The organism is Christiangramia gaetbulicola (genome assembly GCF_003054225.1).
Taxonomy (GTDB): domain Bacteria; phylum Bacteroidota; class Bacteroidia; order Flavobacteriales; family Flavobacteriaceae; genus Christiangramia; species Christiangramia gaetbulicola.
Map to the genome: position 1 here is coordinate 115,343 of NZ_QBKQ01000003.1, position 57,671 is coordinate 173,013.

The following is a 57,671-nucleotide window of genomic DNA, read 5'->3' on the forward strand; positions in this document are numbered from 1 at the left end:
GGGTTAGGTCATTTTCATTGACCACCTGTTCTTCTTCTTGAATTAAATCGTCTGGATCTGTTGAACATGATGCGAGGAGAACCGAAAAAAGACATAGTAATGTACAATTAATAAAGATCTTGATCCAATGGGATATTGAATAAAAGCAAGTAGGGTTCATGTAGGTTATAGGGTTTTAAGAACTATTCTTCGGGAATTGAACAATCCTTAATATTTCATTTAAATTTTCATTGCAATAAAGTTATAAATCAGCTTAAATGCAAAAAAAATCGATGAAATACATATGTTAAAAATTTGGTTTGTAGAGGTTTAGGGCAAAATCAGTTGGAAAGACGCGCTATGAAAGCGATTTGAGAAATTGCTGAATTATGTTAAATATAATTATACTCATTTTATTCATTTATTCTGGGCTTAATTCTAATCTTATATGATCAATAATCTGAATAGAGAGTTATTTGAAAATTATTGTAATGGAAAGTAGATCTTCAAAAATAAACCCCTATCTCCCTTTAGCTATCCGTCCGCTTTTTTCCTTTTATAGCTGTAACAAATTGAAGATCATTCTGTCTTTTAAACACATCAATCAATTAAAAATTCATTCTCATGTTTGCTCATAAAAAACAAATCATCTTCCTTTTTATACTTGCCTGTTTTTTAAAGGTAAATTCTCAAACAACAGATAGTTACCAGATCTTTTATAATAAGGATAATCCAAAACTTATCAAGGTTGAGGCTGAACTTGTGCTGGAAGATAGCTTGTTATATATGAGTCAGTTTGGTTCTCAGTCCCATTTCTTCCCTAATTATGTGAAGGAACTGGAAGTAAAAAATGCTTTGGGTAATACAATAAAAATGGAATTCAGGGACTCGATCAAATGGATTCTTTCAGGTGTAGATAGAGGTCAGGCTATAAAATTAAGTTACGAATTACATGTAAACCATGAAGAGCGTGCCTGGCCGGGTGGTACCGATGGAGTCGCCTACGTGCGGGATTATGGTGTTATGAACACAGGTAGATCCCTTTTCATTATGAATGGTAGCGAAAAGAAAGATCTGCTAGTTAAAGTTCACTTACCGGGGGAATTTAAAATTAGCACTCCCTGGGAATCTATTCCGGAAGAGAAAAATTTCTTCAAGGTTAGTGATCTCGTAGATCTGCAGGAAGCTTTTCTTTTTGCGGGCACATTTGAAGAAGAGATATTTGAAAAAGGCAATTTCAATTTGAAATTTATTCTTGGCGGACCTTCTCTGCTGGCTGAAAAAGACCGAATAATTAATACTACAAATAACTTACTGGATTATTATGTGAAAATGATGGGAGGAGAGCCAAAGCTGGCTAATGGTCAGGATTTAAAACAAAGTATGGTCATCATAACCGAGAATGATCAGGTAGATGGAGAAGTGATAGGCAGCCATATAAGCATGTTCATGGATCCTGATGCTCCACCGCAAAATCAAATGATAGGCTGGTTCATTCTTTCTCACGAGCTTTTCCATTTATGGAATGGAAAAAGTTTAAGATATGAAGGTTCAGGATCTGATTGGTTTAAAGAAGGAGTTACCAATTACTATACTTTAAAAGGATTAAATCAGGTTGGCTTTATCGATGAGAGCGCCTATCTGGAAATTATGAATAATTTATTTTACCAGAGATATATTAACGACCCGGGATTAGGAGAAAAAACCCCGGTAAATTCGGCAGATGGTTTTTCAAAAGATCAGCATTGGGGCTTGATTTATGGAGGTGGTCTTTTTGCTGGAATCGCTGCTGATATGGAAATAAGAAATAATTCAGATAATAAAAAAAGTCTGGATGATATCATGCGGGATCTATATAGGGAGTTCGCTACCAAGGAAGCGTATATTGATAATTCGATTCTCAAGTCCAGGATCACCGAATACAGATTTGAGGATTTTAACCAATTCTTCTCCAGTTATCTTGATGGAACAGATACTATTTTTCTTCAACCTTATTTAAAATTTGCAGGTGCTGAGGTAATCCAGGAGAATGGACAGTTAAAAATTCAGTCTTTAGAAAACAAAACAAATCTGGAACATGAAATATGGCAGGGCATGATGGGAAAAATTGACTAGGTTAAAGTATTTTTTAGGATTTAGGAACCGGCTCTTTAAAAAGCTGTAGTAGGAAGAAGAACATCATCAGGGCGGTAAGAATGGCGAATGGAAGTGAACTAATGATCAGGAACTTTTGCATGGCGGTGAGAACGTTGCTTTCAGGTTTTACATTTCCCAGGATTACGATCGCTTCACAAAAGATAAACAGAAGTACAGCCCAGATCAACCTGTATTTCTTCGCGGGTTCTTCATTACCTCTATCGCTGAACATGCTCAAAACGAATATCGCTGAATCTACCGAGGTTACGAGAAAGCTTATTAGTAGAAGAATTATAATGATGTTCGAGATCCCTGAAAAGGGAAGGCTTTCAAAAAATATAAAGACCGAGGTGAAAACATTGTTGAACAAATTCGGATCTGTTCCAGTTGTGTCTATGATGTCAAAAGCAGATGAGCCAAATACGCTGAACCAGAAAAAACTGCCTATAGGTGGGATCAATAAAACCCCAAGTATCATTTCTTTGATTGTTCTCCCTTTAGAGATTCGGGCTATAAAAACCCCGGTGAAAGGAGCCCATGCCAGCCAGAAAGCCCAGTAATAATAAGTCCAGTCGGTAAGGAATTGTTTTCCCGGATCAAATTTTCCCATGGCCAGGCTCAGGGGAATAAAATCCATAATGTAAAAATAGAAGGATTCGATGAACCGGGTGAAGATCTTCGTTGTATCCCCTATGATCAAAACACAGAAAAGAATAAAAAGGGTAGTATAAATATTCCAGTTCGAAATTCTTTTTATTCCTTTTTCCACTCCTGCCCAGGCTGAGAAAAATGCCAACAGACAGATCAGGAAAGTTAAAGCAAGGATCAGCAAAAGATTTCCGGATGGCCTTCCGGTTAGATGACTTATTCCTCCTTCAATTTGAGTGGTTCCAAGTCCAATGGCGGCTACTAAACCTGCAACGGTCGTAAGGATGGTTAAGATATTAACCCCGGCAGGCATGTATTTTAATTTTTTGAATTGTATTAAAGACGATCCAAGGCTAACCTGCTCTTTTCGAACAAATACAGCATAGGCAATTATTAGGGCGAATATTCCATAAAAGGCCCAGGCTGTAAATCCCCATTGGTAAAAAGTGTATTCTAACGCTATGAGGCTTTTAGATGATCCAGTTTCTAAAGGTGGATTCAGGTACATATATACAGGTTCTTGCACTGCCCTTAAGAGAATTCCGGCACCCATTCCTGCTGAATATAACATGGCGATCCAGGAAAGCCGGTCGAATTCTGGCGGCGATTTCCCCAGCCTTATCTTTCCAAATTTTGAAAAAGCGATGATGAGCAGAAAAAATACACAAGCGAGACCGAGCCACAAATAAAATGTTCCGAAGTATTCTCTCACCCAGATTGAGATAATCTCAATGCTATTGTAAAACTCGTCTGTGAACAAAACGATCAGGATCGAGCTTATAAAAAGAAGAATGGCCGGGATCGAAAAAACTTTATTTCTAAGCAAAGTATTTTAAGCTGAATTAATAAATAGAGATTCTAAGACCTTGAAATTAGGTTTTTTTCTTACCCCTGGCAATTCTGTTGATCATACCTTCAAAAATGAAAAAGTGAAAAGGATACATTGCATACCAGTAAGCTCGTCCCAGTAATCCTTTTGGCCTGAAAGTGGCATTTTGATGCAGAACATTATTATCGTCTATTTTAAATTCCAACCAGGCTTCCCCGGGAACTTTCATTTCGGCAAAAAGCAATAATCTTTTCTCTTCTTTATCGGCGAGTAAGACTCTCCAGAAATCCAGTGAATCTCCGGCATTGATCTTATTCGGGTTGGTTCTTCCTCTGCGCAATCCCACACCGCCGGCAAGCTTATCCAGGTATCCTCTTACTTTCCAGAGCCAGTTACCGTAATACCATCCGGTAAGACCACCTATGGCCCAAACCCTTTCTAAAGTTTCTTCCGGATCATCCACCTTTACAGATTTTTTATCCTGCATACAGCCATATTTCGGGATCTGCACATATTTGTTTAACTCCTTTCTAAACCTTCCACTGCTTAATGAATCTTTCCAGCTAGATATTACTTCATTTTGCTCTATCTTATAAAACGCAAGCCTTATCGCTTCTTTATAGGGGATCATTTCAATATCCAGCATTTCCTGTAGTCTTGTATCCCTGGTAATGACCTCTACAGACATGCTGTCAACTAAATTCTGCGCCAGGCGGTAAGATGTTGAGGTTACAAAATATAACCAGTAGGAACTTAATTTGGGAGACATGAAAGGCACCCCGAATATCCAGATCTTTAAACCGCGAACTTCGGCATATTGCTCCATCATTTCCTGGTAGGTGAGTACATCTGGACCACCAACATCAAAGGATTCATTGTAACAATCCTCGCGGCCAATGACCCCGGTGAGAAATTGTATGATATTTCGAATGGCAATAGGCTGTGATTTAGTTTTCACCCATTTTGGCGTAACCATTAAGGGTAACTTTTCGCAGAGATCTCTAATGATCTCGAAAGAAGAACTACCAGATCCTACAATGATCGCAGCTCTTAAAACAGTTAAATTAAAATCTCCTTTGTACAGGATCTCTTCTACCGCTTTTCTGGATTTTAAATGTTTAGAAAGTTTTTCTTCATTGATGATCCCACTTAGGTAGATGACCTGGTTCACCGAAGTTTCGGCCATCATCTTATTAAAATTCTTCGCTGCTAAAGCCTCCTGCTTATCAAAATCACTGGTAGAGGCAGTCATGGAATGTATTAGATAATAGGCGACATCGATATTCCTGATCTTTTCAGGAGCTTTGGTATCTTCCAGAAAATCTAATTCAACGATCTCTACTTTTTGCTTGAGTTCTTCTACAGAAGTAAACCTGTCTTTGTTACGAACGGCGCAAACAACCTCATGGCCCTGCTCAAGTAATTGGGGCAGTAGCCTCATTCCTATATAACCATTGGCACCGGTAACTAATATCCGCATTTGAAGAATTTGAAATTCAAATTAGAGATTTAATTCTTACTTTCACCCCAGATTAGTAAAACTTTATTAAATGAATAACGTGTTGAAATTTGTCTTACTTATAATAGGAGTGGGACTTGTTGGATATGGAGTTTATAACCTGGTAACACCTGAATTTGCTATAGATGCAGGTCCGTTACAATTTGAAGCCCATGGTGATAACACGCAATCTTATGCCATGATCGTTTTTGGTTTGCTTTCCCTTATTGGAGGTCTTGCTTTCAATAAAAGATGATCAGTTAAAAACGCTGTTCAGAATGTTCATTACAGATGAACTTATATATTCTACCCCTATCGCAATTACAATGAAGCCTATGATCCTGGAAATAGCGTTAATTCCAGATGCTCCCAGCATTGCGACTATATAATGAGAACTTCTTAATACCAGTAGAGTAGCCAGGCAAACCCCGAATATGGCTGCAACTGCGATCAATTTATCATTCCAGGATTGATATTCCTGGTAAAGTCCTATTAAAAATGAAATCGATCCCGGGCCGGCCAGCATTGGTATTGCCAGCGGGGTAAGCGATACACCATCCCTTTGATAGGCATCTTCTTTTACCTTCGGTTTATCCATTCCTTTATGTTTTGAGAATGAGCCGGTAAGTAAGGCAAAACCTGAAGTCGTGATGATGAGCCCGCCTGCTATTCTCAGGGAATCAAGACTTATTCCGAAGAAATTTAAAATATATCTTCCCGTAAAAAAGCTGATAAGCAGGATCACGAAAATATTGACTGCGGTTAAAATTGAAGTTTTCGACCTTTCGGCTTTTGTATCTTCTTTGGTAAGACCCACAAAAATTGGAACGGTTCCAAGGGGATTAATAACAGAGAATAATGCTGCGAAAACGTATATGAATAATTCCATTGATTTTTTCAGCAAAATTGCGTCAGCTTTTCCTGAGAAAAATTAAAATGAAATCAACTTTGCGTTAAGCAAAGAGTATTAAAAATCTCTATTTGTAAACAAAAGATTATTACAGGTCTTCTACTTGGGTAGGCGCGTTGTCTGATTTATAATCCAGGATCTTCTTGAAAAATTTATGAATGCCCGGTTTATCTGCTTTCACCTTAATAAAATGATGATCTTTATAGATGCTGTATTCTTCAGATTTACCCTTGTAAAGATTAAGTTTATAATAGGGAATCACTAAAGCATAGGTTTCCAGGATAGACCTGAACATTACGATAATACCATTATTGCGCATTTCAACATTACAAACATTGGCATTATTGTCTAGAATAAGCAGGTTGTGAATATCGATGCTCGTAGAAGTGATATGTAATTTTGGAGAACCCGTTCCTTTGAGTTTGACTCTTTCAAAAAGGGTAAATGGCTTTCCCACCTCATTATTAATTTTGTCTGAGATCGCCGGCCGATTGTAGGAAATATTAACTAGCATTTCTTTTTTCCTAAATATAAGGATTTGAGCACAAAGCCTGGCTCTCGAAACTCCAATTCTTTTTATCTTTGCGCACTTAATTAGTGGAAATAAGCCAAAAAGCATAGGAAAATGAATATTGAACAAATTCTTGCCTCAAAAGTTAACGAAGCTGTCAAGAAGCATTATGAAGTAGAACCTGAAAACATCGAATTTCAACCTACACGTAAGGATTTTGAAGGCGATATCACTTTGGTGGTTTTCCCTATGCTGAAGCAGATCAAAACCAATCCGGCTCAATTGGCCGATACTATTGGTAAGTATTTTGAGGCTGAGGTAGAGGAAGTGGCCGCTTATAATGTGATCCAGGGATTCCTGAATATCGTGATCAGCGACAAATATTACATCAACTTTTTTAACGACGTAAGAGATCGTGAAGATTTTGGAATTCTGCTTCCGCAAAGCGATGCCAGCGGAATTATGGTTGAATATTCTTCTCCAAATACCAATAAACCGCTTCACCTGGGGCACATTAGGAATAACCTTTTAGGATATTCTGTTTCTGAAATTTTGAAAGCAGCCGGTAACGAAGTTTACAAGGTGCAGGTGATCAATGACCGTGGGATTCATATTTGCAAATCCATGGTGGCATGGCAGAAATTTGGTAATGGAGAAACTCCGGAGTCCACGGGATTGAAGGGAGATAAGCTGGTTGGAAATTACTATGTAAAATTCGATCAGGAATATAAGAAAGAGATTGCTCAACTTCAGGAAGAAGGTAAGTCTGAAGATGAAGCAAAAGCCCAGGCTCCAATTTTCGTCGAAGCCCAGGAAATGCTTAGAAAGTGGGAAGCGAACGATCCTGAAGTGGTGAAATTATGGTCTACCATGAACCAGTGGGTTTACGACGGATTTGAGAAAACCTATGATGCTCTTGGGGTTGATTTTGATAAGAACTATTACGAAAGTGAAACCTACCTTTTAGGAAAAGACAATGTTCAGAAAGGTCTTGAAGACGGAGTGTTCTTTAAAAAAGAAGATGGCAGTGTCTGGATTGATCTGAGTGATGAAGGGCTTGACGAAAAGATCGTTCTTAGAAGCGACGGCACCGCTGTTTATATGACGCAGGATATTGGGACCGCAATCCAGAGATTTGCAGATTTCGATATTAACCAGATGGTTTATACCGTAGGTAACGAGCAGGAATATCATTTTAAAGTATTGTTCCTCATTCTTAAAAAGCTTGGTTATGACTGGGCAGATGCTCTTTACCATTTAAGTTACGGAATGGTGGATCTTCCTAGCGGAAAAATGAAAAGCCGTGAAGGAACCGTTGTAGATGCCGATGATCTTATTAAAGAAATGGCCGCAACGGCTAAAAGTATTTCAGAAGAACTTGGCAAACTTGACGGGTATTCTGAAACCGAAAAAGAAGAACTTTACAGGATTATTGGTTTGGGAGCTCTTAAATATTACATACTTAAAGTAGATCCTAGGAAACGAATTCTGTTTAATCCGGAAGAATCTGTCGATTTTCAAGGAAATACGGGACCATTTATTCAGTATACCTATGCCCGTATTCAGTCAATCCTAAGAAAAGCAGAATTTGATACTACCGCAGATCTTTCTAAAGATTTCAGTTTCCATGAGAAAGAAAAGGAATTGATCAAGCAGCTTCAGTTATTCCCTGAAACTATTGCTCTGGCTGCAGAAAATCATTCTCCGGCATTGATTGCTAATTATACTTATGAGTTAGTGAAGTCATTCAATTCATTTTATCAGAATGTCCAGATCCTTGGAATAGAAAATGAAGATGAAAAGGTATTCCGGGTTCAGTTATCGAGACTGGTGGCTAATGTCATAAAATCGGCATTTAAGCTTCTGGGAATTGAAGTTCCGGAAAGAATGTAATTGGAAAAATAAATTTGGAATTACGAAGTACGAATTTCGTTATGCTGAATATGTTTCAGCATCTAAATTGAAAAGAAATGAATTTTGGAAGATGAACTTTATACTTCAGCTTCAAATCATTAAATTTGCAATTCGCTGCCTCGCAGCAATAGAATAAAACTACAGGAAAGATTATGTTTGATAATTTAAGCGATAAGTTAGATAATGCCTTTCACGTCCTGAAAGGACACGGGCAAATTACAGAAATAAACGTTGCTGAAAGCCTTAAAGAGGTAAGAAGAGCGCTGGTTGATGCCGATGTTAATTACAAGATCGCCAAGGAATTTACCAACACGGTAAAGGAAAAAGCTCTTGGACAGAACGTTTTAACTACTCTTAAGCCAGGACAGTTGATGGTGAAGCTTGTTAAAGACGAGCTTACAGAATTAATGGGTGGTGAGGCTGAAGGTATAAATCTTTCCGGAAATCCTTCAATAATCCTGATGTCTGGTCTGCAGGGTAGTGGTAAAACCACTTTCTCTGGTAAACTGGCAAATTTCCTGAAAAATAAAAAGACCAAAAAGCCACTTTTGGTTGCCTGTGACGTTTACCGTCCGGCGGCGATCAACCAGTTACACGTAGTTGGTGAGCAGGTTGGTGTTGAGGTTTATTCAGATGAAGGAAATCAGGATCCGGTTGCCATCTCTAAAGATGCGATCGCTTACGCCAAAGAGAATGGACATAATGTCGTGATCATTGATACCGCGGGTCGTCTTGCTGTAGATGAGGGGATGATGACCGAGATCTCAAATATTCATGAAGCAATACAACCACACGAAACCTTGTTCGTAGTGGACTCCATGACTGGTCAGGATGCTGTAAATACGGCAAAGACCTTCAACGAAAGACTTAATTTCGATGGGGTGATCCTTACCAAGTTAGATGGTGATACTCGTGGTGGTGCCGCGATCTCTATTAAATCTGTTGTAAATAAACCTATCAAATTCATCGGTACCGGTGAAAAGATGGATGCTATAGATATATTTTATCCTTCCCGTATGGCCGACAGGATCCTGGGGATGGGAGATGTTGTATCTCTTGTTGAAAGAGCACAGGAGCAATATGATGAAGAGGAAGCAAGGAAACTTCAGAAAAAGATCGCGAAGAATAAATTCGGATTTGATGACTTCCTAAATCAGCTTCAGCAGATCAAGAAAATGGGGTCTATGAAAGATCTTCTTGGAATGATCCCGGGAGCAGGTAAGATGCTTAAAGATGTAGATATCGATGATGACGCCTTCAAGGGAATTGAAGCGATCATTCACTCGATGACACCTTTAGAAAGAAGCGAGCCTAAAGTTATAAACGCCAGCAGAAAGAAAAGAATTGCTAAAGGTTCTGGAACTACGGTTCAGGAAGTGAACCAGTTATTGAAGCAATTCAACCAGATGGGTAAAATGATGAAGATGATGCAAGGTGGCGGAGGCCGTAAAATGATGCAAATGATGAAGGGAATGCAATAATTTCTTTCTCTACCTATACACACAACAACTAACACACAACTATTAATGACAATTCTCGACGGTAAAAAGATCAGTAATGACATCAAGGATGAAATTGCTGCCGAGGTTACCAAAATCAAAAAACGTGGAGAAAAAGTTCCGCATCTTGCTGCAATCATTGTTGGTAAGGATGGAGCGAGTATGACCTACGTGAACAGTAAAGTAAAGGCTTGCGAGAGAGTAGGTTTTGAATCTTCATTATACCGGCTTCCAAATACGGTTAGTGAACTGGAATTACTGGATAAGATCGAAGAGCTTAATCAGAATGATGAGATCGATGGTTTTATTGTTCAGCTTCCATTACCTCCACAGATCGATACTCAAAAAGTATTGAATGCCGTGGATCCCGATAAAGATGTTGATGGATTCCATCCAACAAACTTCGGAAAAATGGCTCTGGATATGACCAGTTTTATCCCTGCTACACCTTTTGGTATTCTTGAATTGCTGGAACGTTACGACATTCCAACCAAAGGAAAACATACCGTGGTTATTGGAAGAAGTTATATCGTGGGAAGGCCAATGAGTATCCTGATGGGAAGAAGTGGTTTTCCAGGAAACTCAACAGTAACTCTAACCCATGAGTTTACCAGGAATATCACCCAGGTGACTTCACAGGCAGATATTATCATTATTGCCGTGGGTATACCAGACTTTCTTAAAGCTGAAATGATCAAGGATGATGCAGTGATCATCGATGTTGGAATCACCAGGGTTCCAGATGATGAGGCTGAGAGAGGTTATGTGATCAAGGGAGATGTGGATTTTGAGAACGTAAGTAAACGTGCTTCTTATATTACCCCGGTTCCGGGAGGAGTAGGGCCTATGACGGTTTCAATGCTGTTGAAGAACACACTTCTCGCCAGGGAAAGACATAATAAACGAGCCTTAGACGCTAAATTGAAATAAAAAAAAAGAGGGAATTTAAATTCCCTCTTTTTTTTTACGCGTCCTGCTGTTCAAGTTTCCAGTCCAGGTAATTGTGAAGATCAGATTCAATAAATCTGAGTCCGAAAGTGAGAACTCCAAGGTCATCGATATATCCTAGCCCAGGAATAAAATCTGGAATAATATCTAAGGGATTTAAAATGTATAAAAAAGCAAAAGCGATAGTGGCGATCGTAAACCACGGAACTTTTGTATAAACTCCTTTTCTATAATCTTTCAGCATTCCAAACATAACTTTACCAAGCTCACTATATTTCTGAAGTAAGCCGGAGTTATTTATCTTTTTATCGATCTCTTCCTTACTGTCCATAGCAATAGTAACATCGTCTTCATCGATCTTTGTAACTTCGGTTTTTACAAAATCCTCGTCGATCGTATTTTTCTTTTTTCCAAACATATGTTTAAGATTTAAATGTCTATAATCTGTGATGTGCGTTCCCGTATTCCTTTTTATATATCCTCAAAATAAGAATGAAAAGTGATATAAGCAACGGCCCGAATATTAAGCCTATAAAGCCAAATAATGGCACTCCCACGATCACCCCAAAAAGGGTAATTAATGGATGCACGCTGGCGAGCCTTTCCAGAACATAAAGCCTAATGATATTATCTGTAGATCCTACCACCACGAATCCGTATATAAGTAATGCAATTCCCTGGAAGTCGCTGCCTTGTGCAAAAAGTAGTATTGCAGCTGGAATAATACCTATGGCTGTTCCAATAAAAGGGATCATAGATCCAATAGCGGTAATTACAAACCAGAAGAATGGATCCGGGACGCCGAATATTAGGAACCCAATCAGGGCAATGATTCCCTGTACAAATGCAACCAGGGGAATTCCCAGGGCATTTGACTTTACTAGCTGGTTACTTTCGTCTCCTATGATCCTTAAATTGTCTTTTCCTAAAGGGATATAGGTAAGCATAGATTCCCTTAAAGACTGCCGGTTGGTTAGCATGTAGTACAGCATAAAATACATGATACCTATAGCTATAAATGCATTAAAGGTCCCGCCGGCAAGATTCTGGAGATTAGATGAGATCCAGTTGGTCACAGAGGAGGTATCTATACTGGAACTTAAGTTATACCCTATAGTATTTTCTATGTTGGTCAATTGTAGTTTAAGGGCGCTTAGAACCCGCTCAGAGTTTGCTACAGCCTTACCTATTTTTGAGGTTAGCATGATCGCAATAAGCGTTACTGGTATTAAGATCCCCACAAAAGAAGCTGCCATTAATAAAGAAGCTGCCAATGGTGGTTTCCACCCCCGGTCTAATAATTTTTTCATCCAGCCTTTCAAGATCACATAGAGAGTAACCGCTCCAAGAACTCCCGAGAGATATGGAAGAATTTCTGATACTATTAATACTACTAGAAATAGTATTAGTAACAGAACAAATATCTGGCGTACTAAAGACGGTTTGAGTCTATCCATTTTTGGTTGGTTGGCTGGTTTTAAATGTTGCTGTTATGTAGCAAAAAGCTGGCTCATGTCTTTAAAGGCCTTGAATTCAAGAGCATTCCCTGAAGGATCTTTGAAAAACATCGTGGCCTGTTCACCAGGTTTACCTTCAAATCTAATATAGGGCTCTATGATAAAGTTAATATCCTTGGATTTCAGCAGCTTTGCGAATTCATGAAAAACATCCCATTGCAAAACAACTCCAAAATGTGGAACCGGCACTTCCTTTCCGTCAACTGGATTGGAAGTAGATTCTTTTGTTTCCTGTGGATCCTGGTAGTGGATTACCAGTTGATGGCCGAAGAAATTAAAATCTACCCAGTGATCACTACTGCGACCTTCGCCGCAACCAAGCGTTTCCTTGTAGAATTTTCGACATTTTTCAAGATCTGAAACAGGGATGGCAAGGTGAAATGGTTGTACTTTCATACTTAATTGGTTAATCTTATAGGTTTAAAGATAAAATATTTGCCCGGATTACAAGCGACCTAAATTAATAAGAACCAATCACAACCATCTAGTTGCCTAAGCTAATTCTCTGTTAAGATTTAGGTTTCCTGGGACGTTTTCCTCTCCTGGGATTCTCCTTTTTTGGAGTGTTTTCTATAAGGGAGCCTTCTTCGGTCTTGGTAGATTCGTCGGTAAGATCATTTATGGTTTTTAATTCTTCTGGAGTTAGATCTCGCCATTCACCTACCGGAATATCCAGGGATACGTTCATGATCCTTATTCTTTTTAAGGAGGTAACTTCATAGCCTAAAAATTCGCACATTCTACGAATCTGCCGGTTGAGTCCTTGCGTTAAAATAATTCTGAAGGTATGATGACCAAGTTTTTCAACCTCGCATTCCCGGGTTACCGTATCCAGAATAGGAACACCAGATGACATTTTCCTGATAAATTCTGAAGTGATAGGTTTGTTGACCGATACCACGTATTCTTTTTCATGGTTGTTGCGGGCGCGAAGAATCTTATTTACAATATCCCCATCGTTGGTGAGAAAAATAAGTCCCTCACTGGGTTTGTCCAGACGGCCAATGGGAAATATCCTCTTTGGATAGTTGATGTAATCGATGATATTGTCCTTTTCTACCCTGGTATCTGTAGTGCAAACGATACCTACGGGTTTATTAAAGGCGATATAAACATTGGGTTCTTTAAGTTCTTCTTTTGAAACAGGTTTGCCATCAACTTTTACCAGGTCACCGGGAGTGACCTTGGTTCCCATTTCCGGAACCTTGTCATTAATAGTAATTCTACCCTGATCTATCAGCTTATCTGCTTCCCTTCTCGAGCAATATCCTAACTGACTTAAATACTTGTTTATTCGAACTTCTTCTGCCATAAAAATTATTCTGCTGCAAAGATACGAGATAAGAAATTGAGAGGCTAAACCGAAAAAAATTAAAAAATTTAAAACCTCAGGCAACCTTTTGTAACTTTCCTACGTCTATATAAATAGAAGGCCTTGTGAAAATGGTGAAAGTTATACAGCTTTTTAAAAATGAATCCTCTTTGATAAAAAGAGCATCGGCGGGAAACCGTGATGCTCAGCAAAGGATCTATGAAAAGCATTCACCTAAGATGTTGAGCGTTTGCCGGCAGTATATCAAAGATATTCATCACGCAGAAGAAGCAATGCTTAACGGGTTCTTTAAGGTTTTTAAACATCTGAAGGATTTTAAAGAGGATGGCAGTTTCGAAGGCTGGATTAGAAGGATCATGGTTAGGGAATCAATTTCCTTTTTAAGGCAGCATAAAAAACTGGAATTTCAGGAAGATCTGGGATTTGAAAATGAAGAGGTCTTTAACAATATAAATTCAAAAATGGATGTGGCCGATATACAAACTATCATAGACGCTTTGCCTGAAGGTTATAAAATGGTCTTTGTGATGTATGCGGTAGAAGGTTACAAGCATGCAGAAATTGCGAAAATGCTTGATATTACTGAAGGGACTTCAAAATCCCAGTTATTTAAAGCACGAAAAATGCTTCAGGATAAATTAAAAACAATTAATTCATCAGTTTATGGCGCCAATTAAATTTGAAGAGCATGTAAAGGAGAAGCTGGATGAGAGAGAAATTCAGCCATCGTCCGGTAGCTGGGATAAATTGAGTTCCAGGCTTGATGATTCTGAAAAAAGTTCAGGGAGGAAACTATGGATATCAGTAATTGCTGCGGTAGTGGTTTTGCTTATCGCGAGCACTCTTTATATAGATCAGCAACAGCACAATACTTACCCGGTAGTTAATACTCCTTCCGAAGATATGATCGACAAAAAGGATAATAATAAGCCTTTTAAAGAACCGGTTCAGGTAGCTTCAGAAGAAAAAGTCGAACAGAATATCCCGGATGAGAAAAGGTCTGAAATAATAGCTCCGCAACCTGTTGAAGAAGAACAAAAAGTAGCCGAGAATACAAATCCAGTGAAAGCTGAAAAAATAGAGGAGGTTATCTCGAAACCTTCCTCCAAGCGACAGCTGATAAAACCAATTTCTATAGAGCCTGCGGTGATCGCTGAAAATTCTTCAACTGAATTGTCTACCAAGGTGCAGGAGGTTCTGCAGAAGATCAAAAATGAGCAGGAACAATCGGGAGATCTAACGAATGCTGAGGTAGACGCACTTCTTACGGAGGCAGCGATGGAGATTAGTGATCAAAGAAATCTGTATTCTGAAGGTGCTGTGAGTGCAGATGCTTTATTAGCCGATGTGGAATACGAGGTAGACCAGTCTTTTAGAAAAGAAGTTTTCGATTTTCTGAAAGAGGAATTTTTAAAGGCTAAGACCGCTGTGGCCACCAGAAACGAGTAATCAAATAATCATTTAAATAACAACAATCCCGAAAGGGTCATTCATCAATCAAAACCTGATGAGGAAGACTTTTGTCTTAATCTGAGGAAAACTAAAACAATCGAACTATGAAATCTATCATTATTTATTTTACGCTGGCCTTATTCACTTTTTCAAGTAATTACGCCTATTGCCAGGAAGAACAAAAAAAAAGTAAGGAAGAGATCCTGGAGTCTAAAAGAGAAGAGATCATTAAAGAAGAAAAGGAAAAGCTCAGGATCAAAGTTGAAAAGTTAAATAAACTTCTGGAAGAAGGAGAGGTAACTCCGGGGCAGGCTGAGGCTTTGAAAAAAGAGGCTGCAGAACTTCATGCTAAAAATATTGAAAACCGCATCGCCATCATGGAAAATGAATATGAATTCGATGAGCGTAATGAAAACGAAACCGGTTACATCGCCTTTGGAGATGATGGGAAGGTGGTCACTGTTCGGGTGAATAACGTCCGAAATAAGAAGTATGATAAGAGAACTTCCAGTGACCTGGTGATAGCAGCTGGTTTCAATAATGCTTTGGAAGAAGGACAGTCATTAAATGATTCCGATTTTAAAATTGGCGGAAGCCGTTTTTTCGAGCTGGGCTGGGCCTGGAAAACAAGGGTCTTTAAAAATTCTAACTGGTTGCGTTTAAAATATGGTTTCTCATTTCAATTCGATGGGTTGAAGCCTACAGATAACCGGTATTTTGTTCAGGATGGAGATGAAACATTCTTGACAGATTTTGAATACGACCTGGACAAATCAAAGTTTAGAATGGATAAGCTTGTAGTGCCGCTTCATTTTGAATTTGGACCATCTTCAAAAACCGAATCTGAGAATTACCTGAGATATTCTACGAAAGGAAAATTTAAAGTAGGCCTGGGGGGGTATGCCGGAGTAGTTATTGGTGAGCGGCAGAAACTAAAATATAAAATTGACGGGGACAAACAGAAAGATAAATTAAAAGGGGGGTATAATACCAATGATTTTGTCTACGGTTTAAGCGGATATTTAGGCTGGGGCTGGGCTACCCTGTACGCTAAATACGATCTTAACCCAATTTTCCAGGATCCCAATCCAGAACTGCATAATTTTTCCGTGGGACTTCGTTTTGATGTAGATTAATTAGCCAGTATAAATTTGTAATTTTGCAGGGCTTTAGAAATATGAAATTCATATTTTTAAAGCCTTGTCTTTTTTACTAATTTCAGGAAAACTTTAAGAAATCTATTTCAATTGATCTCGAAAACCACTATTGATAATGTTTTTGAAACCGCCCGCGTAGAGGAGGTTATCGGTGATTTTGTACAGCTGAAAAAATCGGGGAGCAACATGAAAGGTTTAAGTCCTTTTACAGATGAGCGCTCTCCAAGTTTCATGGTTTCTCCCGTGAAGCAGATCTGGAAAGATTTTAGTAGTGGGAAGGGAGGGAATGTTGTGGCTTTCTTGATGGAACATGAACATTTTACGTATCCAGAAGCTATTAAATACCTCGCGAAAAAGTACAATATTGAGGTCGAAGAGACTCAGCAAAGTGATGAGCAGAAAGAACAGGCTAACGAGCGGGAAAGTATGTACCTCGTTTCAGAATATGCCAATGAGTTCTTTCAAAAGCGCATGCATGAGACAGACGAAGGGCAGGCGATTGGTCTCAGTTATTTTAAGGAAAGAGGTTTTACTCCTGAAACCATTAAGAAATTTGACCTTGGATATTCACCAGACGATTGGGAGGTTTTTACCAAAACAGCACTCGATGATGGCTATAAGCTGGAATATCTTGAGAAGACAGGTCTTACCATAGTAAAAGAAAATAAGCGTTTCGATAGGTTCAAGGGGAGGGTAATGTTCCCTATTCATTCCATGTCTGGTCGTGTGCTTGGATTTGGTGGGAGGATACTTTCGAATACCAAAAAAGCCGCTAAATATTTAAATTCACCAGAGAGTGATATCTACCATAAGAGCAAGGTGCTTTATGGAATCTATTATGCCAAACAGGCGATCGCCAAAGAAGATAATTGTTACCTGGTAGAAGGTTATACAGATGTGATCCAGTTCCATCAAAGTGGAATTGAAAATACAGTATCTTCTTCAGGAACAGCGCTTACACCAGAACAGATAAGATTGATTAACCGGCTTACTAAGAATATTACTGTTCTTTTTGATGGTGATGCGGCCGGGACCCGGGCTTCATTACGTGGGATAGATCTTATCCTCGAGCAGGGAATGAATGTAAAGGTTTGCCCTTTCCCGGAGGGAGAAGATCCAGATAGTTTTGCCCGGGCAAATTCTGAAGATGAATTAAGGGAGTTTCTTCAGGAAAATTCATACGACTTTATCACCTATAAGGCTTCCCTGTTAATGGATGAGGCCAAGAATGATCCGGTAAAAAAAGCAGGATTGATCAGGGATATGGTAAACAGTATTTCTAAGATCCCAGATAATATTCAGCGGGAAGTTTACCTGCAGGAATGTTCAAGGATCATGGACATTAATGAAGATGTGCTTTATGCTTCCCTGGCTCAGATAGAAAATAAAGATCCTAAATCTTCGGCTCAGCCCAAAAAGCGGAGCATGGAAGTGGTCAAGGAGAAAGAAACTCAAAAAACTAAGGTTGATCAGCTTTATGAGCTTGAAAGGAAGATCATCAGCTTATTGGTGCTTTATGGGAAACAGGATGGTGAATTCCATGATATTCTTTTAAAGCAAAATGAGCAGGGTGAAATGGTTTATGAATCTGAAGTTCAGGAAGCCAAAGTTTTTGAAAAAATATTCCTTGATCTGCAGGAAGATGAGATCGAGTTTACCAATGAAGATTTTAAAGAGCTTTTCTTTTTGCTGATAGAAAAACTGAACTCTGAAGACGAGTTTGGGGTGGAGATGATCATCAATGAACTAAAAGAATCCCAGGCCGTTAAGCTTACCGATATTCTAATGGAGGAGGAGCAATACGAATTGCACGACTGGGAAAGACATGATATTCCTGTGAAGAAAAAAGAACAGGGAATTTCACAATACGTTACTCAAACTATTCTATCCCTAAGAAGATACCTGGTTGGCAGAAAGATCAATGAGCTGGTTGAGGCAATGAAGGATGCCGATTCTGATGAAGAAAACAGAACCGAAATGATCCAGGAGATCATGAGCTATACCAGTTTAAGTACGATACTTTCAGACAGGCTGGGCAGGGTTATGTAGTATTTAACTGTAAAAGCCTGGACTGAGTGATGAGGTCTGCTACATTATCAACCTTTAACTTTTTAAGTAGCCTGGTCTTATAGGTACTTACCGTTTTCTCATTTATATCCAGAGCCTCTGCGATATCCTTATTCCGCTTACCAGATGAAAGTAAATTCAGCACTTCGGTTTCTCTGGTAGAGAGTTTTTTAAATTTTGTAATCAAACTCTTACCTCTTGAAATTCCTGAGTTTAGCTTTTCAGTGATCTTACGATTTAGATAGATTCCACCACGTGCTACCTGATAAATCGCTTTCTCTAAAGTTTCATTATCTGTATGTTTAGAAATATAACCAGCCGCTCCTGCTTTAATAGCACTTAGGGCATACATTTCTTCTGGGTGAGAACTGAATATGAGTGTCTTTACCTCAGGATATTCCTGCTTAATACGTCTAATAGCGTTGATCCCGTTTATCTGGGGAAGATCTAATTCTAATATCAAAACATCTGGAGCTTCCTTGTCTAACTGACTAAAAAGCTGAGTCCCGCTGCCAACTCTTCCTGTAACCTGAAGCGCCGGATTGTTTTGAAGCACACATTTTACACCCTCTAAAATGATCGGGTGATGATCTGCAATTAATACTCGATACATGATTTTAAATTAAAACAAGTCCGGGGGTAACTCGTTGAGTTTGGTTCTGTTAACCTAAAATAATGCTTTGACTTTTTATAAAGGAAATCTGTCAGATTTATTCGACAAGATGTCTATTTTTTCAGGTGAATGGGGATTTCGCAAACCGGTATCGGATGCATTTTATGCTGGTTGGCTTTATTCAGTCTGCTGTAGATGGAGAAGACTTCTCTCTTTCTGCCTTCAAAATCATCAATGGTTTTGCCATCTTCCTTGCTTTTCATGGCCCATTCTAATTCGTCGTAAGATGCTCCAAGTTGATCTTCATCACTTCTACTGTCACCAAAAAGACCATCTGTAGGAGGAGCCTGCATGATCTCATCTATAATATGCAAATACTCTCCCAGTTCATAAACCTCGCTTTTAACCAGGTCTGCAATTGGGCTTAGATCTACTCCGCCATCACCATATTTTGTGTAAAAGCCTACACCAAAATCTTCTACTTTATTTCCTGTTCCGGCTACAAGATATTTATGCAGGCCGGCGAAATAATATAGAGTGGTCATTCTTAATCTTGCACGGGAATTAGCCAGGCTAAGATCGAGGGTTGTGGTCTCACGATGCTGAGGCATGCCTTTTCTAAACTCTTCAAATACCGGGGTCAGGTTTATTTCAAGGCTGCTCACATTGGCAAAATTATGCTGTAACTCCTCTATGTGTTTCCTGGCTCTGCTTATTTGGTTCTTGTCCTGGTGTATCGGCATTTCCAGGCAAAGCGTAGGCATTCCTGTTTTTGCACATAGGGTAGAGGTTACTGCCGAATCGATTCCGCCGCTAACTCCAATTACAAATCCATTCATATTGGCTTTGGTTGCATAGTCCTTAAGCCAGTTAATAATATGGTCAGCTACTTTTTCGATCCGCATAATATTGGGTGATTTAGTTTGTAAGTAATACCTTTGCCACACAAATCTAATACTTAAAGCCAATTTTTGAAAGGCACAGGCGTTAAAGCCTTCATAATAGAAAGCTATGCTGAAGAAATTAGGGTTTATTATACTACTCATTAGTCTTTTTTCCTGCGACAAAAAATCTGAAACCGAAGCTAAGATCGAAAAGGTGGATGCCAATTTTGAGCTGATTAGATTTGACCAAAAATTCGCCGAAACCAGCGAAGAGAATTTGCCGCAATTAAAAGCTGAATATCCCTTTCTTTTTCCTGAACAATATCCAGATAGTTTGTGGGTGCAGAAATTGAATGATACTATTCAGCAGGAGATCGAAGCAGAGATCAATAAAGTGTTTTCAGAATTCACTAAAGAGAATGATGAGTTGCATAGTCTCTTCCAGCACGTGAAATATTATTTTCCAGATTTCCAGGTGCCAGATGTGATCACGGTAACTTCAGAAGTAGATTATAAGAACAAGACCATTTATACGGGTGAATATCTGTTTGTTGCTTTGGATACCTATCTGGGCCCAGAGCATAAATTCTATATAGGTATTCAGGAATTTCTAAAGAAGAATTTCAGAAAAGAACAGATCGTTTCTGATGCTGCTGCAGAAATTGCTGAAAAATATGTACCCAAGGCCGATTCAAGAACATTTCTGTCTCATATGATCTATTATGGGAAACTATTGTATTTAAAAGACAGGTTCATTCCTTTTAAGTCTGATGCCGAAAAGATCGGGTACAGTGATGATGAACTGGAATGGGTGAAATCTAATGAAGACCAGATCTGGCGATATTTCATAGAAAACGAGCTAATTTTTGATACAGATTCCAAGTTATATACAAGGTTCCTATACCCAGCACCTTTTTCTAAATTCTATTTGCAACTGGATTCAGAATCGCCGGCAAGGGTGGGGCAGTATATTGGCTGGAATATTGTGAGAGCCTATATGGAGAAGAATGATGTTTCCATCAAAACAATGCTGAACACTTCAGCAGAAGAAATTTTTAATAAAGCGAACTATAAACCGAAGAAATAATGTCTCAATTCAAGAAATCTGAAATAAATATAGAGGTAGTTACCGATGAAAATCACGTTCCGGAAAATATTACCTGGAGTGCAGAAGATGGTAATGTTTACAAGGAAGATGCTAAAGCTTTGATGCTTTCAGTTTGGGATTCAAAAGACCAGGAAACTTTAAGGATCGATCTTTGGACCAAAGAGATGCCGGTAGATGAGATGAAGAAGTTCTTCCATCAAACGCTGGTTTCTATGAGCGATACTTATTTTAGAGCTACACAGGACGATAAGATGCGCGATACCATGAAGGATTTCTGCGATTATTTTGCTGAAAAGACCGAAATAAAAAAGAGCTAGTGCAAAAACTGATATTTGTATATAATGCCGATTCTGGCAAGCTCAATGCATTGATGGATTCATTACAAAAAGTAGTGAATCCATCTTCTTATTCCTGTAAACTCTGTGAGCTCACTTATGGTTTGATGGAGGAGAAGAAGGAATGGAAAAGTTTCAGGCAAAGCCTGGATGTTGAAACCGATTTTCTTCATAAAGACGAATTCCTGAAAGCTTATGCCTCCAAATTCGGGCATAAATTTGAATTTCCGGTAGTCCTTGTTCAGACCGATAAAGGCCTGGAAGTGTTTATTTCCAAAAATGAATTTTCAGAGATCGACGATCTCAATGTTTTAATGGAGACGATAAAAGAAAGAATGCAGCTTTACTAGGATTTCCGCAGCTGCTCGTTCACTTCCTCTATATAATCCAGAACATCATCCTGACCTAATTTTGTAGTGGCTGAGGTAATAAAATACTGAGGCATTTCTTCCCAGGTTTCCAGCATTTCATTTTTGTAATTCTCGATGTTCTCTTCTAAAACCTTCGGTTTTAGTTTATCGGCTTTGGTGAATATGATGCAAAACGGTACTGCGTTCTCTCCAAGCCATTGCATGAATTCCATATCTATTGGCTGTGGTTTGTGCCTGGAATCTATCAGGACAAAAGCGCAGATCATCTGCTTTCTTTTCTCGAAATAAGCGGTAATGAATTTCTGAAATACCCTTTTGGTAGATTTTGAGACCTGGGCATATCCATATCCTGGTAGATCTACCAGGTGCCAGTTATCATTGATCAAAAAGTGATTGATCAATTGTGTCTTACCTGGTTTTGCTGAAGTTTTTGCAAGGGATTTTCTTCCCGTGATCATGTTGATGAGGGATGATTTTCCCACATTACTTCGGCCAATAAAGGCGTATTCTGGAAGGCTGCTGTTTGGGCATTGATCAACTTTGGAGTTGCTTACCACAAATTCTGCCGTCTTGATTTTCATAAGAGCTGTTTTAGATCTTTCGTTCTTTCAACCATTCATGAAGCAACTGGTTGAATTCATCTGGATGTTCCATCATCGCAGCATGCCCGCACTTATCTATCCAGTAAAGATCTGAATCTGGTAAAAGGCGCTGAAAATCCTCTGCAACTTCGGGTGGAGTAACCGTGTCGTTCTTTCCCCAGATAATGCAGGTAGGAGTATTCATTTTTGGAAGATCCTTTGCCATATTATGGCGAATCGCACTTTTTGCTATGGCCAGGGTTTTTACCAGTTTATTCCGGTCGCTTACAGTGTTGTATACTTCGTCTACGATCTCCTTGGTGGCAACTTCAGGATCATAAAAAACTGCTTCCGCTTTTTTCTTGATAAAGTCGTAATCGCCGCGCCTTGGGTAACTTTCGCCCATGGCATTTTCATAAAGTCCAGAACTTCCTGTGATCACCAATGCTTCTACAATTTCCGGAAACATTTTTGTTGCCAGTAAAGCGATATGCCCGCCCAAGGAATTCCCTAAAAGAATCACTTTTTCGTAGCCTTTAAAATCAATAAATTCTTTCAGGTATTTAGCGAATGTACCTACGCTTGTCTTTAAAAGCGACATAGAATATAGTGGCAGTTCCGGTATAAGAACTTTGTATTCTTTTTCCGGAAAGTAATTGATTACACCATCAAAATTACTGAGGCCTCCCATAAGTCCGTGAAGGATGACAATTGGTGTTCCTTCGCCTTTCTCAAGATATGTGAATTTTCCCTCTTGCCTTAAGTGATCTTTCATTGATAGCCTTTGCGGTTAGCAATCGCAAATATAGCGATTTCGATACAAGTATAATCATTTTTAAGTAACTGCAAAGGCTTTTATGCGAAGTGGGAAATTTATAAACAGCTGGTTTTATTAATGCTTCTATCCACAAATTCCCACCGTTTTTCAAAATACTGAATCCTAAGCCTATAGCGCTATTTCAAAGGTTTTCAATTACATACAGTGGTAAAACTTATCAACATTGTGGTAAAAAGTGGTAAATTGTGGTAATATTTTCAATATATTTGGCTCTATAATACCTAACCGTGATAAATTTAATTGGGACATACGAATGCAAAGTCGATGCGAAAGGCCGTTTAATGGTGCCTTCAGCGTTGAAGAAGCAATTAGCTCCCATGATGCAGAGCGGTTTTGTTATTAAGCGTGCAGTTTTCCAAAACTGCCTTGAGCTTTACCCTATGGACGAGTGGAATGTTCTAATGAGCAGAATGAACAAACTGAACAGGTTCAAGAAAAAAAATGTCGATTTTATTAGAAGGTTCACTGCCGGAGTTAAGACCGTTGAGGTTGATACTAATGGCAGATTGCTTATTCCAAAAGATCTGGTAGCATTTGCCGGAATCCAGAAAGAGATCGTGCTTTCCTCTGCTATTAATATAGTGGAGATTTGGGATAAAGATAAGTATGAAAATTCCATCGAAAATTCTTCAGATGATGATTTTGCAGATCTGGCTGAAGAAGTGATGGGTAACGATGATTTTGATGGAGTATCATAACCCTGTTCTTTTAAAAGAATCTGTTGACGGTTTAGATATAAAACCTGATGGGGTCTATGTGGATGTAACCTTCGGTGGAGGAGGGCATTCCCGGGAGATCTTAAAAAGGCTGGGGCCTAATGGAAAACTTTATGCTTTCGATCAGGATAAGGATGCTCTGGAGAATAAGATCGATGATGAGCGTTTTACCCTTATCAATGAAAATTTCAGATTTCTGAAACGATTTTTGAGGTTTTACGGGGTAAAGAAAGTTGACGGTATCCTTGGTGATTTTGGAGTTTCCTCGCATCAGTTCAATGAAGCTGAAAGAGGATTTTCTACCAGGTTCGACGCGAAACTGGATATGAGGATGAATCAGGGTGATAAGTTGAGCGCCTACGAGGTGATCAACGAATATGACGAAGAACAATTAAAAAGATTGTTCTACGAATATGCCGATCTAAAGAACGCTCCAAAACTGGCTAGAACGATTGTTTCAGAAAGAAAGAACAACCCGATCGAAACCAGTGAGCAACTAAATGAATTATTGAAGCCTTTATTATTTAAAGGAAAGGAAAATAAGATCCTGGCGCAGATCTATCAGGCAATAAGGATAGAGGTGAACCAGGAGATCGAAGTTCTTAAAGAGTTCTTACTGCAAACAGAAGAGATTATCAAGCCCGATGGAAGGTTGAGTTTGATCTCCTATCACTCCCTGGAAGACAGGTTGGTGAAAAGGTATATAAGGAGTGGTTTGTTTGAAGGGGAGCCGGAAAAGGATATGTATGGAAATATATCTGTTCCGTTCAAAAAAGTAAATGGATTGATCGTTCCTTCCAAGGAAGAGATCAAACAGAATAATCGCGCACGAAGCGCTAAGCTAAGAGTGGCGAGAAAGTTATAAATGTCCATGAAAAGAGGTTTTTATAACATACTGAAAGCGAATTTTCTTATCAGCGAAGATGCTGTAAAGAACTGGAGGTTCATAGTGTTCTGTACCATACTGGCTATTGTGATGATCGCAAGTTCACACAATGCCGAGAAAAAAGTACATCAGATCGCAAAACTGAATAAAGAGGTGCTGGAGTTGAGAAGTGAGTTTTTAGAAAGGCGATCAAAATTGATGAGAGTGAAAATGGAATCTACCATCACCGAAAAAATGGTAGAAAAGGGGATAGGGCCTTCAGAGACCCCACCCAATAAAATAAGAGTGATAATAAAAGACTAACCCAAAAATGGCTACAACCGAAAAAAGCATCCTGAATCGTATGTATTTCGTGGCTGGCTGTCTCTTTATTTTTGCGATAGCAGTAGGGGTTAAATTGCTTAATATTCAGTTTGTTCACGGTGAACATTATAAGGAATTGGCTGAAGAGCGCACTCTAAAGAACTTCAAAATTCCGGCAAACCGCGGGAATCTATACGATGTAAACGGCAATCTTCTGGCGACATCTGTTCCTAAATATGATGTAAGGTTCGATGCAGTAACTGTTTCAGATAAGAACTTCGAAGAAAATATAGGTCCGTTATCAGATAAACTTTCAAAGATGCTGGGGCAACCTGCTTCTTATTATTCTCAGAAATTAAGAGCGGCCAGGGCGAATAAGCAACGATATGTGCTAATTGCCAGAAACCTTGGTTATTCAGATTATATGAAGATGAGAGAGTTTCCAATGTTTAATCTGGGAGCTTATAAAGGAGGTATGATCACCGAGCAAAGTACCGTTCGTGAACATCCGCTTGGGAAAATGGGTGAGAGAACCGTTGGTTATGAAAGAAGGGATGAAAACGGATATTTTACCCGGGTAGGTCTGGAAGGTGCTTTCAGTAATTATTTGAGAGGTACAGACGGCCGCAGGTTAAAACAAAAGATCGCCAAAGGACAGTGGAAGCCAATAAGTGATAATAATGAAATGGAGCCGAGGGATGGTTATGATGTGGTTTCTACCATAGATGTGAACATCCAGGATATCGCCCATCATTCCTTATTAAAACAACTGGAATATTTTGAGGCAGATCATGGAACCGTGGTGGTGATGGAAACCGCTACCGGGGAGATCAAAGCCATGTCTAATCTTGGCAGAACCAAGGATGGTACTTATTTCGAAAAAAGGAATTACGCGGTCTATGAAGCTCATGAGCCGGGTTCAACGTTTAAATTAATGGCTATGGTCGCTGCTTTGGAAGACAAGGTGGTAGATACCAGCAAGGTTATAGATACAGAAAAAGGAGTGGTTAGATTTTACGGAAGGCCGGTGAGAGATTCTCATCATGGTGGCTATGGTAAGATCTCTGCTGCTAAGGCATTTGAAGTTTCTTCGAATACCGCATTTACAAAAATGATCACCGAAGGATACAAGAACAATCCTTCAAAATTTGTTGATCGACTTTATTCAATGGGACTTAACCAGAAAATTGGTCTTGAAATCAAGGGTGAGGGATCCCCCCGAATTCCTCACCCACAAGACAAAAGCTGGAATGGTTTAAGCCTTCCCTGGATGGCCTTTGGTTATGGCGTGGCCATAACACCTCTGCAAACGCTTACTTTTTATAATGCTATCGCCAATGATGGTGAAATGATAAAACCACGATTCATCAAGGAAGTGAAAGATCGTGACAAGCCTATCATTACCATGGAAAAACAGGTGATGAATCCTGCGATATGTTCCGTGGAAACCGCGAAGAAGGTGAGAGCGATGATGAAGAAAACCGTGGAAAGAGGAACGGCTGCTAATATTTATACTGAAAACTTTTCTATGGCTGGTAAAACAGGAACCTGCCAGACCGAATACTGGATAGAGCCGGGAAGATATATCGCATCTTTTGCGGGTTATTTCCCAGCGGAAAATCCGAAATATTCCTGTATAGTGGTAATCCATAAACCGAACCGAAGAAAAGGTTATTACGGGAATATTGTGGCAGCTCCGGTCTTTAAGGATATCGCCAGAAAGATCTATACAGATACTCCGGTGATGGATGAGCTGGAGTCTCTTGAAGTGAACGATGACAAGGTAAAAACAGATTTCGAAAAATACTACACCAAGATACAGGACGAAAAATTATTGATGCCAGACGTGACTGGAATGCCAGCCATGGACGCTATTTCTATCCTTGAAAATCTTGGTCTGGAGGTAAAGTTCAACGGCAGAGGTGTCGTAAAAAGACAGTCTGTATCTGCAGGACAAAAACTTAAGAATAAGCAAACCGTAAAATTGGAATTGAGTTAATGAAAGTATTAAAGGACATACTTTACAGGGTGAATATGAAGGCGGTTGCCGGGGATACCGGTGTGACCATTAACGATATACATTTCGATTCCAGGAAGGTGAAGCTTAATGATGTCTTTGTGGCCATTAGAGGAACTCAGTCTGATGGACATGACTTTATTAAAAATGCTGAAGATCAGGGCGCTCTTGCAGTTGTTTGCGAGGAGATTCCTGAAAATAAAATAAACGGGGTTACCTACATTGAAGTTGAAGATACTAAAAAGGCTCTGGCCTATATATCTGCCAATTACTTCGATGAACCTTCTTCAAAATTGAAACTTGTTGGAGTTACAGGAACCAATGGTAAAACGACCATTGCGACCTTGCTTTACGATCTGTTCTCTAAGGCCGGATTTAAATGCGGTCTTCTTTCTACAGTGAAAGTAATGGTAGGGACTGAAGAGCATTCTGCTATAAGAACTACTCCAGATTCTATAACTATCAATTCCTATTTGAAGGATATGAACGATGTTGGAGTGGAATTCTGCTTTATGGAAGTAAGCTCTCACGGGATAGATCAGCATAGAACTACCGCTCTCAAATTCGCAGGCGGAATATTCACCAATCTTTCTCATGACCATTTGGATTATCACAAGGACTTCGCGGAATATCGCGATGTAAAAAAGCGCTTTTTCGATGAGCTGCCTGCTTCTGCCTTTGCGCTTACCAATGCCGATGACAAGAATGGGCCGGTGATGCTTCAGAATACAAAAGCAAAAAAATATACCTACGCGCTGAAATCTTACGCAGATTACCAAGCGCAGATACTCGAAAATAATTTCACAGGATTACTTCTGAAAATAAAAGGTCAGGAGCTGTGGACCAAACTGATTGGAAGTTTCAATGCCTACAATGTATTGGCAATTTATGCCACGGCAGATCTTTTAGGATTGAAAACCATGGAGATCCTGCGCATTATTAGTGAACTGAATTCTGTTAGTGGGAGGTTTCAATATGTGATCTCTGAAAATGATAAGATCACTGCTATCGTGGATTACGCGCATACTCCAGATGCATTGAAAAATGTATTGGAAACTATAAACAGCATCCGTACTAAGAACGAAGAGTTGATTACGGTGGTAGGTTGCGGTGGTGACAGGGATACTACCAAAAGACCGATCATGGGGAATATCGCCTCTGCATTAAGCAGTAAGGTGATCTTTACCAGCGATAATCCCAGGACCGAAGATCCTGAAAAGATCATTGCAGATGTTGAAGCAGGAGTAGAACCGCAGAACTTTAAAAAAACAATGAGTGTTACCAACAGGAAGCAGGCTATTAAAACAGCTTGCCAAATGGCGGGACCTAATGATATTATTCTAATTGCCGGTAAAGGTCATGAGACTTACCAGGAGGTAAACGGAGAGCGATTCGATTTTGATGATCTCAAGATCGTGAACGAATTTTTAAAACAACTGGATAAATAATGCTGTATTACTTATTTAAATTTCTGGAAGAACAGTATCAGTTGCCGGGAGCGCAGTTGTTTGAATTCCTGTCGTTCAGGTCTGCCATGGCGATCATTTTATCGCTGGGTATTTCCACGATCTACGGTAAGAGGATCATCAATTATTTAAGAGCAAAACAAATTGGCGAAAGCGTTCGTGACCTGGGATTAAAAGGTCAGTCTGAAAAGGCTGGAACTCCAACCATGGGTGGTATTATTATCATCGTGGCGACACTTATTCCTGTGTTGCTCTTCGCTAAACTTGAAAATATTTATGTCATCCTTTTGATCGTAACTACTATCTGGATGGGAGTCATCGGGTTCTTGGATGATTATATCAAGACCTTCAAAAAGGATAAGGAAGGATTAAAAGGGAAATTCAAGGTGATAGGTCAGATTGGTCTTGGATTGATCGTTGGATGTACCATGTATTTTCACCCTCAGATCACCACCAAGGAGGTAGTGACCGAAACCAATCCTACAGAAGATGTTATTGCTCGTGCTGAGGTGGTAGATATGGGCCCGGAAGTAAAGGATACCAGTACTACTATCCCTTTTGTAAAAAATAATGAATTTGAATATTCGAGCCTGATCAGCTGGATCGACCCGTCATTAGTTAATTACGCCTGGCTTATTTTTATTCCTATCGTGATCTTTATCGTGACGGCTGTTTCTAATGGTGCCAATCTAACCGATGGTATCGATGGTCTTGCCGCGGGTTCTTCAGCAATAATCGTATTGACATTAGGCATATTTGCCTGGGTATCTGGTAACATCATTTTCTCAGATTACCTGAATATCATGTATATCCCGCGTTCTGGAGAGATGACCATTTTCATTACAGCTTTTGCGGGTGCCCTGGTTGGATTTTTATGGTATAACACTTTTCCTGCCCAGGTTTTTATGGGTGACACCGGGAGTTTGACCATAGGAGGAATTATTGCGGTTCTGGCGATCGCTACAAGAAAAGAATTATTGATCCCGCTTTTATGCGGAATCTTTTTAATAGAAAACCTTTCGGTAGTAATGCAGGTGGGTTGGTTCAAGTTTACCAAACGAAAATACGGCGAGGGCAGGAGGATTTTCCTGATGTCACCATTGCATCACCACTACCAGAAGAAAGGAAAACATGAGAGTAAGATCGTAGTGAGGTTCTGGATCGTTGGGATTTTCCTGGCTATTCTAACCATAGTTACGTTGAAGGTTCGATAAGCAGGAAATTGTGAGTAAGAAGATAGCGATACTGGGCGGTGGAGAAAGCGGGATTGGAACTGCAATTCTCGCGAAGAAAAACGGGTATGAGATCTTCCTTTCAGATAAAGGAAAGATCAAGGATAAATACAAGGAAGTTCTTAAACATATTGAGATCGAGTGGGAAGATGAAAAGCATACCGAGTCGAAGATCTTTGATGCAGATGTGGTGATGAAAAGTCCTGGTATTCCTGATACTGCACCAATGATAGTGCAGTTGAGAGAAAAAGGAATTCCGGTAATTTCTGAGATCGAGTTCGCCTCGTGGTTTTCTGAAGTTCCTGTGATTGGAATTACCGGTAGTAATGGTAAAACAACGGTGACCAGCCTTGTGCAGCATTTGCTGAAAGAAGGAGGGGTAGATTCCGGAATGGGAGGCAATATTGGGAATAGTTATGCCAAGCTGGTGGCTGAAGAAACCCATGAATGGCACGTGCTGGAGATAAGCAGTTTTCAGCTGGATGGAATCGCAGATTTCAGACCGCATATAGCGATCCTTACGAATATCACTCCGGATCACCTGGATAGGTATGATTATAAACTGGAGAAATATATCGCTTCGAAATTCAGGATTGCGATGAATCAAAACGAAGATGATTATTTCATCTACGATGCAGACGATAAAAATATTACGGACTGGCTTGAAAAGAATCCGGTGAGATCTCAAAAACTGCCATTTTCAATAGAGAAGAAAATTGAAAACGGCGCATTTATAGAAAATGAAAATATTGTTGTAACAATTAATAACACCAAGTTTACTATGCCAACATCAGAACTTGCCCTTCAAGGCAAACATAATGCTAAGAATGCCATGGCTGCGGCCACGGTATCGCAACTGCTCCGTATTAGAAAGCAAACGATAAGAGAGAGTATGTCGAATTTCCAGGGAGTGGAACACCGCCTTGAAAAAGTGCTGAAGATTAATAATGTGCTCTACATTAATGATTCCAAGGCTACCAATGTAAATGCTACTTATTATGCGTTAGAAAGCATGGAGTCTGAAACTGTATGGATCGTTGGTGGTGTGGATAAAGGGAATGTTTATGATGACCTTCTTCCATTGGTAAACGAAAAGGTAAAAGCAATTATCTGCCTTGGGGTAGATAACCAAAAGATCAAAGCTTCTTTTGGGAATATCGTGGAAACAATGGTAGAAACCACTTCCATGAGCGAAGCGGTACAGATGGCTTATAAACTTGCTGAAAAAGGTGATAATGTATTGCTTTCCCCGGCATGTGCTAGTTTCGACTTGTTCGAAAATTATGAGGACAGGGGAAGACAATTTAAAGAAGCAGTTAGGAATTTATAGAATTCTGAGACCGTCAAGCTGAACTTGTTTCAGCTTCTTTAAGAAGAGATCCTGAAACAAGTTCAGGATGACGAAAAAGAAATAAAAGAATGAGCAACGTTTTTGCAAATCTTAAAGGAGACAAGGTGATCTGGGCGGTAGCCGGACTGTTGGCGATATTTTCATTTTTGCCGGTTTACAGTGCCAGTAGTAACCTTGCTTATCTTCATGGCGATGGAAGTACTTCCGGGTATCTGGTTGTGCACTTTTTTCATTTGCTGCTAGGATTCTGCGTGTTGTTCGCGGTTCATAAAATACCCTACCATTATTTTCGGGGTATTTCGATATTACTGCTGCCGGTGGTAATTCTATTACTTCTGTTTACCATCGCACAGGGAACTACCATAGATGGGGCTTACGCCAGTAGATGGATACAGATCCCGGTACTAAATGTATCATTTCAATCCTCCACTTTTGCAGCGGTGGTTCTTATGGTTTATGTGGCCAGATACCTGTCTAAAGTGACCGAAAGAACAGTGACATTTAAAGAGACAATTCTTCCGCTTTGGCTGCCTGTTTTCGCGGTATTAGTATTAATTTTGCCGGCCAATTTCTCCACAACAGCGATCATTTTTTGTATGACACTGGTGTTGATGTTCTTAGGTGGATATCCAATAAAATATCTGGGTGCTATTGTAGGTGCAGGGATCATTATGCTGAGCATTTTCGTCCTTACCGCCAAGGCTTTTCCTGGTCTTTTACCAAACAGGGTAGATACCTGGACCAGCAGGATAGAAACATTTTTTGATGACGAAGAAGGAGCTGAGCAATACCAGGTTGAAAAAGCCAAGATCGCGATCGCTCAGGGTGGTATCACCGGAACCGGAATAGGCAAAAGTGTTCAGAGAAATTTTTTACCCCAATCCTCTTCAGATTTTATCTATGCGATCATAGTTGAAGAAATGGGATTAATAGGAGCTTTTGGAGTGATGCTTGCATATTTACTATTGCTTTTCAGGATAGTGATCGTGGCTACCAAAGCCAATACCGTCTTCGGGAAACTTGTAGTGATGGGTGTAGGATTGCCGGTGGTTTTCCAGGCGCTTATCAATATGGGGGTTGCTGTTGAATTGTTTCCGGTAACTGGTCAAACTCTTCCCCTTGTTAGTAGTGGAGGAACATCCATCTGGATGACCTGTATTGCGCTGGGAATTATTTTGAGTGTAAGCGCCAAAAGAGAAGAATTAAAGGAATTTGAAAATAAAGAATTTGAGGGCGAGGAAGAAAATCCTCTGGACATCTTAAGCGAAGCAATATGAAAGAAAGTTTACGCGTCATATTATCCGGTGGAGGAACAGGAGGACATATCTATCCTGCCATTGCTATTGCCGATGAAATAAAGAGAAGGCATCCAGATGCTGAAATTCTTTTTGTTGGAGCAAAAGATCGCATGGAGATGGAAAAGGTTCCGCAGGCTGGATATGAGATCGAAGGTCTCTGGATAAGTGGCGTGGATAGATCTTTTAGTCTTAAGAATTTCATTTTCCCTTTCAAATTAATGAGCAGCCTTTCCAGGTCCAGAAAGATCATTAAAAGATTCAAGCCTGATATTGTGATCGGGACGGGTGGATTTGCCAGCGGACCATTGCTAAGGGTTGCGATTTCTAAAGGAATTCCAACCTTGATACAGGAGCAGAATTCCCTGCCGGGGATCACCAATCGTATTCTGGCTAAGTATGCAGATACGATCTGCGCGGCTTATGAAAAAGTAAAAGAGGTTTTCCCTGCTGGAAAAACTATCATTACCGGGAACCCGGTAAGACAGGATCTTTTGGAGGTAAATAAACTAAGAGAAGAAGCTTTAAGTCATTTTAATCTTTCAAAGGATAAGAAAACTGTTCTGGTTCTGGGCGGAAGTCTTGGTGCTAGAAGGATCAATAAACTTATAGAGAACGATCTTAAGAAGTTTAAAGATGAAGATGTTCAGCTCATCTGGCAGATAGGTAAACTATACTACGATGAGTATAAAAAATACGATTCGGTTAATGTAAGAGCCAAAGAATTCATCAATAGAATGGATTATGCTTATGCAGCGGCCGATGTGATCATTTCAAGAGCAGGAGCGGGAAGTGTTTCTGAACTTTGTATCGTTGGGAAGCCGGTATTATTTATCCCGTCACCTAATGTAGCTGAAAACCACCAGGCCAAAAACGCCATGGCGGTTACAGATCATGATGCTGCTTTGATGATCACTGAAGATGAATTGACTGAAAGGTTTGAGCCATGTTTTTTCAGCCTTTTACAGGATGAGAGAAGGATGAACCGTTTTGCTCAGAATATTAAAAAACTGGCTTTGCCAAATGCGACTTCAGATATTGTGGATGAAGTTGAAAAGCTGATAAAAAATAAATAAAGAAGTGAAGGATCTTAACCACATAAAACATTTTTATTTCATCGGAATCGGTGGGATTGGAATGAGTGCGCTTGCCAGGTATTTCAAGGCGAAGGGCAAATTTGTGGCTGGGTATGACCGCACTTCAACCGAGTTGACCAGAACGCTGGAAAAAGAAGGTATCGAGGTCAATTATCAGGATGATCTTGAAGTAATTCCTGAAACTATACTTCAAAACAGAGAAGATACACTTGTAGTATACACTCCGGCGGTACCAAAAGAGCTGAAGCAGTTTCTTCATCTCAAAGAAAATTTTGAGATCGTGAAAAGAGCACAGCTGCTGGGTATGGTAACTCGTGAAAAATATTGTCTTGCCGTTGCCGGTACCCACGGTAAAACAACTACCACGGCAATTCTTGGGCATTTGCTTAAAGAAACCGGCGCAAAGGTCACAGCTTTCCTTGGAGGAATTAGTGAGGATATTCAGTCTAATTTGATCATGCAAGGAGATGATGTCGTTGTGGTCGAGGCCGATGAATTTGACCGCTCCTTCCTTAATTTATCTCCGAACCTAGCAGCGATAACCTCTATGGATGCCGATCATTTGGATATTTATGGAGATAAATCTGAACTGGAAAAATCCTTCAGAGAATTTGCGGCAAAAGTACCACAGGATGGAAAATTATTCATCAAAAGTGGATTGCCTCTGGATGGATTCGAGATTGGCATAAATGATGAGAGTGATTATACAGCACAAGATATTAGAATTGAAGATGGGAGTTATGTTTTCAACCTGAAAACCCCTTCAGAAATTATAAAGGATTTAAAATTTAATCTACCCGGCAATCATAATTTGCTGAATGCTATAACAGCCCTGGCGATGGCGATCGAGTACGGCTCCCCAACCGACGATCTGGCCAGGGCTTTATATACTTTCAGAGGTGTTAAGCGTAGATTTAGTTATAAAATAAAAACGGACAACCTGGTTTTGATAGATGACTATGCGCATCATCCTACAGAGATCTCTGCAGTACACCAGGCCGTTCGTGAAATGTACCCCAACAAAAAAGTTTTAGCGGTTTTTCAGCCCCACCTGTTTAGCCGTACCCGTGACTTCGCTGAAGATTTTGCCTCAAGCCTTTCAGACTTTGATAAGGTGTTCCTGCTGGATATATATCCGGCCCGGGAATTACCCATTGAAGGTATATCTTCAGCCTGGTTGCTGGATAAAATTTCCAATCCGGAAAAATCTCTCGTTACAAAATCTGAATTACAGGAGAAGATCAAGGCAGAAAATGCTGAGGTCGTGGTAATGATAGGTGCTGGAGACATTGGAGAAGAAGTAGAAAAAGTAAAAAAAGCATTGTTACATGAAGCGTAGTTTAGGTTACATAAAAGCTTTCGTTTTAGTGGCAATCGTTTGCTTATTGTATGGTTTTGCCGAAAAACGACATAAGTCGCGACAAATCAGTGAGGTAGATGTGAAATTTACAGATACCGAAAATCTCTATGTGACTGAGGAAGTGGTTAATAAATTGTTAATACAAAATGAAACCTCTGTCTCGAGTATAGATAAAGAAACTTTAGATTTGAATAGGGTCGAAGCCCTTTTAAATAAGCATCAAATGATTGAAAATGCGGAAGTTTACCTAACTCTTGATGGTAAATTGAAAGCGCAAGTAAGTCAAAGAAAGCCTATAGGAAGAGTAGTTGGGAATTCTTCTTTCTACCTGGACCGCAATGGGGAGCTAATGCCGCTTAGCCAGTTTTACACAGCGAGAGTACCGCTGATGTTTGGTTTTGATGGAGCTAATGTTACGAAGGCTTACCCAATTGTAAATCACATAAAGAACGATGAATTCTTAACAAGACATATTACCGGCATCAACCGGCTAAAAGGAGATAAATATACACTTGAGTTAAGAGAACTGGATTTTGAACTTTATTTTGGAGACTCGAGTAACGTGGCTTTAAAATTCAACAATTTCAAGGCCTTTTATAAGAAAGCACAGAAAGAAAATAAATTAGATACCTACAAAAAAGTGAACTTACAATTTGGTGATCAGGTTGTGTGCACGAAAAAATAGTTTATGGAACAAAACGATATTGCAGTAGGATTAGATATTGGAACAACAAAGATTGTGGCTATGATTGGCCGCAAGAATGAGTACGGCAAGGTGGAGATCGTTGGGATTGGAAAATCCAAATCTCTTGGTGTACACAGAGGGGTGGTGAACAATATCACCCAGACCATCCAGTCTATCCAGCAGGCAATACAGGAAGCGGAAGCCGATAGTGGTTTAAAGATTAGTGAAGTGGTGGTTGGAATTGCGGGGCAGCATATTAGAAGCTTGCAGCATAGCGATTATATAACCCGTCAGAATCCAGATGAAGTGATAGATGCAGATGATATTCATACGCTTTGCAACCAGGTTCACAAGTTGGTGATGTTGCCGGGAGAAGAGATCATACATGTGCTACCTCAGGAATTTAAAGTAGACGGTCAGGCTGAAATTAAGGAGCCTATCGGGATGTACGGTGGGAGACTGGAAGCTAATTTCCATGTAGTTGTTGGTCAGGTTTCTTCTATCAGGAATATTGGAAGATGTGTGAAAAGTGCCGGACTTGAACTTTCTGCAGTGACCCTGGAGCCTTTAGCTTCAGCAAATGCTGTTTTAAGTCAGGAAGAAAAGGAGGCCGGAGTAGCGCTTATCGATATAGGTGGTGGTACCACCGACCTTGCAATTTTCAAGGATGGAATTATTCGCCATACGGCGGTGATCCCTTTTGGAGGTAATGTGATTACTGAAGACATCAAGGAAGGTTGCTCGATCATTGAAAAGCAGGCTGAATTGCTGAAAATTAAATTCGGTTCTGCATGGCCGGGGGAAAACAAGGATAATGAGATCGTGTCTATTCCGGGATTAAGAGGAAGAGAGCCGAAGGAAATCACCCTTAAAAACCTTTCCAAGATCATTCATGCCAGAGTGGTAGAGATCATCGAGCAGGTTTACCTGGAGATCAAGAACTATGGTCATGATGAGCAGAAGAAAAAATTGATCGCCGGTCTGGTATTAACCGGTGGTGGTGCACAATTAAAGCACATTAAGCAACTGGCAGAATATATCACGGGAATGGATACCAGGATTGGTTATCCTAATGAGCATTTAGCCGGTACTAACGATTCGGAAACTACCAGCCCGGTTTACGCAACCGCTGTTGGTTTGGTGATGAACAGCCTGGAAAAAGGGAATAGCCGTTTTCAGGAAGAAGCTGTTCTTTCAGACAATAGTCCTGTAGAAGATTCCGAAGAAAATGAAGACGGAGATCAGTTTCATGACGAAGCAGATCAAGAGGAACAAACCTCGAAAAAAGTTGCCCGCAAAAGCATTTTTGATAAGTGGGCAGAAAAATTCAAAGATTTTTTAGATAACGCAGAGTAATAAAGATACAACCAGTAAAACAGAGTTTATGAGCAGTACAGAATTTGGAGACATCTCATTCGATTTACCTAAGAATCAATCGAACGTCATCAAAGTGATAGGAGTAGGCGGTGGAGGAAGCAATGCCATCAACCACATGTTCCAGTTGGGAATTAAAGGGGTTGATTTCGTTGTTTGTAACACAGATTCCCAGGCACTTGAGAACAGTCCGGTTCCTAATAAGATTCAGTTAGGTGTGACCCTTACCGAAGGACTTGGAGCAGGAGCTAATCCAGAAGTTGGAGAAAAAGCAGCAGTAGAGAGTTTTGAGGAAATCAAACAAATGCTGGACACCAATACCAAGATGGTATTTATTACTGCCGGTATGGGTGGTGGTACCGGTACTGGAGCTGCGCCAATTATTGCCAAGCAGGCCAAGGAACTTGGAATTCTAACCGTTGGTATCGTGACCATTCCTTTCCAGTTTGAGGGAAGAAACAGGAACGATCAGGCACAGTTGGGAGTGGAAAGGCTTAGAAGCCATGTAGACTCGCTAATTGTGATCAACAACAATAAACTTCGTGAAGTTTATGGAAATCTAGGTTTTAAAGCTGGTTTCTCTAAGGCAGATGAAGTACTGGCAACTGCTTCCAGAGGTATTGCTGAAGTAATTACGCATCACTACACACAGAATATTGACTTGCGGGATGCAAAGACCGTATTAAGCAATTCTGGTACTGCGATCATGGGGTCCGCTCAGGCCTCAGGAGCCAGCAGGGCAACAGATGCTATTATGAAAGCTCTTGACTCTCCGTTATTAAATGATAATAAGATCACCGGTGCCAAAAATGTTTTACTGCTAATTGTATCTGGAAACGAGGAGATCACTATAGACGAAATTGGAGAGATCAACGATCATATTCAGGCAGAAGCCGGTCACAGCGCAAACATCATTATGGGTGTGGGTGAAGACGAGGCCCTGGAAGATTCTATCGCTGTAACTATCATCGCTACTGGTTTCGATGTGGAGCAGCAGAATGAGATCACCAATACCGAAACAAAGAAGATCATCCATACTCTGGAAGATGAACAGAAAGCAGAGCAGGATCTTACTACTAAAAAGACTGGTTCGGTTTCTCAGGTCACCAATTCACCGGTAATGAATCCTTCAGAAAACTTATTGCAATTTGAAGAGCCGGCGAAAGAGGAAAAGATTGTTCATACTCTAGACGAAAATGAAGAAGAGGTTGATGAAGTAGGAAATATCCAAAAAAAAGTAGATGACGTTCTTAAGACGCCAGATTTCGCCAGGAAACTTGATGTGATCTATGAGGAAGTAGATCCTGAAGACTTCATCATTAACGACACGAGCGAAGAAGTAAGAAACATGGAGGTGAATGAGCCTGAAGAAGTTCAGCCTGAAACCAAAGAACAGTTCATGTTCACTTTTGATATGCCAATGAACCAGGAAGAGGAGAAAAAGACTTCTCCTAAATCTGAAGAGATCACCAGGCATAGTCTTGAGGAAGAAGAGGAAGACACTAGAAATATAAAGGTTAATGAAGCTATAGAGATCGTTCCGGTAACCGAAAGTTCAGCTCAGGGTATCAAGAGATACAGCCTGGATGACTATATGGAAATGGAAGAAAAGCTTGAAAGGTCTAAGGCTCCGAAAAAAGAAGAGCCTAAGGATGAGAGCATAGCTTTTGAAAAAAGAACCGTTGCTCCAGCTCCACAGAAGGAGAATACGGGAGATGATCATGATCCTTTTGATAATCCTATTTCTTCTGAGGTTGTAAGACAAAGAACCGCAGAGAGAAAGGCTAAAATGAAAGAATTCAACTATAAGTTCAGAACTGGTTCTGCGCAGATAGACGAGATAGAAAAACAACCTGCATACAAAAGAGCAGGAATAGAGCTTGATAATTCAAAACCTGGAGAAGGGAAACTTTCCCGTACCAGTATAGATCAGGACGAGAATAATGATCTTCACTTCAGGAAAAACAATTCTTTTCTACATGATAATGTTGATTAATTTTCAACCTAGCCACAAAAAAAAGGGATGCAATTTGCATCCCTTTTTTATTTTCTAAACCGAGAGAAAATTAGTTCTGGCTTTGTGCCTGTACTTCATCTGTATCTCTTCTATACTTCAACATTGAAATTCCTGCTACAAAAAATACGAAGCCAAGGATAGTGAGAGCCCAGGGGCTAAGCATTAATGCTACACTACCAAAAATTCCTAATACTCCCATTACAAGTGCGATCGCACCTCCAACGGTCATAATCATTGCTAAGACTTTAATCATAAGATAAATTATTGGTTATGATTTAAAATTAGCTAAACAATTGAGACCGTGATTTATATTAACAAAATTTAAATTTACTTTTAGGGAGTTTAACTTGATTTCGCTGATTTTGCCGTGATTTAATTCCAGTAGATCATAAAATATTTAATCTTGGCGTCGTCAGGAATCTGTGATGCCATGATCTTACTGTCTGTATCATACCTAAGATTCGTAGGTAGCTGATCTTTATCTATGGTGATATAAGCATTGATCTCGTCTATAAAGACCACCGCAGAATTAATGGTGTTCTCTATCCTTGAAATATTATAATTTTTAACGATGTCCTTGAATGTGCTTTTTACGGTTAGGCCGTTTTTAGTTTCATATCTTGGATCCAGAATCCTTATATAGCCTATGGTGCTGGTAGAATCGAATTCCTGTAGTGGCTCCAAACTCAATAAGGCTTCCCCATCCTGGCTATAGATCTTTATTTCATCTGTAGACCTGAATTCCTGTGGTCCGCTGGTTTGCCGAACGATACTGTCATTTTTAAAAATAGAATCTAATTGATTGATCTGGATCTCTTTTTTCAATGGACCTACCTGGGTAGATGAAATAAGATATGGATTTTCTTCATCGCTTGTACAGGATGAGATACTTGCACATAGACCAATAATTAATAAAGCTTTTTTGTACATATTAGATTGAGTAGTTATTATTTTAAAAATTTATTCAGAATGCCTAGAACTCCGCGAATAAAGGTTGCGCTGGTAAGCACTTTTATAACCGCACCTTCGGTGCTGCTGGTTCGACGCCGGGAGCTTGTATTTGTTACTTCTTTTCTTTCTTTTTTCGCCTTTTCCTGAGCTTCAGTTTTTTCGGCGATCTCGATTTTTTTATTCAGTATTTCGTAAGCGCTTTCCCGGTCTATTTCTTCATTATATTTTGATACTAGCTGGGACTCCTTGATAAGTTGTTTCAGTTCAGTCTCTGTAAGTACATCCATTCGGCTCATAGGGGCTCTGAGCATAGTAGCCACAAGAGGTGAGGGCCTTCCTTTTTCGTCCAATGCAGATACCAAAGCTTCACCTATACCTAACGCAGTAAGCATATTTTTGGTATCATAAAATTCAGAAATAGGATAATTTTCAGCAGCAAGTTTTATCGCTTTCCGGTCTTTTGCGGTAAAAGCCCTTAACGCATGCTGAATTTTAAGTCCTAATTGTCCCAGAACTTCTTCAGGTACATCTGCCGGATTTTGGGTAACAAAATAGATTCCCACTCCTTTAGAACGTATTAATTTAACGATGCTTTCTATCTGGTCGAGTAAAGCATCTGACGCTTCTTCAAAAATTAGATGAGCTTCGTCTATGAACATTACCAGCTCTGGCTTATCCATGTCCCCTTTTTCGGGAAAGGTGGTATAGATCTCTGCTAAAAGACTCAGCATGAAGGTGGAGAACAGTTTAGGCCGGTCCTGTATATCGGTTAACCTAAGGATGTTTACATATCCTTTCCCTTCTGTATTTTTGCGGAGTAAATCATTTACATCGAAAGATCTTTCTCCAAAAAACAGGTCTGCACCCTGTTGTTCCAGCGCAACGATCTTCCTCAGAATAGCGCCGGTGGAGGCTTTGGAAATTCTTCCGTAGTTTTCTTCAAATTCTTCCTCGCCCTCTTCGGTAGAATACTGAATGATCTTTTTAAGGTCTTTCAGATCTAAAAGAGGTAATTGGTTGTCATCACAATACTTGAAAATGATCGCCAGGATTCCTGTTTGAGTTGAGGTAAGATCAAGGATCCTCGACAGTAATACCGGTCCGAATTCGCTTACCGTTGCTCTTAGCCTGATACCTTCCTGGTCTGAAAGGGTCAGGATCTCTGCCGGTGATTTTTTAGGATCGAATGGGAAATCAAGTTTAGCGTGCCTTTCATTTATGAAATCTGCTCCTTCAGATGGCTGGGCGATACCACTTAGGTCACCTTTTACATCCATCAGCAAAACAGGTACACCTTTTTCAGATAGATTTTCAGCAATGATCTGCAGGGTTTTGGATTTTCCAGTTCCGGTAGCCCCGGCGATCAAACCATGACGATTCATCGTTTTTAAGGGAATCTTTACAGAGGCTTCAGAATGGACGTTTCCATCCAGAATTCCAGCGCCTAAATAGATGAAATCACCTTTGGTGGTATATCCTTTCTGGATCTCTTCAACAAATTGTACCGCTTTGTCCATTGATGCTAAGTTATTATAAAAATGATAATTCAAAAGAAGAAAACAGTCTCTGTCTCCTCAAAAATGAAAATTGTTTAAATTTAAATATAGGCTTACTTTTATAAATAACCATTTAAACTTTTTTAGAACTAACCAACGATCCCTATATGCGTAAAATTCTATTTCTCCTCGTTCTGTTTTTTTCGATCTCTAGCTGCAGCCTTCAAAATAATGTGCTGAAACAGGTTTCAAATTCTAAACAAACCAAACTTTCAGAGGTTTTTAAAAACCCAGGTAAATATGAGGTTCAGATCATTTATTCCAGGATCATTAAAAAGGATGGGAAGATCGATTTCAAAGATTTTAAATATAGGGTAGAGCCCGAAGCCTATTTCTATCCTGCCAGTACGGTAAAACTTCCGGTGGCGGTATTAAGCCTGGAAAAGATAAATGAACTTAATAAAGAGGGCATCAAAATAGACAAAAATACACCTTACCATTTAGAGAACGATTCTATCGAACATACCATTGCTAATGATATTGATGCAATTTTTGCGGTTAGCGATAATGGTGCCTATAACCGTCTATTCGAATTCCTGGGGCAGGATTATATCAATTCAAAACTCAGGGCTAAGGGTATTGCACCGGTAAGGATTTCTCATCGTTTTTCTGGTGAAGGCTCCGGAGCTATCGTGACAAGGCAAATGATCTTTGATACTGAAAATGGAAATTATGAAATGCCGGTTACCAATAATAAAACGGCAGATTCTTTAAAGATCCAGAATGTAATTAAAGGTGTGGGGTATATGAAAGATGGCGAAAAGGTGCCGGAGCCTTTTAGTTTTGAACTTAAGAATTACTTCCCTATCGAAACTCAGCATAACCTGATGAAGAGGTTGTATTTTCCAGAAACTTTTGAAGAAAGTAATACGTTTCAGCTAACTGATAAGGATAAGGAATTCCTGAAGGAAGCCATGTCCAGATTACCGCGGGAGCTGGACTATGATGAAACTGAATATTACGACAGCTACGGTAAATTCTTTATATATGGGGATTCAAAAGAGAGAATTCCTTCTAATATTAAGATTTATAATAAGGTGGGCTATGCCTACGGAACCCTGACCGAAACGGCTTATATAAAAGATGTTGAAAATGATGTTGAATTCCTTCTTTCCGCGACTCTGCTGGTAAACGAGAACGGAGTTTTTAATGATAACGATTATGAATATGACGAGATCGGTATTCCCTTTATGGCTGAATTGGGACGTGAGATCTATAAGAAAGAATTAGCAAGGAAAAAGTAGTAGTGGAGTGGTATTATTCAGGATCCAGGTTTTGTAGATCATTAGCAAAACCTGAATCCTGATTTTAAAATTTATTTTACCGCCGGATTTAGTAGCTGGATAGTTCCATTTTTTGCATCCATTTCAGCTTCTATCCCATTCGGGATAGTAACGTTATCGTCGATATGCCCTATCATGGCGCCGGAGTAAGCCGGAATATTCAGGGGCTTGATAAAATGATCTATAACTTCCTCCATGGTTAATGAGCCGTAACCGCTGCCTCCCGGGTCACAATCTGTACATTTTCCAAATACAAAACCGCTGATCTCGTTAAAGACACCGGCCAGGTATAACTGGGTCATCATTCTATCTACCGCATATATCTTTTCTCCCACATCTTCCAGGTATAGGATCTTGCCCTTCCAGTTTGTTGGGAAATATTCAGAACCCATGATCCCGGTGAGTACAGAAAGGTTTCCGCCAAGAAGCTGACCTCTGGCTGTTCCTTCATTTATAACCCTGATCCTGTTTTTGGTTTGTACCAGTTCGTCTCCTTTATTTACTGGATTTTCATATTTGATGGCTTCTTTATTGAAAAGGAGTCGTTTTAAATAATCTGCGCTAAATGAATTCCACGTAGATACCGCAACTGGGCCATGGAAGGTGATCAGCCCGGTCTTTTCGAATATTGCCATATGCAATGCCGTTATATCACTGTAGCCTATAAAGATCTTCGGGTTTTTCCTGATTGCCTCATAGTCCAGCTTGTCCAGGATCCTGGCGGCGCCGGAACCTCCTCTTAAAGCAATTACAGCTTTTATGGAATCATCACGGAACATATCGTTGAATTCTTCAGCTCTTTCTTCATCGGTACCCGCGAGATGTCCGTAACGGTTTCTTGTGTTTTTCCCGAATTTCACCTTTAAGCCCATTGCCTCAAAAGACTCCTTGGCGATCTCGTAAGGTTCAGATTCGAAAATGGCGCTGGCCGGGCTTACGATACCTATAGTATCTCCCTCCTGTAGAGCTTCAGGAATTATATTGGCTGCGTTTGTTATATAATTTCCCTGAGTACTAATAGAGGTTGGATCCAGTGGGAGTAAAAGTCCGCCTATACCTATATTTCTTATAAATTTTCGTCTTTGCATTATCGTAGGTCTGGTTTAATAATTATCTCTGATCCTTTCCAGAATTCTGGTCATTCCTTGTTTTAATTCTGAAGTTGGGACCGTATAATTGCTGTTCATGAAGCTAAAAATAAGAATTCTGCCGCTTTTGGTGACCAGGAATCCGCTTAAGCTGTGGTTATTTCTAAGAGTTCCTGTCTTGGCATAGATATAAGGAGTTTCAGCCTTGTAGTAATTCTTTAGAGTCCCAGATTCTCCTCCAACAGCGAGTATTTTAAATAGTTTTTCAACCGGTATTTCGTTTTCGATCTTTTCAATGAGCTTAACCATAGACCGTGGAGTGAAAAGATTATACCTCGAAAGGCCAGAACCATCATACCACATAGGTTCGTCTAACAGGTCTTTCAGGTGGTTTTCTTTCATATGATCTATGGCGATGCTGGTTTTTAGAGAGTCTGAAACCTTATCTGCAGCCATTAAAAGAATCTGTTCTGCAATGAAATTATCGCTCACCTGCATCATGCGTTTGTAAATACTGTCTGCAGGAACACTATATAAGGTATTGTCAAAATCCAGTTTTTTAATATCTCCGGAATAGATTTTCACGGTATCCTGAATAGTGTCAGAAATTATTTCAGTAATAAGCTCATTCGAGAAATGAAAGGGAATGTATTGCGTGAAGTCCTCAGTTCTTTCGAATTCCTGGAATTCCATTTTATTTGAACTAATGTCTCTTTGGGTATACTTATTCGCAGGATCTGTTGGTTTCACGGCGCTAATGGAATCTTTAAACCTTTGAGGTTTTACTGCTGAAGGTTTAGAACTTCCTTTATCAAATTTCACTTCGATCAAATTGCCATAAATGGGAAAATCGATCTTTTCTGCGGAATAATAAGAATCATAATCATCCCAGGCCCATCCTGGTCCCAGTCGCTTTTCCTTATAAACCGGTGGGGCGTAGAATAACTCTTTTTCGCTTTGCTTAAAAAAACTTAGAACCTTGGATTCCGGAAGATCGGGGTTCAGAAATGAAGGATCCCCGGTTCCTTTAAAGATCAAGCTGTCTCCCTTTATAGTGTACTTAATCCCGGGGATAGAATCACCCAGGATTTTCAATCCGGTATATAAGGTGAATAACTTGGTATTAGAAGCTGGCGTAAAATATTTATCGGCATTGTGGGTGTAAAGCATTTCGTCTGAAACAGGATCGTAAAGAGCAAAACCTGCAAATCCTTTTTTGAATTCGGCCGACTCAAAAAAATCTGATTCGATCTTCTTATTCGTTCTTTTTATGGCGGAACAGGACGTAATTATTAGTGAAGCAAGCACTAAGATTAAAGCCTGGTTAACAATTGTGGAACTAATTTTCAGCTTTTTGCGTTTTTTTAAATGCTCAGGGATCATGTTAAAAAGATAGGTTATAGTTATATAATGTTCAAAGATGGTTGATAATTGTTAAATATTTTAATAAGATAATGAACTTTTATAAAAATAGATGTTTTATATTTAAACTTCATTCACAATTAATTAACAAATAAGGTATGAAATTAAAAACTACGTTAATAGCCATTTTGGCTGTTTTTCAATTTGCATCCTTGTTCGCACAGGAATCATCTGTGAGTGGTTTAGTAACCGGGTCTGAATCTGGTGAACCACTATTTGGAGTAAATGTGTTGATCAAGGGTACTAATCGAGGTACAACTACCGATTTTGAAGGTAACTATCAAATAGATGTAGCTCCAGGCGAGGTTCTGGTGTTTTCATCTGTTGGGTATGAGAAGCAGGAGGTTTCATTTACGGGGCAATCAACTATCGATGTGAGCCTGGTGGAGGATCTGGAAAGTCTGGATGAGGTTGTAGTGACTTCATTCGGTATCGAACAGGAAAAGAAATCCCTGGGATATGCGGTGCAGGAGATAGGTTCTGAAGAGATCACCAAAACTAAACAGCAAAACCTGGTAAGTGCTTTACAGGGGCAGGCAGCTGGGGTTCAGGTGACCAATTCGGGTGGTGCTCCCGGGATGAGTGCCAGGATCATTATTAGAGGGGTTAACTCTTTAGATCCTAATGCAGACAACCAACCATTATTTGTGATAGATGGGGTGCCTATAGATAACTCTACAATAGAGTCTGCCGGTACGCCTCGTGGACTTTCCAATAGGGCTGCCGATATTAACCCTAATGATATTGAGTCCCTTAACATTCTTAAAGGTGCTGCGGCAACTGCGTTATATGGTGTTAGAGCAGCGAATGGAGCGGTGATCATCACCACTAAAAAAGGAAAAGCCGGAAGAGTTAGAATTAATTTGAACAGCTCGGTAGGTTTTGATGAGATCAATCAATTTCCTGAATTCCAGGAAACTTATGGACAGGGATTTTCTGGTAATTATGACCCAGAATCATTCTGGCCTAACTGGGGACCTTCCATGGAAGAGATCAACCAGATAGATCCTGATGTTAGATTCTACGACATTTGGTCTGATGCCATGAGAAAAGGTACTCAGTTCGATAATAACGTAAGTATTTCCGGAGGTAGCGAGAATGCTACTTTTTACGGTTCGATCGGGAAACTTGATCAGGAAGGGGTGATCCCTTTTAGCGACTGGTCCAGAACTTCAGCTAAATTAAGTGGAGAAGTAAAGTTCAGTGAGAAATTTAAGTTTTCAGGAAATATCAATTATAGTGTATCTGGTGGTAATCGTGTTCCTCACGATCGTTTTATGGAGCGTTTGGTTTACTGGGCGCCTAACCACGATGTAGAGGATTATATCAATCCAGACGGAACCATGAAAACCTATGGCAATACCAACCCTATCTATGATGCTCGCTTTAGTACTTTCGAGGATGAGGTGAATAGAACCGTAGGAAATTTAAGATTTACTTATAGCCCTGCAGAGTGGTTGGACCTTACCTATTTAATAGGTACAGATTATTACAGTGATAAAAGGACAGAGGTCACTCCCGGCCCAATGGGAATAGATGGAGAAAATCCGCTAAGTTCTACTGGATTTATTCGTGAGACCAGGATCAACAGCCGTGACATCAACTCCAACTTTTTTGTTACTCTTAAAAAGGACTGGACAGAAAAATTTAATACTACCCTTCGTGTAGGTAATGACATTTTTGAAAGAGACTATGAAAGACTGGATGCTACAGGTGAGAATTTTGTAATTCCTGAATTTTATGATCTAAGTTATGCCAGCCAGATCTCAACTTCACAGGATAAGAGAAAAAGAAGACTTGTGGGGGTTTATGGAGACCTTATGATGAGTTATGATGAAACTCTATTCCTGAATGTAACCGCAAGAAATGACTGGACCTCTACTTTACCAATAGGTAATAATTCCTTTTTCTATCCTTCAGTGAACCTGGGATATGTATTTACTGAAAGCTTTGAACAGGGAGACTGGTTTACTTTCGGTAAGCTTAGAGGTTCATGGGCACAGGTAGGTAAGGATACAGATCCATATCTAATTGGGCAAACCTATTCTTCACCTTCAATTTATCCTTTAGGAGGACAGGTAGGGTTTACGAGATTCAGCCAGTTTGGAGATCTTGGGTTAAAACCTGAAAAAACCACTGCGATAGAATTTGGTACAGACCTTAGGTTTTTTGAGAACAGGTTAGGTTTAGATGTTACCTGGTATAAATCGAATAGTAAAGATCAGATCATTCCAGTTCCGGTAAGTGAGAGTGCAGGTTTCTCAACTTTTGTAACTAATGCGGGAGAAATTGAAAACACTGGATGGGAATTCATTTTAAGAGGAACACCAATTAAAAGCGAGAACTTTAGATGGGATGTTTCCTTTAATGCTTCTTACAACCAGAATGAGGTTAAAAGTATTAGAGAAGGAATAGAAGAGATCGTAGTAGGAAGTCAGTTTGGTTATGGAGGTTCTTCGGTAACCATCAAATTACTGGAAGGTGAACCATACGGTAATATTTTTGGAACCAGCTATTCAAGGTTTGGAGCAGATGAAAATAGCATCTACCTAAATGAAGGTTTACCTATAATAATAGGAGAGAATGGATTCCCATCTAGAAACAGTACTCAATTGGTGTTGGGGAATACCACTCCCAAATGGATTGGCGGTTTAAAGAACGATTTTAGTTTTAAAGGTTTCGATTTTTCTTTCCTTGTAGATTTCAGAGCGGGAGTAGACCAGTACAATCAATATGACAACTTCTTCTCTGCTTTTGGTATCGCAAAATATACTTTAAACAGAAACGAAACTATTGTGTTTGATGGTGTAAATGCAGACGGATCTCCAAATACTCAGCAAGTTTGGCTAGGACAGGGAGAAGGACCAGATGGAAGAAACTATGGAGCAGGATTCTATAGAAATACTTACCGTACTGTAAGTGAGAATTTTGTGCAGGATGCAGCTTTCATCAAGCTAAGAAACATAACCCTTGGATATAATTTCCAGGATAATGTATTGAAAGTATTGCCTTTTGAGTCGGCAAGGATTTCTGTAGCTGCAAATAATATTATTCTTTATACTCCCTGGGATGGATTCGATCCTGAATCTTTTAGCTCGGGAGCAGGAGGAAATGCAACTGGTTTAACAGGACTGGGTTACCCGGGTGTTCGAAGCTATTTCTTTACCCTTAACCTTGGACTTTAAAATTTAAAAATTTTGGATATGAAATTTAAGATCAAAAAATACAAATACGTGATCCTCGCAGTTGCTTTCAGCTTTATATCCTGCGACGATTATCTCGATATTAATGACAATCCCAATAACCCTACCGAGGCACCACTGGCTGGGTTAATGGTGAATTCAACTTACGAATCCTCACAGAATACCTTCAGGATGGGGGATATCGCAACTAATTACGTTCAGTACCTGGCATCTCCCAATGCGGCGAGTTCTTCAGATATCATGGAGCCGGTTAGTTATAGCGGAACCTGGGGAGCGCTTTATAATGTGATGACAGATATTAATGATATGATCCTTCAGGCTCAGGCAGAAGAGGCAAATCATTATGAAGGTGTGGGACAGATTCTTATGGCTTACAATCTTGGAATGGCGGTAGATGCCTGGGGACAGGTTCCTTACAGCGAAGCCTTCAATTTTGTGACGGTTACACCTTCTTATGATGACGATGCCCAGTTATATGAAGAAGTTTTGGGGCTTCTGGATGCTGGTATTGCAAACCTTTCCGCAGAAACCAACGCTTCTATAGGTGATGATGATTTTATCTATGGTGGTAATGCCGAGAACTGGATAAAATTCGCTTATATGTTGAAGGCGAGATATCTTAATCATTACAGTGAAACCAGTAGTTATGATCCAACCGCCGTACTTGCTGCTGTAGGTAATGGTTTTGACGGTAACGAAGACGATGCACAACTGGAATATTTCGCAGAACAGTTCAATCCATGGGCAGATGTGGCTATAGATAACGCCAATCTTTTCCTTGGTGGATGGATCTCTGAACAATTTATCCAGGCATTAGACGGTACCACTTTTGGAGTGGAAGATCCAAGATTACCTTTGATGGTTGGAGCTACAGATGATGGAGAATATATAGGAACCGTAAATGGAGCTGGTAGAGGAGATGCACCCGAGCAGGGCGCGAGATCTGTTTTGGAAGAAGGTGATTTTTATACTACCCGCCAGGGACCATTATTATTGGGAACCTATGCAGAGCAGAAATTTATTGAGGCTGAAGCGGCATTTGGTATCGATAAAGCGAGATCTTACCAGGCATATCTGGACGGAATTAGAGCTCATATGAATAAAATAGGAGTTGAGTCGTCTGAGATTGAAGAGTATATCAGTTCTCCTGAAGTTAGCATGGGCGTAGATAGTTTTACCATCGATGATATCTTCAAAGAAAAGTGGGTGGCTATGTTCCTGAACCCTGAAGCATGGGTAGACGCACGCCGTTATGATTATAACTATGAAGATTTCGATCTTCCGGAGAATTTGAACCCGGATCTTAACGGAATGTTCATTAGAAGACTGGCTTATCCAGATTCTGAAATAAGTAGAAATGGAAGTAATGTTCCAGATGTTACTTTACTGGATGCAATCTTCTGGGATGAATAGGAAATAATTAAATTTAAGGCCCCGCTATGTCGGGGCTTTTTTTGTTTTAAAGCTCCATATATGAAGAATATTAAGATTTTGATTTTTGCCGCAATTTTGGGTTTAAGTCTTTTATCATGTAAAAGTTCCAGGATCGTAGACCGGCCTATAGACTTTGAGCAGGACCGCATCGATCTTACTTTGGAATACATGAATGAGCGCTATGGTTTAGATAGGGATAGTCCCGCGATAAAACCTAAGATGATTGTTCTGCACTGGACGGCGATCCCAACACTCGAAGGTTCTTTTAATGCCTTTAAAAGATCACAATTGCCACAATCCCGGGAGGCTATCTCAGGCGCCAGTCAACTGAATGTTTCTTCTCATTTTTTAGTAGACAGGGATGGAACGATTTATCGGTTGATGCCGGAAACTACTATGGCCAGGCACGTGATCGGTCTAAACCATGTCGCGATCGGCGTGGAAAATGTTGGGGGAACTAATGACACTCCCTTAACCGATGCTCAGCTAAAAGCCAATATCTGGCTGGTAAATTATTTAAGTGATAAATATGATATCGAATATTTGATTGGTCATTACGAATACACCAATTTTGAAGGTCATGAGTTATGGTTGGAAAAGGATGCCGGTTACAGGACTGAAAAAACCGATCCCGGAACAGAATTCATGAAAAAGGTTAGAGAAGCAACAAAGAACAGGAACTTTAAGGAAGTTCCCTCAAAATAAAAATTATGAAAAAAGTTTTATGGCTGGTCGCAGGACTTTTAATGACGGCCGGAAGTTCTGCTCAAAAGGACGCATTTGCAGAAAAGTTATTTGAAAACTATTCCGATTTTAAGGAAGAGTCTATCACTAAAAGAAGAATAAAACATGAAAATGTGCTTGCGCTGCTGGAAGATCTGGAGTCTGATAAAGATCTGCAGATCCAGAAGGTAGGCGAGTCGATCGAAAGACGCAGTCTTCATCTTATTAGTTTAGGTAGTGGTGATACAGATGTATTTCTATGGTCACAAATGCATGGCGATGAATCTACTGCAACCATGGCAATTTTTGATATTCTCAATTTTTTCAATTCAGATGAATTTCAATCAGAAAAGGAGGAGATATTGAAGAATTTACGCATTCATTTTCTGCCCATGCTTAATCCAGATGGAGCTGAAAAATTCACCCGTCGCAACGCTCTTGGTATAGATGTGAACCGTGATGCCTTAAGATTACAATCTCCTGAAGCCAAAACTTTAAAAAGAATCAGGGATAGCCTCGATGCCGATTTTGGTTTCAATCTTCACGACCAGAGTAAATATTATAATGCTGAAAGAACCGAAAAACCAGCAACGATCTCATTTTTAGCACCGGCCTATAATTATGAAAAGGAAATAAATGAGGTTCGGGGAAATGCGATGAAGGTGATCGTGAAAATGAACGAGGTTCTACAGCAATTTGCTCCAGGCCAGGTAGGACGTTATAATGATGATTTCGAACCAAGAGCCTTTGGTGATAATATCCAGAGGTGGGGCACCAGCACTATTCTTATTGAATCTGGAGGTTATCCAGAAGATCCGGAAAAACAGGAGATTCGAAAACTCAATTTTGTAAGTATTCTATCCGCTTTAAAAGCTATCGCGTCTGAAAGTTATAAGGCCGAAGACATTTCAGCATATGAGAATATCCCTAATAACGACAGGATGTTGTTCGATCTTAAATTGAAGGGATTGACCTATGAATTAAACGGAAAACCCTACGTTCTTGATTTAGGCGTTAATCGCTCTGAAAATGATCTCGAAGGGAATTCAGAATTTTATTATTCCGGAAGAATAGTAGATCAGGGGGATCTTTCCACCAGTTATGGTTATAAGCAGATTGATGCCAGTGGCATGAGCCTGGAATACGGGAAGATTTATGCCAATAAGATCAATTCTGAAAATGAGCTTCAGCAGCTTGATGCAGGTAAATTATTACAGCAAGGATATGCATATGTAAAAGTAGAGGCTTCCATGTTAGATAATAAGTATTCCAATTTTCCTTTGAACCTTGTTTCCGAAGATTTTGAAGTGAATAAAGGTTTACAACCAGGAAAGGATGCTAATTTCTTTCTATATGAAAATGGAGAGGTAGAATATGCTGTTATTAATGGATTCCTGGTAGATCCCAATAAAGCAGAGAGCCAGATAAGGAACACGCTTATTTATAAATAGGGAGGTAGATTTTATTCAGATTGGCTTAAGTATTCCAGATGATATAGTTTGCTTATCTTTGCACGCTATGATTTCAGAAGAGACAAAAGAGTTGGTAGATAGAGGAATTATGCTTCCGTTAATGGAAGAATTCTATACCATACAGGGTGAAGGATATCACAAGGGAACCGCGGCCTATTTTATAAGGATCGGTGGTTGTGATGTGGGTTGTCACTGGTGCGATGTAAAGGAAAGCTGGGATGCTGAGGTGCACCCACCTACACATGTTGGCCAGATCGTTGAAAATGCTACGAAGTATAGTAAAACTATAGTGATCACGGGAGGTGAGCCGCTTACCTGGGATATGACCGAATTGACCGGAAATTTGAAAAATAAAGGCTGCGATATTCATATTGAAACTTCAGGCGCTTATGATCTAACCGGAACCTGGGACTGGATCTGTCTATCTCCTAAAAAGATCAAGCTTCCAAAACCGGAAATTTATCCACTGGCAAATGAACTAAAAGTGATCGTTTTTAATAAGCACGATCTTAAGTTTGCTGAAGAGCAGGCGGCTTTAGTTAGTGATAATTGCATCTTATACCTTCAACCTGAGTGGAGTAATCGCGAAAAGATGATCCCTTTAATTGTAGATTATGTAATGAAAAATCCAAAATGGAAGGTTTCATTGCAAACACATAAATATCTCAATATTCCATAAAAAAAACGCCCTTTAAGGGCGTTTTTCATTTGTACGTTGGTTCAGTTACTTTACAGTTTCAAAAGGAACTTTGATATAACTATCATCCCAGCCGATCAAAAGATCTGCACCGTTATTAGATTCCTGGAATGCCATTGATAGAGACTCAATGGTATTTGGAGCTTGTCTCACGGGTACATTGATTCTTACTTTATCTTCTTTAGAAGAATATTCATAAGCTCCCCAGGTGTTGGTCTTATTATTTAAAATTACCGTCCATTCTTTTTCATCTGGAATAGTATACAAAGTGTAAGTTCCCGCTTTAACTACGGCATCTGCAATTTTCATATCCTCGTAAAAGGTAATTTCCGTCGCCTCGTTAGCTCCGGTTCTCCACACTTCCCCGTAAGGGATAAGTTTTCCAAAGATCTCACGATTTCTTTTCTGAGGTCTGCTGTAGATCACTCTGGCAACGGCTTTATCGTTCTGGTCTTTGTACATCGCCAGGTCCATAGGACTGGCATCCATTTTTGAAAATTTCAATTCTTCCTTGGAGAAATTTACCTTGTCTTCGTCCTGTGCATTCACCGGGTTGGAAATAAACAAACAAAGGATTCCAATTCCTCCTATTATAAGCTTTTTCATGACTTTCGTAATTAGTTTTAGTTTGCATTAAAGATAACGGTTGACTTCTGTAGCATTTGTTAAAAAAGAACAAAGTTGCTGTTAAAATTTATACAGATTTACGAATGAAAGAATTTTGTAGATTATTCCTGTATTTCATTTCATTCGGTATTTATTATTCTTAAAAAACTTTATGAAATTAAGTCAAGTAGCTTTTTATGTTTTATAAAGAGAAGTATAACTACATATTTGTATTGTAATTAAAAACAATATAAGTCATGTGTGGAATTTTAGCAGTTATCGGAAAAGACATTGAAGCGGCAAAAATAAGCAGCCTTTCTAAGAGAATGTCTCACAGAGGTCCCGATGAAAGCGGATTAAAAATTACTGAAAAAGGACACGTGCTTTCGCACGAGCGTCTTTCAATCGTAGATCTTACTACGGGAATTCAGCCAATCCAGGGAACTGGTTCGGCCTGGATGATCCATAACGGGGAGATCTATAACCACATGGCTCTTAGAAATAATGAACTAAAGGATCACTCTTTCAGAACCACTGGAGATTCAGAGGTCATCGTGCACCTTTACGAGAAGTACGGTTATGATTTTGTGGATATGCTGGATGGGGTCTTTTCATTTGTAATTATAGATGGAGATGATTTTATCGTGGGAAGAGATCCAATTGGGGTTAAGCCACTTTACTTTGGTACAGATGAATCCGGTGCCATGTGGTTTGCTAGCGAAATGAAAGCTCTTGTGGATACTTGTGTGGAATTCTCAGCATTTCCTCCGGGACACTATTATACACCTCAAACAGGCTTCGTGAGATACTATACGCCAGATTGGTTTGAGTCTGAAAAGGCGGTTCAGCCGGCAGATCTTACCAAATTGAGGGAAAGCCTTATCGAGGCGACCAGAAAAAGATTGATGGCAGATGTGCCTTTAGGAGTTCTTTTGAGTGGAGGTTTGGATTCTTCCCTTACTTCTTCTATTGCAGCGCGCTTAATGAAAGATTCAGGTCAAAAACTGCATTCTTTCTCAATAGGCCTTGATTCTGAAGCTCCAGATCTTATTGCTGCTAGAAAAGTAGCCGAGTTCCTGGGAACAGAGCATCATGAGATCCATTTTACAGTTGAAGAAGGGATCGAAATATTAAGCAAATTGGTTTGGCATCTGGAAACCTATGATGTTACTTCAATAAGAGCAAGTACACCGATGTATTTCCTTTCTAAAGCGATTGCTGAAAAAGGGATCAAGGTGGTACTTTCTGGAGAAGGATCAGATGAGATCTTTGGAGGATATCTATATTTCAAGAACGCTCCTTCTGCCGAAGAATTTCAGAAAGAAACCATTAGAAGGGTTCAGAGACTGGCCACGGCAGATTGTTTAAGAGCAGATAAGTCTACGATGGCTCATGGCTTGGAGGCCAGAGTTCCATTCCTGGATAAAGCATTTTTAAAGACCGCCATGGAAATGGTGCCTGAAGAAAAAATGCCGGTAACTTATGATGGTGTAGAAAAATATGTGCTTAGAAAAGCATTTGATACTCCGGAGGAACCATTTTTGCCAGAAGAAGTCCTATGGCGTCAAAAAGAGCAATTTAGCGACGGGGTAGGATACAACTGGATAGATCAGCTTATTGACTATGCTTCAAAGCAGGTAAGTGACGTGCAAATGGAGACTGCAGCCTTGAAATACCCGGTGAATACTCCGGCGACCAAAGAGGCTTATTTTTACAGAGAATTGTTCAGTAAACATTTCCCACAGGATTCTGCAGCAAAAACTGTAAAAAGATGGATCCCGAAATGGCAAAAAGATCTTGATCCAAGTGGAAGAGCAAACGAAACTCACGTTGCTCCAGGCTTAAAAAAAGAGCTTCAGAAAGCTTAATTTTTGTAGGAATCTAAATATTAAACCCGAAGTGTTCCGGAGATCCGGAATGCTTCGGGTTTTTCCACATAATTTGTTGATAACTTAAGGTGTTATAAGGCTGGTTCAACCTGTTAAAAATATGCGAATTGTTATATTTGTTCGTTATCCAAAATAGACGAAATTAATTAGCATATATATGAGCGAAGAAGCTAAGAAACATAATTATTCAGCCGACAGTATTCAGGCACTGGAAGGCATGGAGCATGTTCGTATGCGACCTTCAATGTATATTGGAGATACAGGCGTTAGAGGACTGCATCATTTGGTATACGAAGTTGTTGATAACTCGATCGATGAGGCGCTTGCGGGACACTGTGATAATATTAAAGTTACGATCAATGAGGATAATTCCATCACTACCGAAGATAACGGTAGGGGAATTCCTATAGATCTTCATAAAAAAGAAGGCGTATCTGCATTACAGGTGGTAATGACCAAGATTGGTGCAGGTGGTAAATTTGATAAAGATTCCTATAAAGTTTCCGGTGGTCTTCACGGGGTTGGGGTAAGTTGTGTGAACGCACTTTCAGAACACCTAACTGCAACAGTATATAGGGATGGAAAAATATGGCAACAGGAGTATGAGCTGGGTAAACCGCTTTATCCTGTAAAGCCAACTGGAGAGACAGAACTGAGCGGTACTATTGTTACCTTCAAGCCAGATCCAAGTATTTTCCAGCAAACTCTTGAGTATAACTACGATACTTTAGCAAGCCGTATGCGTGAGCTGGCTTATCTGAATAAGGGTATTCGTATTAGCCTGACCGATAAAAGGAATAAGGAAGATAATGGTGAATATGTTCATAATGACTTCCATTCTGAAGAAGGTTTAAAGGAGTTTATAAAATTTTTAGACGGTAACCGTGAGCCTATCATTGGAGATGTGATCTCTATGGAAGGTGAGAAGAATGATATTCCTGTTGAAGTAGCGATGGTTTATAATACCTCCTTCAACGAGAACCTTCATTCTTATGTAAATAACATTAATACTCACGAGGGTGGAACTCACTTGTCAGGATTTAGAAGAGGTCTTACGACCACTCTTAAGAAATATGCTGATGCGTCTGGTTTACTGGATAAAGTGAAATTTGAAATTACCGGTGATGACTTCCGTGAAGGACTTACCGCGATTATTTCGGTTAAGGTGGCTGAACCTCAGTTCGAGGGACAGACCAAAACCAAGCTGGGTAACCGTGAGGTAACTTCAGCTGTTTCTCAGGCAGTTTCAGAAATGCTTGAGAATTATTTAGAAGAAAACCCGAATGATGCCAAGACCATCGTTCAAAAAGTAATACTTGCTGCGCAGGCTAGAAATGCCGCGAAAAAAGCCCGTGAAATGGTTCAGCGTAAAACTGCCATGAGTGTTGGTGGTTTGCCTGGGAAATTATCTGACTGCTCTGAGCAGGATCCTGCACAATGTGAAGTATTCCTTGTCGAGGGAGACTCGGCAGGTGGTACGGCCAAGCAGGGTAGAGATCGTAAGTTCCAGGCGATACTTCCGCTTAGAGGTAAGATCCTTAACGTTGAAAAGGCCATGTCTCACAGGGTTTTTGATAACGAGGAAATTAAGAATATCTATACCGCCCTTGGGGTTACTATAGGTACTGAAGATGATAGCAAAGCGCTAAACCTTTCGAAGCTAAGATATCATAAGATCGTGATTATGTGTGATGCCGACGTTGATGGTAGCCACATTGAAACTTTGATCCTTACTTTCTTCTTTAGATACATGAGGGAGTTGATCGAGAATGGTCATATCTATATTGCTACGCCACCACTTTACCTTGTGAAAAAGGGACAGAAGAAGCGTTATGCGTGGAACGAAAAAGAGCGTGATGAAATAGCGGCCGAATATAGCGGGGGAGTTCAGATCCAGCGTTATAAGGGTCTTGGGGAGATGAACGCAGAGCAGCTTTGGGATACCACTATGGATCCAGAATTCAGGATACTAAGAAAGGTGAATATTGATAATGGTGGGGAGGCCGATAGGATCTTCTCAATGCTAATGGGAGATGAGGTTCCGCCACGACGGGAGTTTATTGAAAAGAACGCAAAGTATGCCAATATCGATGCGTAATCTTCACTAGAATATTTATTAAAAGACCCACACCTAAACTATTAAGTGTGGGTTTTTTACTTACAAATAATTTCGAAAACTAAATTTTACTATTTTTATTCCACCTAAACCTAAGTCACCGTGAGAAGCTTCAGAAAATTAATTCTACTTACAGCCCTATTTTTCGTTCAAAATACTTTTTCGCAAATCGTTCCTGAAGAGGGACAGGAAATCATACAGGATCTCCTTTTCCTTGCCGATGGTTTCGCAAGCCCGGCATCAGAAAGTGCTGCCTACCAGGCTACCGCAAGCTGGTTTACATCTGCCAGGGCACTTGAGCCAT

53 protein-coding genes (2 of these 53 running past the window's edge) are annotated in these 57,671 nt (G+C 39.8%); 34 read left to right on the forward strand and 19 right to left on the reverse strand.

The window, feature by feature from the left end; translation table 11 throughout:
- On the reverse strand, positions 1-160 hold the beginning of the coding sequence (locus C8P64_RS11980) for a right-handed parallel beta-helix repeat-containing protein (protein WP_146167221.1). The gene continues 2,321 nt to the left of window position 1, outside the view; the window shows 160 of its 2,481 coding nt (coding positions 1-160); it begins with the start codon at positions 158-160; its stop codon lies off the left edge, out of view.
- A gap of 443 nt (positions 161-603) precedes the next feature.
- On the opposite strand from C8P64_RS11980, the gene C8P64_RS11985 reads away from it, so the two are divergent.
- The gene (locus tag C8P64_RS11985) at positions 604-2,094 is read left to right on the forward strand and encodes a M61 family metallopeptidase (RefSeq protein WP_108172327.1); all 1,491 of its coding nucleotides are present in this window, start codon (positions 604-606) and stop codon (positions 2,092-2,094) included.
- Between the two features lie 13 nt (positions 2,095-2,107).
- On the opposite strand, the gene C8P64_RS11990 is transcribed toward C8P64_RS11985, so the two are convergent.
- Positions 2,108-3,589 carry a BCCT family transporter gene (locus C8P64_RS11990; RefSeq protein WP_108172328.1) on the reverse strand — a complete coding sequence of 494 codons (1,482 nt, stop codon included), beginning with the start codon at positions 3,587-3,589 and terminating at the stop codon, positions 2,108-2,110.
- A gap of 46 nt (positions 3,590-3,635) precedes the next feature.
- Positions 3,636-5,072, reverse strand: coding sequence for an SDR family oxidoreductase (locus tag C8P64_RS11995; RefSeq protein ID WP_108172329.1), 1,437 nt, complete (start codon positions 5,070-5,072; stop codon positions 3,636-3,638).
- A 70-nt stretch (positions 5,073-5,142) separates the two neighbouring features.
- Between C8P64_RS11995 and C8P64_RS12000 the strand changes: the two genes are divergently transcribed.
- On the forward strand, positions 5,143-5,346 hold the full coding sequence (locus C8P64_RS12000) for a hypothetical protein (RefSeq protein ID WP_108172330.1): 204 nt from the start codon (positions 5,143-5,145) through the stop codon (positions 5,344-5,346).
- Here the strand turns inward: C8P64_RS12000 and C8P64_RS12005 are convergent, their stop codons facing one another.
- Both C8P64_RS12005 and C8P64_RS12010 read right to left on the reverse strand, forming a co-directional pair.
- Entirely contained in the window at positions 5,347-5,979 is a 633-nt protein-coding gene (locus C8P64_RS12005; RefSeq protein ID WP_108172331.1) for a MarC family NAAT transporter, read from the reverse strand.
- Positions 5,980-6,088: 109 nt separating this feature from the next.
- Positions 6,089-6,514 carry a hypothetical protein gene (locus C8P64_RS12010; RefSeq protein WP_108172950.1) on the reverse strand — a complete coding sequence of 142 codons (426 nt, stop codon included), beginning with the start codon at positions 6,512-6,514 and terminating at the stop codon, positions 6,089-6,091.
- A 111-nt stretch (positions 6,515-6,625) separates the two neighbouring features.
- Here C8P64_RS12010 and argS point away from each other — a divergent pair, with 111 nt between their 5' ends.
- The 3 genes from argS to C8P64_RS12030 all read left to right on the forward strand — a co-directional run bounded on the left by argS (position 6,626) and on the right by C8P64_RS12030 (position 10,854).
- A complete protein-coding gene (argS, locus tag C8P64_RS12015) occupies positions 6,626-8,404 on the forward strand; it encodes an arginine--tRNA ligase (protein ID WP_108172332.1) in 1,779 nt (592 codons plus the stop codon).
- Positions 8,405-8,577: 173 nt separating this feature from the next.
- Positions 8,578-9,906, forward strand: coding sequence for a signal recognition particle protein (ffh, locus tag C8P64_RS12025; protein ID WP_108172334.1), 1,329 nt, complete (start codon positions 8,578-8,580; stop codon positions 9,904-9,906).
- A 45-nt stretch (positions 9,907-9,951) separates the two neighbouring features.
- Positions 9,952-10,854 carry a bifunctional 5,10-methylenetetrahydrofolate dehydrogenase/5,10-methenyltetrahydrofolate cyclohydrolase gene (locus C8P64_RS12030; RefSeq protein ID WP_108172335.1) on the forward strand — a complete coding sequence of 301 codons (903 nt, stop codon included), beginning with the start codon at positions 9,952-9,954 and terminating at the stop codon, positions 10,852-10,854.
- 34 nt (positions 10,855-10,888) lie between these two features.
- Here the strand turns inward: C8P64_RS12030 and C8P64_RS12035 are convergent, their stop codons facing one another.
- The 4 genes from C8P64_RS12035 to rluF all read right to left on the reverse strand — a co-directional run bounded on the left by C8P64_RS12035 (position 10,889) and on the right by rluF (position 13,701).
- Positions 10,889-11,290, reverse strand: coding sequence for a YkvA family protein (locus tag C8P64_RS12035; protein WP_108172336.1), 402 nt, complete (start codon positions 11,288-11,290; stop codon positions 10,889-10,891).
- 19 nt (positions 11,291-11,309) lie between these two features.
- Positions 11,310-12,329 carry an AI-2E family transporter gene (locus tag C8P64_RS12040; protein ID WP_108172337.1) on the reverse strand — a complete coding sequence of 340 codons (1,020 nt, stop codon included), beginning with the start codon at positions 12,327-12,329 and terminating at the stop codon, positions 11,310-11,312.
- 33 nt (positions 12,330-12,362) lie between these two features.
- Positions 12,363-12,785, reverse strand: coding sequence for a VOC family protein (locus C8P64_RS12045; RefSeq protein ID WP_108172338.1), 423 nt, complete (start codon positions 12,783-12,785; stop codon positions 12,363-12,365).
- A 112-nt stretch (positions 12,786-12,897) separates the two neighbouring features.
- Complete coding sequence (gene rluF / locus C8P64_RS12050; protein ID WP_108172339.1) at positions 12,898-13,701, reverse strand: 23S rRNA pseudouridine(2604) synthase RluF; 804 nt, start codon at positions 13,699-13,701, stop codon at positions 12,898-12,900.
- Positions 13,702-13,835: 134 nt separating this feature from the next.
- Between rluF and C8P64_RS12055 the strand changes: the two genes are divergently transcribed.
- The 4 genes from C8P64_RS12055 (at position 13,836) to dnaG (ending at position 18,380) form a co-directional block, all read left to right on the forward strand.
- On the forward strand, positions 13,836-14,399 hold the full coding sequence (locus C8P64_RS12055) for an RNA polymerase sigma factor (RefSeq protein WP_170106672.1): 564 nt from the start codon (positions 13,836-13,838) through the stop codon (positions 14,397-14,399).
- Positions 14,386-15,171 (forward strand): hypothetical protein, encoded by a 786-nt coding sequence (locus tag C8P64_RS12060; RefSeq protein WP_108172341.1) that lies wholly within the window; start codon positions 14,386-14,388, stop codon positions 15,169-15,171. Before C8P64_RS12055 ends, C8P64_RS12060 begins: the two co-directional genes overlap by 14 nt.
- 107 nt (positions 15,172-15,278) lie before the next feature.
- The gene (locus tag C8P64_RS12065) at positions 15,279-16,310 is read left to right on the forward strand and encodes a hypothetical protein (RefSeq protein WP_108172342.1); all 1,032 of its coding nucleotides are present in this window, start codon (positions 15,279-15,281) and stop codon (positions 16,308-16,310) included.
- Positions 16,311-16,421: 111 nt separating this feature from the next.
- Positions 16,422-18,380 carry a DNA primase gene (dnaG, locus tag C8P64_RS12070; protein WP_108172343.1) on the forward strand — a complete coding sequence of 653 codons (1,959 nt, stop codon included), beginning with the start codon at positions 16,422-16,424 and terminating at the stop codon, positions 18,378-18,380.
- Here the strand turns inward: dnaG and C8P64_RS12075 are convergent.
- Positions 18,373-19,011 (reverse strand): response regulator, encoded by a 639-nt coding sequence (locus tag C8P64_RS12075; RefSeq protein WP_108172344.1) that lies wholly within the window; start codon positions 19,009-19,011, stop codon positions 18,373-18,375. The genes dnaG and C8P64_RS12075 overlap by 8 nt on opposite strands.
- Before the next feature lie 113 nt (positions 19,012-19,124).
- Positions 19,125-19,916, reverse strand: a complete 792-nt coding sequence (nadE, locus tag C8P64_RS12080; RefSeq protein ID WP_108172951.1) for an NAD(+) synthase — start codon at positions 19,914-19,916, stop codon at positions 19,125-19,127.
- 106 nt (positions 19,917-20,022) lie between these two features.
- On the opposite strand from nadE, the gene gldB reads away from it, so the two are divergent.
- From gldB to C8P64_RS12095, 3 genes are read left to right on the forward strand one after another with little or no spacing between them, the layout of a single operon-like run.
- The gene (gene gldB, locus C8P64_RS12085; protein ID WP_108172345.1) at positions 20,023-20,982 is read left to right on the forward strand and encodes a gliding motility lipoprotein GldB; all 960 of its coding nucleotides are present in this window, start codon (positions 20,023-20,025) and stop codon (positions 20,980-20,982) included.
- Complete coding sequence (gene gldC / locus C8P64_RS12090; RefSeq protein ID WP_108172346.1) at positions 20,982-21,320, forward strand: gliding motility protein GldC; 339 nt, start codon at positions 20,982-20,984, stop codon at positions 21,318-21,320. Before gldB ends, gldC begins: the two co-directional genes overlap by 1 nt.
- On the forward strand, positions 21,320-21,688 hold the full coding sequence (locus tag C8P64_RS12095; protein WP_108172347.1) for a GTPase: 369 nt from the start codon (positions 21,320-21,322) through the stop codon (positions 21,686-21,688). The genes gldC and C8P64_RS12095 overlap by 1 nt, the downstream gene beginning before the upstream one ends.
- Here the strand turns inward: C8P64_RS12095 and yihA are convergent.
- Both yihA and C8P64_RS12105 read right to left on the reverse strand, forming a co-directional pair.
- Positions 21,685-22,290 (reverse strand): ribosome biogenesis GTP-binding protein YihA/YsxC, encoded by a 606-nt coding sequence (gene yihA / locus C8P64_RS12100; RefSeq protein ID WP_108172348.1) that lies wholly within the window; start codon positions 22,288-22,290, stop codon positions 21,685-21,687. The genes C8P64_RS12095 and yihA overlap by 4 nt on opposite strands.
- Before the next feature lie 10 nt (positions 22,291-22,300).
- A complete protein-coding gene (locus C8P64_RS12105) occupies positions 22,301-23,065 on the reverse strand; it encodes an alpha/beta fold hydrolase (RefSeq protein WP_108172349.1) in 765 nt (254 codons plus the stop codon).
- Positions 23,066-23,355: 290 nt separating this feature from the next.
- On the opposite strand from C8P64_RS12105, the gene mraZ reads away from it, so the two are divergent.
- The 13 genes from mraZ (at position 23,356) to ftsZ (ending at position 38,906) form a co-directional block, all read left to right on the forward strand.
- Positions 23,356-23,826: a division/cell wall cluster transcriptional repressor MraZ gene (gene mraZ, locus C8P64_RS12110; protein ID WP_108172350.1), complete on the forward strand. Its 471-nt coding sequence runs from the start codon at positions 23,356-23,358 to the stop codon at positions 23,824-23,826.
- Complete coding sequence (gene rsmH / locus C8P64_RS12115; protein ID WP_108172952.1) at positions 23,813-24,709, forward strand: 16S rRNA (cytosine(1402)-N(4))-methyltransferase RsmH; 897 nt, start codon at positions 23,813-23,815, stop codon at positions 24,707-24,709. The genes mraZ and rsmH overlap by 14 nt, the downstream gene beginning before the upstream one ends.
- 6 nt (positions 24,710-24,715) lie before the next feature.
- On the forward strand, positions 24,716-25,033 hold the full coding sequence (locus C8P64_RS12120) for an FtsL-like putative cell division protein (RefSeq protein ID WP_108172953.1): 318 nt from the start codon (positions 24,716-24,718) through the stop codon (positions 25,031-25,033).
- A gap of 7 nt (positions 25,034-25,040) precedes the next feature.
- The gene (locus C8P64_RS12125) at positions 25,041-27,032 is read left to right on the forward strand and encodes a penicillin-binding protein (RefSeq protein ID WP_108172351.1); all 1,992 of its coding nucleotides are present in this window, start codon (positions 25,041-25,043) and stop codon (positions 27,030-27,032) included.
- Complete coding sequence (locus C8P64_RS12130) at positions 27,032-28,498, forward strand: UDP-N-acetylmuramoyl-L-alanyl-D-glutamate--2,6-diaminopimelate ligase (protein ID WP_108172352.1); 1,467 nt, start codon at positions 27,032-27,034, stop codon at positions 28,496-28,498. Before C8P64_RS12125 ends, C8P64_RS12130 begins: the two co-directional genes overlap by 1 nt.
- Entirely contained in the window at positions 28,498-29,730 is a 1,233-nt protein-coding gene (gene mraY, locus C8P64_RS12135; protein ID WP_108172353.1) for a phospho-N-acetylmuramoyl-pentapeptide-transferase, read from the forward strand. Before C8P64_RS12130 ends, mraY begins: the two co-directional genes overlap by 1 nt.
- A 10-nt stretch (positions 29,731-29,740) precedes the next feature.
- A complete protein-coding gene (murD, locus tag C8P64_RS12140) occupies positions 29,741-31,078 on the forward strand; it encodes a UDP-N-acetylmuramoyl-L-alanine--D-glutamate ligase (protein WP_108172354.1) in 1,338 nt (445 codons plus the stop codon).
- 89 nt (positions 31,079-31,167) lie between these two features.
- Entirely contained in the window at positions 31,168-32,376 is a 1,209-nt protein-coding gene (locus tag C8P64_RS12145) for an FtsW/RodA/SpoVE family cell cycle protein (protein WP_108172355.1), read from the forward strand.
- Positions 32,373-33,470, forward strand: coding sequence for an undecaprenyldiphospho-muramoylpentapeptide beta-N-acetylglucosaminyltransferase (gene murG / locus C8P64_RS12150; RefSeq protein WP_108172356.1), 1,098 nt, complete (start codon positions 32,373-32,375; stop codon positions 33,468-33,470). The genes C8P64_RS12145 and murG overlap by 4 nt, the downstream gene beginning before the upstream one ends.
- Before the next feature lie 4 nt (positions 33,471-33,474).
- Entirely contained in the window at positions 33,475-34,830 is a 1,356-nt protein-coding gene (gene murC / locus C8P64_RS12155) for a UDP-N-acetylmuramate--L-alanine ligase (protein WP_108172357.1), read from the forward strand.
- Positions 34,820-35,536: a cell division protein FtsQ/DivIB gene (locus C8P64_RS12160; protein WP_108172358.1), complete on the forward strand. Its 717-nt coding sequence runs from the start codon at positions 34,820-34,822 to the stop codon at positions 35,534-35,536. Before murC ends, C8P64_RS12160 begins: the two co-directional genes overlap by 11 nt.
- A gap of 3 nt (positions 35,537-35,539) precedes the next feature.
- A complete protein-coding gene (gene ftsA, locus C8P64_RS12165; protein ID WP_108172359.1) occupies positions 35,540-36,892 on the forward strand; it encodes a cell division protein FtsA in 1,353 nt (450 codons plus the stop codon).
- Positions 36,893-36,920: 28 nt separating this feature from the next.
- Positions 36,921-38,906: a cell division protein FtsZ gene (gene ftsZ / locus C8P64_RS12170; RefSeq protein ID WP_108172360.1), complete on the forward strand. Its 1,986-nt coding sequence runs from the start codon at positions 36,921-36,923 to the stop codon at positions 38,904-38,906.
- Between the two features lie 70 nt (positions 38,907-38,976).
- On the opposite strand, the gene C8P64_RS12175 is transcribed toward ftsZ, so the two are convergent.
- The 3 genes from C8P64_RS12175 to C8P64_RS12185 all read right to left on the reverse strand — a co-directional run bounded on the left by C8P64_RS12175 (position 38,977) and on the right by C8P64_RS12185 (position 41,395).
- Entirely contained in the window at positions 38,977-39,180 is a 204-nt protein-coding gene (locus C8P64_RS12175) for a hypothetical protein (RefSeq protein WP_108172361.1), read from the reverse strand.
- A gap of 119 nt (positions 39,181-39,299) precedes the next feature.
- Complete coding sequence (locus tag C8P64_RS12180; protein WP_108172362.1) at positions 39,300-39,857, reverse strand: hypothetical protein; 558 nt, start codon at positions 39,855-39,857, stop codon at positions 39,300-39,302.
- Positions 39,858-39,874: 17 nt separating this feature from the next.
- On the reverse strand, positions 39,875-41,395 hold the full coding sequence (locus C8P64_RS12185) for a helicase HerA-like domain-containing protein (RefSeq protein ID WP_108172363.1): 1,521 nt from the start codon (positions 41,393-41,395) through the stop codon (positions 39,875-39,877).
- Positions 41,396-41,541: 146 nt separating this feature from the next.
- Here C8P64_RS12185 and C8P64_RS12190 point away from each other — a divergent pair, with 146 nt between their 5' ends.
- Positions 41,542-42,678 carry a serine hydrolase gene (locus C8P64_RS12190; protein WP_108172364.1) on the forward strand — a complete coding sequence of 379 codons (1,137 nt, stop codon included), beginning with the start codon at positions 41,542-41,544 and terminating at the stop codon, positions 42,676-42,678.
- 71 nt (positions 42,679-42,749) lie between these two features.
- Here C8P64_RS12190 and C8P64_RS12195 read toward each other — a convergent pair whose 3' ends face one another.
- Complete coding sequence (locus C8P64_RS12195; RefSeq protein WP_108172365.1) at positions 42,750-43,805, reverse strand: S66 peptidase family protein; 1,056 nt, start codon at positions 43,803-43,805, stop codon at positions 42,750-42,752.
- 15 nt (positions 43,806-43,820) lie between these two features.
- A complete protein-coding gene (locus C8P64_RS12200) occupies positions 43,821-45,113 on the reverse strand; it encodes a D-alanyl-D-alanine carboxypeptidase/D-alanyl-D-alanine-endopeptidase (protein ID WP_245889700.1) in 1,293 nt (430 codons plus the stop codon).
- Positions 45,114-45,325: 212 nt separating this feature from the next.
- On the opposite strand from C8P64_RS12200, the gene C8P64_RS12205 reads away from it, so the two are divergent.
- The 5 genes from C8P64_RS12205 (at position 45,326) to C8P64_RS12225 (ending at position 52,738) form a co-directional block, all read left to right on the forward strand.
- Positions 45,326-48,412 carry a SusC/RagA family TonB-linked outer membrane protein gene (locus C8P64_RS12205; protein WP_108172367.1) on the forward strand — a complete coding sequence of 1,029 codons (3,087 nt, stop codon included), beginning with the start codon at positions 45,326-45,328 and terminating at the stop codon, positions 48,410-48,412.
- An 18-nt stretch (positions 48,413-48,430) separates the two neighbouring features.
- Positions 48,431-49,843 (forward strand): SusD/RagB family nutrient-binding outer membrane lipoprotein, encoded by a 1,413-nt coding sequence (locus C8P64_RS12210; RefSeq protein ID WP_108172368.1) that lies wholly within the window; start codon positions 48,431-48,433, stop codon positions 49,841-49,843.
- Positions 49,844-49,903: 60 nt separating this feature from the next.
- A complete protein-coding gene (locus C8P64_RS12215; RefSeq protein ID WP_108172369.1) occupies positions 49,904-50,569 on the forward strand; it encodes a peptidoglycan recognition protein family protein in 666 nt (221 codons plus the stop codon).
- A 5-nt stretch (positions 50,570-50,574) separates the two neighbouring features.
- Positions 50,575-52,038 (forward strand): M14 family metallopeptidase, encoded by a 1,464-nt coding sequence (locus C8P64_RS12220; protein ID WP_108172370.1) that lies wholly within the window; start codon positions 50,575-50,577, stop codon positions 52,036-52,038.
- A 67-nt stretch (positions 52,039-52,105) separates the two neighbouring features.
- Positions 52,106-52,738 (forward strand): 7-carboxy-7-deazaguanine synthase QueE, encoded by a 633-nt coding sequence (locus C8P64_RS12225; protein ID WP_108172371.1) that lies wholly within the window; start codon positions 52,106-52,108, stop codon positions 52,736-52,738.
- A 45-nt stretch (positions 52,739-52,783) separates the two neighbouring features.
- Here C8P64_RS12225 and C8P64_RS12230 read toward each other — a convergent pair whose 3' ends face one another.
- On the reverse strand, positions 52,784-53,362 hold the full coding sequence (locus C8P64_RS12230) for a DUF2911 domain-containing protein (protein WP_108172372.1): 579 nt from the start codon (positions 53,360-53,362) through the stop codon (positions 52,784-52,786).
- 257 nt (positions 53,363-53,619) lie between these two features.
- Between C8P64_RS12230 and asnB the strand changes: the two genes are divergently transcribed.
- The 3 genes from asnB to C8P64_RS12245 form a co-directional block, all read left to right on the forward strand.
- Positions 53,620-55,230, forward strand: coding sequence for an asparagine synthase B (gene asnB / locus C8P64_RS12235; protein WP_108172373.1), 1,611 nt, complete (start codon positions 53,620-53,622; stop codon positions 55,228-55,230).
- Positions 55,231-55,408: 178 nt separating this feature from the next.
- Positions 55,409-57,349: a DNA topoisomerase (ATP-hydrolyzing) subunit B gene (gene gyrB, locus C8P64_RS12240; protein ID WP_108172374.1), complete on the forward strand. Its 1,941-nt coding sequence runs from the start codon at positions 55,409-55,411 to the stop codon at positions 57,347-57,349.
- 120 nt (positions 57,350-57,469) lie between these two features.
- Positions 57,470-57,671: the 5' end (the start) of a DUF6588 family protein gene (locus C8P64_RS12245; protein ID WP_108172375.1), read on the forward strand. It continues 776 nt past the right edge of the window; 202 of the gene's 978 nt are visible here — the first part of the coding sequence; its start codon is at positions 57,470-57,472; its stop codon lies beyond the right edge, outside the window.

Bases quoted from the DNA above. Each gene is read 5' to 3' on its own strand.
- C8P64_RS11985 (WP_108172327.1), top strand. From the start codon at position 604: ATGTTTGCTCATAAAAAACAAATCATCTTCCTTTTTATACTTGCCTGT.
- C8P64_RS11995 (WP_108172329.1), bottom strand. From the start codon at position 5,072: ATGCGGATATTAGTTACCGGTGCCAATGGTTATATAGGAATGAGGCTA.
- C8P64_RS12000 (WP_108172330.1), top strand. From the start codon at position 5,143: ATGAATAACGTGTTGAAATTTGTCTTACTTATAATAGGAGTGGGACTT.
- C8P64_RS12005 (WP_108172331.1), bottom strand. From the start codon at position 5,979: ATGGAATTATTCATATACGTTTTCGCAGCATTATTCTCTGTTATTAAT.
- C8P64_RS12010 (WP_108172950.1), bottom strand. From the start codon at position 6,514: ATGCTAGTTAATATTTCCTACAATCGGCCGGCGATCTCAGACAAAATT.
- argS (WP_108172332.1), top strand. From the start codon at position 6,626: ATGAATATTGAACAAATTCTTGCCTCAAAAGTTAACGAAGCTGTCAAG.
- ffh (WP_108172334.1), top strand. From the start codon at position 8,578: ATGTTTGATAATTTAAGCGATAAGTTAGATAATGCCTTTCACGTCCTG.
- C8P64_RS12030 (WP_108172335.1), top strand. From the start codon at position 9,952: ATGACAATTCTCGACGGTAAAAAGATCAGTAATGACATCAAGGATGAA.
- C8P64_RS12035 (WP_108172336.1), bottom strand. From the start codon at position 11,290: ATGTTTGGAAAAAAGAAAAATACGATCGACGAGGATTTTGTAAAAACC.
- C8P64_RS12040 (WP_108172337.1), bottom strand. From the start codon at position 12,329: ATGGATAGACTCAAACCGTCTTTAGTACGCCAGATATTTGTTCTGTTA.
- C8P64_RS12045 (WP_108172338.1), bottom strand. From the start codon at position 12,785: ATGAAAGTACAACCATTTCACCTTGCCATCCCTGTTTCAGATCTTGAA.
- rluF (WP_108172339.1), bottom strand. From the start codon at position 13,701: ATGGCAGAAGAAGTTCGAATAAACAAGTATTTAAGTCAGTTAGGATAT.
- C8P64_RS12060 (WP_108172341.1), top strand. From the start codon at position 14,386: ATGGCGCCAATTAAATTTGAAGAGCATGTAAAGGAGAAGCTGGATGAG.
- C8P64_RS12065 (WP_108172342.1), top strand. From the start codon at position 15,279: ATGAAATCTATCATTATTTATTTTACGCTGGCCTTATTCACTTTTTCA.
- C8P64_RS12075 (WP_108172344.1), bottom strand. From the start codon at position 19,011: ATGTATCGAGTATTAATTGCAGATCATCACCCGATCATTTTAGAGGGT.
- nadE (WP_108172951.1), bottom strand. From the start codon at position 19,916: ATGCGGATCGAAAAAGTAGCTGACCATATTATTAACTGGCTTAAGGAC.
- gldB (WP_108172345.1), top strand. From the start codon at position 20,023: ATGCTGAAGAAATTAGGGTTTATTATACTACTCATTAGTCTTTTTTCC.
- gldC (WP_108172346.1), top strand. From the start codon at position 20,982: ATGTCTCAATTCAAGAAATCTGAAATAAATATAGAGGTAGTTACCGAT.
- yihA (WP_108172348.1), bottom strand. From the start codon at position 22,290: ATGAAAATCAAGACGGCAGAATTTGTGGTAAGCAACTCCAAAGTTGAT.
- C8P64_RS12105 (WP_108172349.1), bottom strand. From the start codon at position 23,065: ATGAAAGATCACTTAAGGCAAGAGGGAAAATTCACATATCTTGAGAAA.
- rsmH (WP_108172952.1), top strand. From the start codon at position 23,813: ATGGAGTATCATAACCCTGTTCTTTTAAAAGAATCTGTTGACGGTTTA.
- C8P64_RS12120 (WP_108172953.1), top strand. From the start codon at position 24,716: ATGAAAAGAGGTTTTTATAACATACTGAAAGCGAATTTTCTTATCAGC.
- C8P64_RS12125 (WP_108172351.1), top strand. From the start codon at position 25,041: ATGGCTACAACCGAAAAAAGCATCCTGAATCGTATGTATTTCGTGGCT.
- C8P64_RS12130 (WP_108172352.1), top strand. From the start codon at position 27,032: ATGAAAGTATTAAAGGACATACTTTACAGGGTGAATATGAAGGCGGTT.
- mraY (WP_108172353.1), top strand. From the start codon at position 28,498: ATGCTGTATTACTTATTTAAATTTCTGGAAGAACAGTATCAGTTGCCG.
- C8P64_RS12145 (WP_108172355.1), top strand. From the start codon at position 31,168: ATGAGCAACGTTTTTGCAAATCTTAAAGGAGACAAGGTGATCTGGGCG.
- murG (WP_108172356.1), top strand. From the start codon at position 32,373: ATGAAAGAAAGTTTACGCGTCATATTATCCGGTGGAGGAACAGGAGGA.
- C8P64_RS12160 (WP_108172358.1), top strand. From the start codon at position 34,820: ATGAAGCGTAGTTTAGGTTACATAAAAGCTTTCGTTTTAGTGGCAATC.
- ftsA (WP_108172359.1), top strand. From the start codon at position 35,540: ATGGAACAAAACGATATTGCAGTAGGATTAGATATTGGAACAACAAAG.
- ftsZ (WP_108172360.1), top strand. From the start codon at position 36,921: ATGAGCAGTACAGAATTTGGAGACATCTCATTCGATTTACCTAAGAAT.
- C8P64_RS12175 (WP_108172361.1), bottom strand. From the start codon at position 39,180: ATGATTAAAGTCTTAGCAATGATTATGACCGTTGGAGGTGCGATCGCA.
- C8P64_RS12180 (WP_108172362.1), bottom strand. From the start codon at position 39,857: ATGTACAAAAAAGCTTTATTAATTATTGGTCTATGTGCAAGTATCTCA.
- C8P64_RS12185 (WP_108172363.1), bottom strand. From the start codon at position 41,395: ATGGACAAAGCGGTACAATTTGTTGAAGAGATCCAGAAAGGATATACC.
- C8P64_RS12190 (WP_108172364.1), top strand. From the start codon at position 41,542: ATGCGTAAAATTCTATTTCTCCTCGTTCTGTTTTTTTCGATCTCTAGC.
- C8P64_RS12195 (WP_108172365.1), bottom strand. From the start codon at position 43,805: ATGCAAAGACGAAAATTTATAAGAAATATAGGTATAGGCGGACTTTTA.
- C8P64_RS12205 (WP_108172367.1), top strand. From the start codon at position 45,326: ATGAAATTAAAAACTACGTTAATAGCCATTTTGGCTGTTTTTCAATTT.
- C8P64_RS12210 (WP_108172368.1), top strand. From the start codon at position 48,431: ATGAAATTTAAGATCAAAAAATACAAATACGTGATCCTCGCAGTTGCT.
- C8P64_RS12215 (WP_108172369.1), top strand. From the start codon at position 49,904: ATGAAGAATATTAAGATTTTGATTTTTGCCGCAATTTTGGGTTTAAGT.
- C8P64_RS12220 (WP_108172370.1), top strand. From the start codon at position 50,575: ATGAAAAAAGTTTTATGGCTGGTCGCAGGACTTTTAATGACGGCCGGA.
- C8P64_RS12225 (WP_108172371.1), top strand. From the start codon at position 52,106: ATGATTTCAGAAGAGACAAAAGAGTTGGTAGATAGAGGAATTATGCTT.
- C8P64_RS12230 (WP_108172372.1), bottom strand. From the start codon at position 53,362: ATGAAAAAGCTTATAATAGGAGGAATTGGAATCCTTTGTTTGTTTATT.
- asnB (WP_108172373.1), top strand. From the start codon at position 53,620: ATGTGTGGAATTTTAGCAGTTATCGGAAAAGACATTGAAGCGGCAAAA.
- gyrB (WP_108172374.1), top strand. From the start codon at position 55,409: ATGAGCGAAGAAGCTAAGAAACATAATTATTCAGCCGACAGTATTCAG.